This window comes from Paracoccus aerius (genome assembly GCF_014656455.1).
Taxonomy (GTDB): Bacteria; Pseudomonadota; Alphaproteobacteria; order Rhodobacterales; family Rhodobacteraceae; genus Paracoccus; species Paracoccus aerius.
The window spans coordinates 172,538-221,430 of sequence record NZ_BNCL01000006.1; the positions used below are offsets into that span (position 1 = coordinate 172,538).

At 65.9% G+C, this 48,893-nt stretch carries 46 protein-coding genes (1 of these 46 cut by a window edge); 26 read left to right on the forward strand and 20 right to left on the reverse strand.

Features of this window, described 5'->3' with window-relative positions:
* Nucleotides 1-77: the end of an MFS transporter gene (locus tag IE224_RS09585; RefSeq protein WP_202380171.1), read on the forward strand. 1,279 nt of this gene lie to the left of the window's left edge; the window shows 77 of its 1,356 coding nt (coding positions 1,280-1,356); its start codon lies off the left edge, out of view; it ends in the stop codon at nt 75-77.
* Nucleotide 78: 1 nt separating this feature from the next.
* Here IE224_RS09585 and IE224_RS09590 read toward each other — a convergent pair whose 3' ends face one another.
* From IE224_RS09590 to IE224_RS09655, 14 genes are all read right to left on the reverse strand, one after another.
* The gene (locus IE224_RS09590) at nt 79-1,107 is read right to left on the reverse strand and encodes a helix-turn-helix domain-containing protein (protein ID WP_191309827.1); all 1,029 of its coding nucleotides are present in this window, start codon (nt 1,105-1,107) and stop codon (nt 79-81) included.
* A gap of 104 nt (nt 1,108-1,211) precedes the next feature.
* The gene (locus IE224_RS09595; RefSeq protein ID WP_191309829.1) at nt 1,212-1,706 is read right to left on the reverse strand and encodes a DUF6790 family protein; all 495 of its coding nucleotides are present in this window, start codon (nt 1,704-1,706) and stop codon (nt 1,212-1,214) included.
* Between the two features lie 185 nt (nt 1,707-1,891).
* Nucleotides 1,892-2,905 carry an SIS domain-containing protein gene (locus tag IE224_RS09600; RefSeq protein ID WP_191309833.1) on the reverse strand — a complete coding sequence of 338 codons (1,014 nt, stop codon included), beginning with the start codon at nt 2,903-2,905 and terminating at the stop codon, nt 1,892-1,894.
* Between the two features lie 56 nt (nt 2,906-2,961).
* Nucleotides 2,962-4,083, reverse strand: coding sequence for an ABC transporter ATP-binding protein (locus tag IE224_RS09605; protein WP_191309835.1), 1,122 nt, complete (start codon nt 4,081-4,083; stop codon nt 2,962-2,964).
* Nucleotides 4,084-4,131: 48 nt separating this feature from the next.
* Nucleotides 4,132-5,541 (reverse strand): NAD(P)/FAD-dependent oxidoreductase, encoded by a 1,410-nt coding sequence (locus IE224_RS09610; protein ID WP_191309837.1) that lies wholly within the window; start codon nt 5,539-5,541, stop codon nt 4,132-4,134.
* On the reverse strand, nt 5,538-6,392 hold the full coding sequence (locus tag IE224_RS09615) for a PfkB family carbohydrate kinase (protein WP_229849311.1): 855 nt from the start codon (nt 6,390-6,392) through the stop codon (nt 5,538-5,540). Before IE224_RS09615 ends, IE224_RS09610 begins: the two co-directional genes overlap by 4 nt.
* Nucleotides 6,389-7,255, reverse strand: a complete 867-nt coding sequence (locus tag IE224_RS09620; protein WP_191309839.1) for a sugar phosphate isomerase/epimerase family protein — start codon at nt 7,253-7,255, stop codon at nt 6,389-6,391. Before IE224_RS09620 ends, IE224_RS09615 begins: the two co-directional genes overlap by 4 nt.
* Nucleotides 7,252-8,091 carry a carbohydrate ABC transporter permease gene (locus IE224_RS09625; RefSeq protein WP_167624101.1) on the reverse strand — a complete coding sequence of 280 codons (840 nt, stop codon included), beginning with the start codon at nt 8,089-8,091 and terminating at the stop codon, nt 7,252-7,254. The genes IE224_RS09620 and IE224_RS09625 overlap by 4 nt, the downstream gene beginning before the upstream one ends.
* On the reverse strand, nt 8,088-9,065 hold the full coding sequence (locus IE224_RS09630; protein WP_191309842.1) for a carbohydrate ABC transporter permease: 978 nt from the start codon (nt 9,063-9,065) through the stop codon (nt 8,088-8,090). The genes IE224_RS09625 and IE224_RS09630 overlap by 4 nt, the downstream gene beginning before the upstream one ends.
* 6 nt (nt 9,066-9,071) lie before the next feature.
* Nucleotides 9,072-10,361, reverse strand: coding sequence for an ABC transporter substrate-binding protein (locus tag IE224_RS09635; protein WP_229849312.1), 1,290 nt, complete (start codon nt 10,359-10,361; stop codon nt 9,072-9,074).
* A gap of 222 nt (nt 10,362-10,583) precedes the next feature.
* Complete coding sequence (locus IE224_RS09640; RefSeq protein ID WP_167624104.1) at nt 10,584-11,612, reverse strand: LacI family DNA-binding transcriptional regulator; 1,029 nt, start codon at nt 11,610-11,612, stop codon at nt 10,584-10,586.
* Nucleotides 11,613-11,747: 135 nt separating this feature from the next.
* Nucleotides 11,748-12,512, reverse strand: a complete 765-nt coding sequence (locus IE224_RS09645) for an ABC transporter ATP-binding protein (protein ID WP_191309846.1) — start codon at nt 12,510-12,512, stop codon at nt 11,748-11,750.
* On the reverse strand, nt 12,509-13,531 hold the full coding sequence (locus IE224_RS09650) for a FecCD family ABC transporter permease (protein WP_191309955.1): 1,023 nt from the start codon (nt 13,529-13,531) through the stop codon (nt 12,509-12,511). Before IE224_RS09650 ends, IE224_RS09645 begins: the two co-directional genes overlap by 4 nt.
* Before the next feature lie 14 nt (nt 13,532-13,545).
* Entirely contained in the window at nt 13,546-14,556 is a 1,011-nt protein-coding gene (locus IE224_RS09655; RefSeq protein WP_229849313.1) for an ABC transporter substrate-binding protein, read from the reverse strand.
* 189 nt (nt 14,557-14,745) lie between these two features.
* Between IE224_RS09655 and IE224_RS09660 the strand changes: the two genes are divergently transcribed.
* The 15 genes from IE224_RS09660 to IE224_RS09730 all read left to right on the forward strand — a co-directional run bounded on the left by IE224_RS09660 (nt 14,746) and on the right by IE224_RS09730 (nt 30,881).
* Nucleotides 14,746-15,603, forward strand: coding sequence for a DUF1206 domain-containing protein (locus IE224_RS09660; RefSeq protein ID WP_229849314.1), 858 nt, complete (start codon nt 14,746-14,748; stop codon nt 15,601-15,603).
* An 88-nt stretch (nt 15,604-15,691) separates the two neighbouring features.
* Nucleotides 15,692-16,912 (forward strand): GTP-binding protein, encoded by a 1,221-nt coding sequence (locus IE224_RS09665; protein WP_191309849.1) that lies wholly within the window; start codon nt 15,692-15,694, stop codon nt 16,910-16,912.
* Nucleotides 16,913-16,917: 5 nt separating this feature from the next.
* Complete coding sequence (locus IE224_RS09670; protein WP_167624108.1) at nt 16,918-17,178, forward strand: DUF6525 family protein; 261 nt, start codon at nt 16,918-16,920, stop codon at nt 17,176-17,178.
* A 130-nt stretch (nt 17,179-17,308) separates the two neighbouring features.
* A complete protein-coding gene (locus IE224_RS09675) occupies nt 17,309-18,316 on the forward strand; it encodes a LacI family DNA-binding transcriptional regulator (protein WP_191309852.1) in 1,008 nt (335 codons plus the stop codon).
* A 66-nt stretch (nt 18,317-18,382) separates the two neighbouring features.
* Complete coding sequence (locus IE224_RS09680) at nt 18,383-19,051, forward strand: amino acid ABC transporter permease (protein WP_167624110.1); 669 nt, start codon at nt 18,383-18,385, stop codon at nt 19,049-19,051.
* Nucleotide 19,052: 1 nt separating this feature from the next.
* On the forward strand, nt 19,053-19,709 hold the full coding sequence (locus IE224_RS09685; protein ID WP_167624111.1) for an amino acid ABC transporter permease: 657 nt from the start codon (nt 19,053-19,055) through the stop codon (nt 19,707-19,709).
* A 19-nt stretch (nt 19,710-19,728) separates the two neighbouring features.
* Nucleotides 19,729-20,526, forward strand: a complete 798-nt coding sequence (locus IE224_RS09690) for a transporter substrate-binding domain-containing protein (RefSeq protein WP_191309855.1) — start codon at nt 19,729-19,731, stop codon at nt 20,524-20,526.
* A gap of 52 nt (nt 20,527-20,578) precedes the next feature.
* On the forward strand, nt 20,579-21,313 hold the full coding sequence (locus IE224_RS09695) for an amino acid ABC transporter ATP-binding protein (RefSeq protein ID WP_167624113.1): 735 nt from the start codon (nt 20,579-20,581) through the stop codon (nt 21,311-21,313).
* Nucleotides 21,310-22,230: a 2-hydroxyacid dehydrogenase gene (locus tag IE224_RS09700; RefSeq protein WP_191309858.1), complete on the forward strand. Its 921-nt coding sequence runs from the start codon at nt 21,310-21,312 to the stop codon at nt 22,228-22,230. Before IE224_RS09695 ends, IE224_RS09700 begins: the two co-directional genes overlap by 4 nt.
* A gap of 3 nt (nt 22,231-22,233) precedes the next feature.
* On the forward strand, nt 22,234-23,172 hold the full coding sequence (locus IE224_RS09705; protein WP_191309861.1) for a sugar kinase: 939 nt from the start codon (nt 22,234-22,236) through the stop codon (nt 23,170-23,172).
* Nucleotides 23,169-23,915: a fumarylacetoacetate hydrolase family protein gene (locus IE224_RS09710; protein WP_191309872.1), complete on the forward strand. Its 747-nt coding sequence runs from the start codon at nt 23,169-23,171 to the stop codon at nt 23,913-23,915. The genes IE224_RS09705 and IE224_RS09710 overlap by 4 nt, the downstream gene beginning before the upstream one ends.
* 341 nt (nt 23,916-24,256) lie before the next feature.
* Nucleotides 24,257-25,471: an MFS transporter gene (locus IE224_RS09715; RefSeq protein ID WP_191309874.1), complete on the forward strand. Its 1,215-nt coding sequence runs from the start codon at nt 24,257-24,259 to the stop codon at nt 25,469-25,471.
* 10 nt (nt 25,472-25,481) lie between these two features.
* Complete coding sequence (nirB, locus tag IE224_RS09720) at nt 25,482-27,911, forward strand: nitrite reductase large subunit NirB (RefSeq protein WP_191309877.1); 2,430 nt, start codon at nt 25,482-25,484, stop codon at nt 27,909-27,911.
* The gene (gene nirD / locus IE224_RS09725) at nt 27,908-28,243 is read left to right on the forward strand and encodes a nitrite reductase small subunit NirD (protein WP_167624119.1); all 336 of its coding nucleotides are present in this window, start codon (nt 27,908-27,910) and stop codon (nt 28,241-28,243) included. Before nirB ends, nirD begins: the two co-directional genes overlap by 4 nt.
* Nucleotides 28,244-28,253: 10 nt before the next feature.
* Nucleotides 28,254-30,881, forward strand: a complete 2,628-nt coding sequence (locus IE224_RS09730; protein ID WP_191309879.1) for a nitrate reductase — start codon at nt 28,254-28,256, stop codon at nt 30,879-30,881.
* Here the strand turns inward: IE224_RS09730 and IE224_RS09735 are convergent.
* From IE224_RS09735 to IE224_RS09745, 3 genes are all read right to left on the reverse strand, one after another.
* Nucleotides 30,878-32,047 (reverse strand): ABC transporter substrate-binding protein, encoded by a 1,170-nt coding sequence (locus tag IE224_RS09735; RefSeq protein WP_191309882.1) that lies wholly within the window; start codon nt 32,045-32,047, stop codon nt 30,878-30,880. The two genes, IE224_RS09730 and IE224_RS09735, sit on opposite strands and share 4 nt — an antisense overlap.
* Nucleotides 32,044-32,631, reverse strand: a complete 588-nt coding sequence (locus tag IE224_RS09740) for an ANTAR domain-containing response regulator (protein WP_167624122.1) — start codon at nt 32,629-32,631, stop codon at nt 32,044-32,046. Before IE224_RS09740 ends, IE224_RS09735 begins: the two co-directional genes overlap by 4 nt.
* A 296-nt stretch (nt 32,632-32,927) precedes the next feature.
* Nucleotides 32,928-33,740 carry an IclR family transcriptional regulator gene (locus IE224_RS09745; protein WP_308434861.1) on the reverse strand — a complete coding sequence of 271 codons (813 nt, stop codon included), beginning with the start codon at nt 33,738-33,740 and terminating at the stop codon, nt 32,928-32,930.
* 60 nt (nt 33,741-33,800) lie between these two features.
* Here IE224_RS09745 and IE224_RS09750 point away from each other — a divergent pair, with 60 nt between their 5' ends.
* The 10 genes from IE224_RS09750 to IE224_RS09795 all read left to right on the forward strand — a co-directional run bounded on the left by IE224_RS09750 (nt 33,801) and on the right by IE224_RS09795 (nt 45,886).
* Nucleotides 33,801-35,333, forward strand: a complete 1,533-nt coding sequence (locus IE224_RS09750; protein ID WP_191309887.1) for a M81 family metallopeptidase — start codon at nt 33,801-33,803, stop codon at nt 35,331-35,333.
* A 42-nt stretch (nt 35,334-35,375) separates the two neighbouring features.
* Nucleotides 35,376-36,941: an ABC transporter substrate-binding protein gene (locus IE224_RS09755; RefSeq protein WP_191309890.1), complete on the forward strand. Its 1,566-nt coding sequence runs from the start codon at nt 35,376-35,378 to the stop codon at nt 36,939-36,941.
* 63 nt (nt 36,942-37,004) lie between these two features.
* Complete coding sequence (locus tag IE224_RS09760; RefSeq protein WP_191309893.1) at nt 37,005-37,946, forward strand: ABC transporter permease; 942 nt, start codon at nt 37,005-37,007, stop codon at nt 37,944-37,946.
* Nucleotides 37,946-38,821, forward strand: a complete 876-nt coding sequence (locus tag IE224_RS09765; RefSeq protein ID WP_191309896.1) for an ABC transporter permease — start codon at nt 37,946-37,948, stop codon at nt 38,819-38,821. The genes IE224_RS09760 and IE224_RS09765 overlap by 1 nt, the downstream gene beginning before the upstream one ends.
* Before the next feature lie 4 nt (nt 38,822-38,825).
* Nucleotides 38,826-40,499 carry an ABC transporter ATP-binding protein gene (locus IE224_RS09770; protein WP_191309899.1) on the forward strand — a complete coding sequence of 558 codons (1,674 nt, stop codon included), beginning with the start codon at nt 38,826-38,828 and terminating at the stop codon, nt 40,497-40,499.
* On the forward strand, nt 40,483-41,658 hold the full coding sequence (locus IE224_RS09775) for a M20 aminoacylase family protein (protein WP_191309901.1): 1,176 nt from the start codon (nt 40,483-40,485) through the stop codon (nt 41,656-41,658). Before IE224_RS09770 ends, IE224_RS09775 begins: the two co-directional genes overlap by 17 nt.
* Nucleotides 41,655-42,785, forward strand: a complete 1,131-nt coding sequence (locus tag IE224_RS09780) for a M20/M25/M40 family metallo-hydrolase (protein ID WP_191309903.1) — start codon at nt 41,655-41,657, stop codon at nt 42,783-42,785. The genes IE224_RS09775 and IE224_RS09780 overlap by 4 nt, the downstream gene beginning before the upstream one ends.
* Nucleotides 42,786-43,214: 429 nt before the next feature.
* A complete protein-coding gene (locus tag IE224_RS09785; protein WP_191309905.1) occupies nt 43,215-43,382 on the forward strand; it encodes a hypothetical protein in 168 nt (55 codons plus the stop codon).
* An 81-nt stretch (nt 43,383-43,463) separates the two neighbouring features.
* Nucleotides 43,464-43,601, forward strand: coding sequence for a hypothetical protein (locus tag IE224_RS09790; protein WP_191309908.1), 138 nt, complete (start codon nt 43,464-43,466; stop codon nt 43,599-43,601).
* Complete coding sequence (locus tag IE224_RS09795) at nt 43,598-45,886, forward strand: arginine/lysine/ornithine decarboxylase (protein ID WP_191309911.1); 2,289 nt, start codon at nt 43,598-43,600, stop codon at nt 45,884-45,886. Before IE224_RS09790 ends, IE224_RS09795 begins: the two co-directional genes overlap by 4 nt.
* A 143-nt stretch (nt 45,887-46,029) precedes the next feature.
* Here the strand turns inward: IE224_RS09795 and IE224_RS09800 are convergent, their stop codons facing one another.
* From IE224_RS09800 to IE224_RS09810, 3 genes are all read right to left on the reverse strand, one after another.
* On the reverse strand, nt 46,030-46,431 hold the full coding sequence (locus IE224_RS09800; RefSeq protein ID WP_191309913.1) for a GtrA family protein: 402 nt from the start codon (nt 46,429-46,431) through the stop codon (nt 46,030-46,032).
* Nucleotides 46,428-47,435, reverse strand: coding sequence for a glycosyltransferase family 2 protein (locus IE224_RS09805; RefSeq protein WP_191309915.1), 1,008 nt, complete (start codon nt 47,433-47,435; stop codon nt 46,428-46,430). Before IE224_RS09805 ends, IE224_RS09800 begins: the two co-directional genes overlap by 4 nt.
* Nucleotides 47,436-47,499: 64 nt before the next feature.
* Nucleotides 47,500-48,893, reverse strand: a 1,394-nt coding sequence (locus IE224_RS09810) for a glycosyltransferase family 87 protein (RefSeq protein WP_191309917.1), incomplete at its 5' end; no start/stop codon positions are given.

Sequence of the window (48,893 nt, forward strand, 5' to 3'; positions counted from 1 at the left end):
TGTCGGGGGTGGCCCTGGTGACCCTTGCCGCCCTGCTTGTCGGGCAGGAAACCCGGCATGTCGACATCTTGGGCTAGGTCACTGAAGCTGGCGCAGGATCTCGGAAAAGGACAAGTCGTCGGTGCCGGCCCTGCCCCAGGCCGGGGCTGGTTCTCCGGGCTGGGTGTCGCGCGGTGCGTGGCCGAACAGGGCGCGAAAGGCGCGGCTCATCTGGCCCTGGCTTGAGAAGCCGTATTTCCAGGTCAACTGGCCAAGGTGATGGGGACCGGGCCCGGTCAGTTCGGCCCGAAGACGGTGCAGCTTGCGTTCCTGGATATAGGCCGCAACGCCGCCAAGGGGCTGGAACAGCCGGTAAAGCGACGCCCGCGACATGGCAAATGTCGCCAGAAGCGTCTCCTGCCCAAGATCGGGGTCCAGAAGGTGCTTGTGGATATGGCGCAGGATCCGTTGCCTTTTGGCCATGTCCAGAACAGGACGACCCGTTTCCGCTGTCAGCTGCGCCGGGGCGGCCGTCGCGGCGATCAGTTGAAGGGTCGCCCGGGTCACCGGCTCGGCATCGCGGGCCGGCAGGGACGGCAGTTTCCGGACCAGGGCCGCCAAGTGGTCCGCCACGAGTCCCCCCACCGGTCCTTCCGGCACAAAGCCATGAAGGTCGCGCGGCCCCGGCAGAAGGGCATCAAGCGTGTCCCGGGTCACGATGAACTGCATCAGGCGTCCGGTCCCGCAATCCGCCTCTTCCGCGCGGGCCAGGTCCGAAAAGATCATCTGCCCCTGCCGCACCAGCTTGCGCTGATCACGGGCCTGGTGCCGGATGATCGTGCCCTCCAAGGGCAGGAGGATGCGGTATTGGTCGATCTGCAGGCGCCGTGTGATCTTCTCGGTCCGCACCATCCTTCGTTCGGTGAAGAACCCGCCCGCGACCGCCAGATGCCCCAGCGACCAGGCCGAGACATCCGCCTCGAACCTTTCGGGAAGGGCGCCGTCGGGCAATTGCAGGTCATGGATCTGCTGCACGGTTTCGCGCCACATGTCGAACTTCTCGCCTTCGGCGACACCCTGCGTCGAGAAGCGCTTCACGGGAAGGGGCAAGGCTTGGTCACTCGTCATAAGAGCTCCCGCACAACCGCAGGCCGGCGGTGGCCGACCGGATGGTCTTGTGTTGTCGCAATTGCCTGCCTTCTGTCAATCCGCCACAGCATCCGGCTTGCGGATCATCGCGAAGCCAGAAGCAGATAGCCCAATGCCACCGCCGCCACGAGAAGGTCGGTGACCATCGCCAGGTTCTGCGGGCGGGTTCGCGACCTCTCCGATCCGTGCCGCAGGCCGGCGAGGCCCAGGAACACAGCGCCCAGGAAGGCCGCCGGGGCTGTCCATGCCGGAACCACCAGGCTCGCGGTCGCAAGCAAGCCCATGGCGATGTTGGCGATCCCCAATTCACGGACCAGTTTTTCGGCAGCGGGATCCGCGATGCCAAGAATGCCGGCCGCCGTCAGCGACGGACGCACAACCTGCAAGATCCCGGCCACCAGCAGACGGATGCCGATCCCCCAGAACACGAACCATGTCCCGGCAAGCGCGACGACATGGTCCCCGCTTCCTGCCGCCCGGAAGAACAGGACGAAGGCCACCGGAAGAACGACGGTCGTCGACAGAACGACAATGTCATGCCCATGCCCCGTCAGGGCGTTGCTTTGTCCGATGCTCATTTGCAGCTCCACGGTTGCTGCCACTGTCCTAGCACGCCCGGCCACGCCGGTCTTTGGCCGGGCGTCTCAAGTTTTGTGCTGCCGTCTCAAGCTGCGGCACGGACAACGCGCCCTTAAGGCAAACGATCATGGCCCCGCGCCACCGGAAGGGGCGCGGGGCCGCGTGCTGACCTATGACCGCGGGATCAATAGGCGACGCGCTTGTAATACCTGCGCGTCACCAGCGGGTGGTCGCGCATCACCTCGAGATGGGCGCTCAGCCGCTCCATCAGGGTGGCCATGAAGGCGGGCGACAGAAGCGCGCGCAGTTCGGGCGACAGGTCGCGGGGGCAATAGTCGGCGGTGTTGATGACCGTCAGCTTGTCGGTATAGCGCTTGGCGAATTCCTCGACCCGGACAGCCAGGGGATCATAGGCATCCTCGCCGCGGAACAGGACCAGGCTCACGCCCGTGTCGATCAGTTCCAGCGGGCCATGGAAGAAGTCCGAGGCATGGACCGGCCGGGTGCGGATCCACTGCATCTCCTCGAGGATGCAGGTGGCATAGTACAGCGCCTCGGGCCACATGTTCCCTGCGCCGGTGAACATGTGATAGTCCGATCCGGCGATGATCTGGGCAAACTCCTCGGCGCGGGGCTCGAAAGCGGCCTTTGCCTGGACAAGCGCGGCGGGCACGGTTGCCAGTTCGGCCACCAGGGCGTCGTAGTGGGGCAATTCGCCCTTGGCCTTCATCACGGACAAGGCCACCAGAAGCGACTGGAGGTAGAAGGATTCGGACGAGGTGTCGTCTTCGGCGAAATTGACCAATGCCGGATTGCCGCCAAGCCCCAGCGGCGTGTCGGCATGGCCGATCAGGGTGATGATCTTCGCGCCTACTTCCTTGACCTTGTTCAGCATCGCGACGCTTTCGCGGGTCGTTCCCGACAGCGAGGGCATGACCACGATGGACTTGTCCGTCAGGTTCGCGGACCCGGTCAACACCAGTTCGGCCGGGAAGTCCTTGAACACCGGAAAGCTGCTTTTGCGCTGCAGAAGCTGGACCGCCGGCTCCATCAGATAGGCGACGCCGCCTGTTCCCAGGAAGTAAAGGTTGCGGGCGCCGTCCGCGATGGCGGCGCCGATTTCGTGGTCGATGCGGGGCGCCAGATCGACGGCCCCCTTCTGGATGCGGAGAAAGCGGGCTTCGTCAAAGTTGAACATGTCGGTTCCTTCAGTTCAGATTGGGAAAGGTGGAAAGGGATGGCGGGACAGCCCGGTCATTCCGCGGGCACTGCGACCTTGTGCCCGGCTTCCGCTGGGCGGATCGCGTTTTCGTGCCGGTCGAAAAGATGAAGATTCGCGGCCTCGGCAGTCAGGCCGATGTCGCGGCCCGGGTGCAGGTCCAGGTGGCCCGGCAGCTTGGCGATCAGGGGCGCGGCAAGGCCGGGCAGGTCCAGATAGGTCAACTGAACCTCGCCCAGTTGCTCGACCAGGGAGATCGTCGCGCGGAACAGCGGGTCCGTGGAGCATGGCCGCAGATCCTCGGGGCGGATGCCCAGATGCACGCGCTGTCCCTGCATGGCCGCCTCGGTGGGAATGGGAACAGCGACCGTGAAGCCCGCGTCCAGTTCGACGCGGGTGTCAGGCCCCGTCCGGGCAAGCGTGCCCCCCAGGACGTTCATCGAGGGCGAGCCGATGAACTGGCCGACGAACAGGTTCGCGGGCCGACGGTACAACTCGACAGGCGATCCGACCTGCTCGATCCGGCCGTCCCGCAGGACCACGATCCGGTCGGCCAGGGTCATGGCTTCGACCTGGTCGTGCGTGACGTAGATCATCGTGGCGCCGGGCATCGCCTGCTTCAGCTTCGCGATCTCGATCCGGGTGGCCACGCGCAGGGCCGCGTCCAGGTTCGACAGCGGCTCGTCGAAGAGAAACACCTTGGGGTCGCGCACGATGGCCCGCCCAATCGCCACACGCTGGCGCTGCCCCCCTGACAGCGCGCGGGGATAGCGGTCAAGATAGGGGGTCAACTGCAGGATCTCGGCGGCCTGCCGGATGCGGGCGGCGATCTGGTCCTTCCGGAAGCCTGCGATCTTCAGACCGAAGGCCATGTTGTCGAACACGGTCATGTGCGGGTAAAGCGCATAGGACTGGAACACCATCGCGATGCCGCGCTGCGACGGGGCCACGTCGTTCATGAGCGCGCCGTCGATGCGGAACTCGCCCGAGCTGATATCCTCGAGCCCGGCGATGGCCCGCAGCAGCGTGGACTTGCCGCAGCCCGAGGGGCCTACGAAGACCACGAATTCGCCCGACCGGATGTCGAGATCTATGCCATGCAGCACCTCCACGGTGCCGTAGTTCTTGCGAATGTCTCTCAGCCTCAGTTCGGCCATCCCATTATCCTTCCTGTGGTGCCGGTTGCGCCTGTTGCCCCCGTGGGTTCAGCGGCCCGGCGTCATTTCCGACAGCCAGCGGACCAGCGGCCCGGCCCTGCGGTTCTGGATTTCAAGGTCGTTGCGGATGCGGATCGCGTGGCGCACCGCGCGCGCGCCCAGATAGCGGATCGGCTCGGGCGGAAGGGCGGTCCGGCGGGTCAGGCCGACAAGGCCGCTGCGGCTCCAGCGGTCGTCCTTGCCCAGGACCAGGCTGGCCAGGATCCGGCCGCCGACGGGGGTCTGCGCGATCCCGGTTCCGTTGTAGCCCACGCCGAAGAAGATGTTCGGGCAGCCGGAAAGCGTGCCGAAGACCGGCAGATGTTCGGCCATGCAGTCGATCGGCCCTGTCCAGTCATGGTCGATGCGCGCGTTCGCCAGTTCGGGATAAACGCGACCCAGTTCGCGGATGTTGTCGGCTGCGCCTTCGGGGCGGCGGTTGAAGGGGGCGCCGATCCTGCCGCCATAGGCGATCAGCCCGCTGCCCCGGCCGAAGATGACCCGCCCGCCCGGCGTGCGATGGTAATAAAGGACATGGGACTGGGCGTCGCAGATGGATTCGCCGCCGGTCCAGCCGATCCGGTCCAGCGTGGCGCCCACCGGCTCGGTCGCGACGATCTGGCTTTCGACGACATACATGTAGCGCCGCAGTTCCGGGATCGCGGATGCCCAGGCATTGGTGGCCAGGACCACCTTGGCCGCCCGCACCCGACCCCCGGGGCAGCGCAGGGTGCAGGGTTGGCCGGATTCGACCGCCAGCACGGGCGTCCCCTCGTGGACAGTCACGCCACGGGACAGGGCCAGCGTCCTGAGGCCCGTCGCCAGCTTGGCCGGATGCACGGTCCCGGCACGCGGTTCCACGATGCCTGTATAGGATGCGTCCGATCCCGTCCGCCTGCGGATCTCGGCCGCTGCCAAGGGCAGGAACGGGTTTGTCCCCGTCTTGTCGCACAAGGCCAGTGCCGCGCCCCAGGCCCCTTCCTGCGCGGTCGAGCTGGCGGTCCACATCCAGCCGTCCAGCCGCAGGTCCATGTCGATGGTGCCCGAGGCCTGCAGGGCCGCCAGCTCCTCGACCGCATCGGCTGTGGCGCGGCACAGTGCCAGGGCTTCGCCTTCGCCGACCAGACGGGTCAGCAGGTCAAGTTCGGCGTACCAGGTATGGACCTGACCGCCGTTGCGCCCCGAGGCACCCGCGCCGCACTGGTCGGCCTCGAGGATCGTGACCTTCAGGCCGGGGCTTTGCTCTTTCAGGCGCAGCGCGGTCCACAGGCCGGTGAAGCCCCCGCCGACAATGGCCACGTCGCAGTCGTGATCGCCCGCCAGGGGCTGTGTCGCCGGCTTTGCCCCGATGTCCTGAAGCCAGAACGATCGATCCGCATCGGCGGCTATTGTCGGTTTCCAAAGACTGAAGACAGTCATTCCTGCACCTCTACGGACGCGATGACATCGGCATATTTTTCAAGAAGCCAGGACGGGATGCGGCCCAGCGTCTGGGGATAGCCCGCCTCGTGGAGGCAGGTCGCGGCGGCGGCGGCGGTGGCTTCCAGAAGCGCATCGTCGTCCGGCCGGCCCTTCAGCCATGCCGCCAGGAACGAGGCTATGAAGCTGTCGCCCGCCCCGCAGGTGTCGACCGGATCGACGACCCGGGCCGCGACATGGCGGACGCCGACACCGTCGTCCAGATAGGCGCCCCTGCTGCCGCAGGTCATGATCGTGCGCCGCGCGCCGCGCCTGCGGAAGGCGGCCAGGATCGGCTCGACCGGGATGTCGGCCCGTTCCGGACCCGAGGCGAAGGCCAGAGGAACCCCGTCCAGGGGCAGCGCGTCATGCCGGGTGGAAAGGTCGACGCTGAAGGGCCGGCCGGACCGCACCAGATCCTGGACCAGGGAAACCGGGGTGTTGGTGCCCAGATGCACCCAGTCCGCCGCCATCATCAGGGACTTGCGCCCGGGTTCCGGGACATAGCCCAGGCCGACGCCCAGATCCTCGAGCAGGAAGCGCCGGTCGCCCCCCTGCTCTTGCAGCAGGGTCACGGCGGTGCTGCCGTCGCGCCGTTCCACATCTGCGGGATCAAGCCCCGCCTGCCCAAGAGCGGCCAGGATGATGTCGCCTTCGGCATCCTTTCCGACGACTCCGAGATAGCGGGCCGCCAGACCCAGCCGGCGCCACTGGACCGCGACGTTCAGCGCGTTGCCGCCCACTGCCATGTGGCCCTTGGACAGATACACGTCCAGGCAGTTGTCGCCCACGGCGATCAGGTCAAGCGTCACGTCAACGCCTCCACGGGTTCAAGATGGGGCGCGATGGCCAGCATGTTCCTTGTCCAGGCGGCGACCGGATCGAGGGCATAGCTGCCGTCGCCGAAGGGTTCGAAGGTCAGCGTGCCGCGATAACCGGCCTGCGCCAGGTCGTCCAACCAGGACAGGACCGGCAGGCGGCCGTCGCCCAGGACCAGGTGACCCGCCGGCGTGCCGTCCACCACATGGACATGGGCCAGCCTGTCGCCGAACAGCGAAAGGTAATCTGCCACCGTATCCCCCGCGCAGGCCATGGCCACGGTATCCAGCACCACGTCCACCTTGTCCGACCCGACCATCTCCAGCAGGCGGCGCAGATCCTGCGCGCTGTGGGCGATGTTGCTTTCGCGGCGCTGCAACGGCTCCAGCAGGCAGCGCAGGCCTTGGTCGGCGGCATGGTCGGCGATCATCCGCAGGGCTTGGACCGACCGGTCCCACGCCCGCTGGGGCGGCTCGTTCTCGAAGCCGCGGCCGGGGGTCAGGAACAGGTACTGCCCGCCAAGCCGCGCGCAGATGTCGGCTGCCCGGCGGAACAGGTCGATGCTGGCCTGCCGGTAGGCGTCGTCGCCCGAGGCGATGTTGACGGGATAGACCACCTGTTCCGGCGTCAGGCAGTGCAGGCGCAGGCCGCTGTCGTCGAGGATCCGGACGATTCCGTCGATGCGGGCATCGTCGGCCCGGAACAGGTCCAGATGCGGCGCGATGCCCCACAGCTCGATCCGGGTCATCCCGAAGCCGCGCATGGCCTCGGCCGCCTCGGACAGGGGAAGGTGCTGGAAGCCGAAGTTGGCGCCGATCAGCTGATCGGCCGAAAGGCGACGAGAAGGCGGGTTCATTTGCCGATCCCTTCGGTCAGGCCGCGGATGAAATACCGCTGCGTCAGGAAGAAGATGATGACGATGGGCAGGGCCGAGATCGTCATGGCTGCGAAGACCTGTGCGAAGTCCGTGCCCTGCTTGGACATCATCGAGGTGAGGCCGACCGGCAGCGTCTGCACCGACGGGTTGTTGGTGAAGATCATCGCGAAAAGATATTCGTTCCAGGCGAACAGGATGTGCAGGACGATGCAGGACATGATGATCGGGCGGCACAGCGGCAGGATGATCCGGCGGAAGATCTGCCCCGGATTCGCGCCGTCCATCATCGCCGCCTCGTCCAGGTCGCGCGGCAGATCCAGCATGTAGGCGCGGATCAGGAAGGTGGTAAAGGGCACCCTGAACGCCGTGTAGAGGATGATCAGCGCCCAGTGGGTGTCATAGAGGCCAAGCGATTGCAGCATCCGCACCAAGGGCACAAGGGCGACGGTCGGGCTCAGCATCATGCCGCCCAGGACGATGGCGGTGACCAGCGGCTTGGCGGGCATCGGCGTGCGGGTCAGGCCGAAGGCGGCCCAAGCGCTGATGAAGACGGTCGTGACGGTCGAGACCACCGTGATCAGCAGGCTGGAGACCATGTAGCCCTGGACGCCCTGCCATGCGGACAGGTAGTTCGCGAAGGACCACTGCAACGGCAGGGCGAAGGGTTGTTCGAAGATCTGGCTGTTCGACTTGAAGCCGCCAAGGGCCATCCACAGCAGCGGATAGACGACGACCACGCCGACCGACAGCAGAAGCGCCCAAAGGAAAGCCTGGCTCATGCCGGCCCAGAAACTGCGCGAGGACGCCGCCGTCATGCCTGAACCCTCTGCCGCTGGGTCAGCCAGAGCTGCGCCGAGGCTGCCAGCATCGTGACCGCGAACACGACCGAGGCGATGGCCGCCGCATAGCCCATGTCGTTCTGGATGAAGCCCTGCTGGTAAAGCCATGTGCCAAGCACCTGGCTTGAGTTGTTCGGGCCGCCGCCGGTCATCACCATCACCTCGTTGAAGACCTGGAAGGCGCCGGTGATGGTCACGATGATCATCATGCCCGTCATCTCGCGCGTCAGGGGAAAGGTGATGTTCCAAAGCTGCCGCAGCGGACCTGCGCCATCCATGCGCGCGGCGTCATAAAGCTCGCGCGGGATTTTCTGGATGGCGATGGTGAACAGCAGCGTCGAATAGCCGAAGCCTTGCCACTGGCTCATCGCGATGATGGCATAGATCGCAGTGCCTTCGTCGCCCAGCCAGACCCGCGACAGATGCTCGAACCCGAGGCCAGTCAGAAGTCCGTCGAGGATGCCGATGTTCGGCTGGTAGATGAAATAGAACAACAGGCCCGTGACCGTCGTCGAGATGGCCGAGGGCACGAAATAGACCGCGCGCCAGAAATTGCGCCAGCGGGTGGACCGCAGCCCTTCGACGATCGAGGCCAGGCAGAAGGCTCCGAAGACCTGGAACAGGATCGACAGCAGGGCATAGGCCGTGTTGTTCCACAGCGCCGTCAGCACGACCGGATCGTCGGCCAGCCTGCGATAGTTGTCCAGCCCGACATGCGTCACCTCGCCGGTGAAGATGTCCTGGTTGGTGGTGCTGACCAGGAAGTTGTCGACGATCGGATAATAGACGAACCAGCCGACGATGATCAGCGCCAGGGCGATCCAGCGAAGCGCAAGCAGCCTGCCTGCCAGCTTTCGCGGTTCAAGCCGCCTTCTCTGCGGGATCGCGAGGCGGGGGGCGGCAGCGCCCGCGACGCTGCCGTTCCGAATGATCTGAGAGGTGGCGGCCATGATTCTTCAGCCCGCCGCAGCCGCGGCGTCCCGGACCTGGGTCACGACGTCCTCGGCCGACATGGTGCCGCCGATGAAGGCCTGCAGGCCGGACAGCCATGCAGCCGCGACGCGCGGATGGTTCACGGTGTCGAGCCATTGCATGAGGTACGAGGCCTCGGCGATGCTCTGCAGCCCCTCCACCACGGCGGGGCTCATCTGCGCAGGGTCGCTGCCGCCGACCACCGCGCTTGGCTGACCGAAGGGCGGCGCCGAAAGCAGCTTGGCATTGTCCACGGTCGTCACGAACTTCATGAAGTCCAGGGCCAGCGGCACATTGGCCGAGGCGGTGCTGATCATGTATCCCTCGGGCGCGCCTTCCAGGGCCTTAGGATCGCCCGCCGCATCCTTCGGGGCGGGCAAGGGGAAGAACCCGAAATCCTGGGGCTGCAGCTTGGTCTTGGCCGAGGCGGCGTTGTCGAACTCGATGATCTCCTGGTAGTACATGGCCGAGCGGCCGTCGCTGAGATCCTGGATGGCGTTCTGATAGGACACTCCGTTCACGCCCGCGCCAATGGTGCAGCGTTCCAGGATCTGGCCGAACTGGTCCAATGCCGCGACATAGCCCGGATGGTCGTATCGGGCCGTTGCGGGATCGAAGTCGCGTTCAAGCACGTCGCGCGGGACGTTGTAGGCCAGAAGCTGGCCCAGATAGTGGATCCCCGGCCATGCTTCCTTGTTGCCGAACGAGATGGGGGTGATGCCCGCGTCCCTGATCGTGTCGCAGGCAGCCAGCATCGCTTCGAGATCCTGGGGTTCGGCGATTCCAAGATCGGCGAAGATCGTCTTGTTATAGCCCATGAACTTGGCGTCGAGATAAAGCGGGATGCCATAGTTCTTGCCGTCATAGACAAAGGCATCCACGGCGGCGGGCGCGAAGGTCTTTCCCCAGTCGCTATCGGCGCCGACGACCGGCGTCAGATCCACGGCCCGCTTGCCGCGGATGAAGTTTCCGCCCCAGGTGCCGGTCCAGGAAAAGAAGATGTCCGGGACCGAATTCGAGGCAACGAGGGTCTTGGTCTTGCCCTTGATGCTGTCGTCGTCTTCCTGGATCAGCTCGATGGTGACGCCGGGGTTCTTTTCTTCATATTGCCGGGCCAGCGTTTCGAAATAGGGCGCCAGGCGCTGCATCCCGAACTTGGTCAGGACAGTGAGATGCCCCTCGTGCTGGACCGGGGCCGAGGGATCGGCAATCTCGGTCTGGGCCGCCGCCATTCCACATCCCAGGGCCGAGGTAGCGGCGAAGATTGCCGTCATGGACCGTAATGACCGTTGCATCCTGATTCTCCACTGTTGCGTTGTTGCCCGGTTTTCCCGGTGTTCTATCGTCTTGAGCCGTCCGAAACGGGCGCTCCGGAAAAACCTTCCGGAACCTGTTTATCCTGATTCTGATACCGATCTCACAGATCCACGGAAGGCGTTGAGAGAACGGTCTCACAATGAGTAGAGCAAGCGCTTCGAAGCTGGCAAGAGGAAATTTCAGGCTGGGCGGAAAATCCGCGACACGGAACCGCGGCAGATCAGCCGGGTCTGGAACCGGACGTGGCGGGGCGGCTCGGACAGGCCCCGGATGCGTTCCAGAAGCATCTTGACCGCCACCGGCCCGATCTTGCCCACGGGTTGTGCGACCACCGTGATCTGCGGATCGGTGAAGGTGGCAAGGTCGAAGTCGTCGAAGCCGATCAGCGACACGTCCCGGGGGATCGTCAGGCCGATCGACCGCAGCGCCAGCAATGCGCCGGTGGTCATCACGCTGTCCACCGTGAACAGCGCGGTGGGCCGTTCGGGCTGGCTGAACAGGCGGATGGTGGCGTCGATGGCATGCTGGACCGTCGAACTCGACACGGCGATCAGCCGCTGGTCCACCGGCAGCCCGTGGGCCTGCAGCGCCTTGACATAGCCCGCCTGCCGGTCGCGCGCCGTGACGATGCGCGCGTCGTCGTGGATCAGGGCGATCCGGCGATGGCCGTTGGCGATCAGATGTTCGACCGCCTCGCGCGCTCCGCCCTCGTTGTCGACCGCGACGCTGTCGCAGGGCAGGTCGTCCAGCACCCGGTCGATCAGGACAATGGGCGTGCCCTCGCGCACCAGGCGCGCCAGGTGGAGGTTGTCGTTGGCCGAGGCGGGCGCCACGATCATCCCGCGGACGTTCAGCGCGCGCAGGTTGTCCAGAAGCGCGCGTTCCTGCTCCAGATCCTCTTCGCTGCTGGCGATCAGCAGGTTGTGCTTGCTGCCCCGCGCGGCGACGTCGATGTCATGGGCCACGCGTGCGAAGAACGGGTTCTGGATGTCGCCCGGCACGAAGCCGATGATCGGCAGGCCCCCCTGCCGCAGCGCCTGCGCCACCCGGTTGCCCCGATAGCCAAGCCGTGCCGCGGCTTCCAGCACGCGTTCGGCCGCCTCGCTGCCCACATAGCCATAGCCGTTCAATGCCCGTGCCGCCGTGGCCCGGGAAACATTTGCGGCGGCAGCGACATCCTTGACCGTGGTGGACTTCGTTCGGGCCAAGACTGCCTCTTTGAAAATGCGACAGCTGCCCGGCAGCCCTGTCCTGCGAGTATCAGACCCTGCCGAGATGTTTCAAGCACTTCGCGGCGGACCGTGCGGCCAGGGCCGTGGATGGCGGCAGGATTGCGGAAACCCTCAGGTCGCGGTGAAGCGGATGTGGGGCTGTCCCGGCCGGCCCGACGGCGTCACCTCGGTCTCGACCCGGAAGACCGCGCGCAGAAGCGCCGGGGTCAGCACCTCCTCGGGCGTGCCGCAGGCAACGACGGCGCCTGCTTGCAGGACCACGATCCGGTCGCAGAACATCGCGGCCAGGTTCAGGTCGTGCAGCGCCACGATGCTGGTCAGGTCCAGGTCGCGCATCAGGCGCAGGATCTCGATCTGGTGGTGGATGTCCAGGTGGTTGGTCGGCTCGTCCAGAAACAGGACGCGAGGCGTCTGCGCCAGGGCGCGGGCAATATGGACCCGTTGGCGTTCGCCCCCCGACAGGGTTTGCCAGGGCTGTGCCTGATGGCCTGACATGTCCACCCGCGCAAGCGCAGCCGAGACCGCCGCCTCGTCCGCAGCCGACCATCCTGACAGGGCGGACCGATGCGGCGTCCGTCCCAATCGCACCACATCGCGGACGCAGACATTGGTGTCAGTTGCCGCGTTCTGCTGCACAAAGGCCACCTGTTGCGCCAGCATCCGGCGCGGCACGCGGGCGATGTCGCGGCCGCCGATCTCGACCCGGCCCAAGGCCGGACGCCGCAGCCCGGCCAGCAGCCGCAGAAGCGAGGACTTGCCCGACCCGTTGGGGCCGATCAGGCCCAGCACCTCGCCCTCGGCCACCGACAGCGACACGTCCTGCACGATGGTCCGGCGGCGCACGCCCCAGACCAGGTTCCGGGCCACCACGCTCATCCCTTGGGCCGCGAGCGGTAAAGGATCAACGTGAAGAAGGGCACGCCCACAAGGGCCGTGACCACGCCGATGGGCACCGTCTGCTGCGCCGCCACCGTGCGCGACGCAATGTCTGCCAGGACCAGGAAAACCGCGCCCACCGCCGCGCAGGCGGGCAGCAGCCGCATGTGCATGGGGCCCACGACATAGCGCGCGGCATGGGGCACGACCAGACCCACGAAGCCGATCGCGCCCACCATGCTGACGATGGTGGCCGTCATCATCGCGGTCACGGCGAACAGGATCAGGCGGATCCGCCCGACTGGCACGCCAAGCGCCGCCGCGTCCTCGTCGCCGAAGGTGAAGGCGTCCAGCGACCGCGCCATCAGCAGGCAAATTGCCAGCCCAAGCGCCACCACGACCAGCAGAAGCTGGAAATCCGGCCAGCGGACCCCGCCGAAGCTGCCCAGAAGCCAGAACATCACGTCCCGCGCCTGCTGCGCGTTCCCCGAGGTCGTGACGATATACGAGGTCAACGCGTTGAACAGCTGCGAGGCCGCGACACCGGCCAGGATGGTGTGGTTCGGCCCGCTGGTCGCCCCGTTCGAGAGCAGCGCAACAAGCGCAAAGGCCGCAAAGGCCCCGGCAAAGGCGCCCATCGACAGCGACAGCCCGCCCGCCCCAATGCCCAGCACGATCACCGCCACCGCCCCGGTCGAGGCACCGGCCGAGACGCCCAGCACGAAGGGTTCCGCCAGGGCGTTGCGCAGCAGCGCCTGCAGGATCGCGCCGCAGATGGCCAGGCCAGCCCCGGCAAGCGCCGCCACAAGGGCGCGGCTAAGGCGCAGGTCCCAGACCACGCTCTGCTCGATGGGCGGGATATCGACATGGGTCAGGCCCAGCCCGTTGGTGACCGCCGCGAAGACGGTGCCCAAGCCGATGCCGTAATCCCCGATCGCCGCCGCCAGGGCAACGGCAAGGACCAGCACGCCCAGCACGAGCGCCAGGAACAGCGCAAGCCAGCCGGACCCGCCCCGCATTTGGCCGATATCGGTCACGGCAGGTCAAGCGCCTTCAACTGGCGGGCAATTTCCTCGGCGCCGTAAAGGGTGCGGATGCTGGGGTTCATCGCCGCCCCGCTCATCACCACGATGCGTCCGGCCGTCACGGCCTCCATCTGGCTGACGGTGGGGTCCGAGGTCAGGTAGGCGATCTTGGCCTCGGCATTGTCCAGGTCCCAGCGGTTGCGGTCCACCTGCGACGCGACAAGCACCGTCGGGTTGGCGGCCATGATGCCTTCCCAGCCCAGAGTCGGCCATTCCGCCTCGGTCTTGACCGCGTTCGAGCCGCCAAGGATGTCCGCGATATAGCCCGAAGGGCCGTTCCCGCCGCCCAGATAGGCGTCATCGGCGGGCGAGGGGCTGGAGAACCAGAACAGGAAGGTCAGATCCTCGCGGTCCTTGAACTCGGCCCGCAGGGCGGCCTCGCGCGCCTTGAAGTCGGCGATCACCGCCTGTCCACGGTCGGCCACATCAAAGATCCGCGCCATGTCGTCGATCTCGCGGTAAAGCTGGTCCATGGTCCAAAGGGCGTCCCGGCTGCCATAGGCGTCGTTCGCATCCATTGCGGTCGAGCAGGCACTGGGGGACAGATAGGTCGGAATGCCCAGGGCCTCGAAATCCTCGCGCTTGGCGACCTTGCTGTCTGGACCCATCAGCGTCAACAGCATGGCCGGCACAAAGTCGGGCTGCTTGGACAGCACCGCCTCCAGCGTGGGAAACTCGACAGTCAGGACTTCGACCTGGCTGTTGGCTTTTTCCAGGTCGGGCAGCACCTTGTTCGGCCAGAAGGCAGTGGCGGCCATGCGGTCCTGGAGACCGAGAAGCAAAAGGATCTCGGCGCTATTCTGGCCCAGGGCCACCGCGCGCTCGGGCGCCTTTGTAAACGTCACCTGCTGCCCGCAATTCTCGATCACCAGCGGATAGCTGGTCGGCTGGGCCACGGCCGGGGCCGCAAGGACCGCAAGGGCGATGCCGGCCAGATGCCGGGGGCGCATGTTCCGCATGATCGTCGTCCAATCCCGATAAAAATTGTCTGGCTGCATTATCGGGGCTGCGGCGGGCACTCAACCCTTATTTCAGGGTGGCTGCGGCGCCCTGGGGCAGGCACGGCCGGCTGCGGCGAAGGATCCATCCGCCGGGACAGGAGTTGCGATAGGCGCGCCGGTGGCGCATGCGCAAGCAGGGGATGAGACATGGCGAAGATGGCCGGAAACGACATGGGATGGGCGATCCCGCTGATGCGGCTTGGCTATGGCGGGCGGGGGCTGGTCTATCTGGCGGTGGCGGGGATTTCGCTTTGGTCGCTTTATCGCGGTGGACAGGCGCAGGACACGTCCTCGGCCCTTGGCTGGCTTGAGAACAGCTGGGGCGGCGGAGCGGCGCTGTTCCTGATCCTTCTGGGGATGCTGGCCTATGCTGTCTGGCGCGTGGTCGACGCCGTCTGGGACCTTGAGGATTACGGCAGCGAGGCAAAGGGCATCGTTGCCCGGTTGGGCATGGTGGTGACGGGCATCATCCACCTGGGGATCGGGGTGCTGGCCTTCTCGCTGCTGTTCGGTTCGGGGTCCGAAGGCGAAGGCTCAAGCATCCCGCGCTATGTCGGTGCGGTCATGGCCTGGCCGGGGGGCCGCTGGCTGATCGGCCTTGTCGCGTTGCTGATCCTGGGTGCCGGCGCCTATTACCTGCGGCAAGGCTGGCGCAACGACTATCGCAAGCACCTGCGCGCCAACCACTTCACCGCCCGGTGGAACAGCGTGCTGAAGGCAGGCGTGATGGCGCAGGGCGTCGTCATTGGGGTGATCGGGCTTTTGTTCCTGTTCGCCGCCTGGCGGGCCAATCCCCAAGAGGCCGGCGGCGTCGGAGAGGCGTTTTCTTGGCTGTCGGAACAGGCGTATGGGCGGCTTCTGGTGATCGGGGTCTGCCTGGGCCTGGTCGGATTCGCGATCTTCTGCTTCGTCAATGCGGCCTACCGGATCGTCCCGAAAGCCTCGGATCCGAACATCCGCAGCCTGGCGGACAAGCTGATCGGCGGGGCGACCGGGGGCCGCTGACCCGCAGCCCCGGCGCAATCGCCTCTTGCATGGCGACCCGGTGACCGGGTATACGGATTGTTACGTTATTACGTTTCAGGACACGCCGATGCCCCCTTCATCCCTGGACGATCCCCGTCTGCCCGTCACCGTCCTGTCGGGCTTCCTGGGTGCCGGAAAAACCACGCTTCTGAACCATGTGCTGAACAACCGCGACGGCCGCCGCGTCGCGGTGATTGTCAACGACATGTCCGAGGTCAATATCGACGCCGACCTGGTTCGCGCGGGAACCGAACTGTCGCGGTCGCAGGAAACCCTGGTCGAGATGACCAACGGCTGCATCTGCTGCACGCTGCGCGACGACCTGCTGGCCGAGGTGGGTCGTCTGGCGCGCGAAGCCCGGTTCGACTATCTGCTGATCGAGTCGACCGGCATCTCCGAACCCCTTCCCGTTGCCGCGACTTTCGATTTCCGTGACGATGCGGGCCACAGCCTGTCGGACGTAGCGCGGCTGGACACGATGGTCACCGTGGTCGATGCCGCGAACCTGACGCGCGATTTCTCCAGCCACGACGTCCTGTCCGACCTGGGCGAAAGCCTGGGCGGTGGCGACGACCGGACGCTGGCCAACCTGCTGACCGACCAGATCGAGTTTGCAGACGTGATCGTGCTGAACAAGATCACGGCCGCGGGCCGCGACAGGCTGCCCCAGGCACGCAGCATCGTTCGCGCGCTGAACCCAGATGCCCGGCTGATCGAGACCGACTTCGCCCGCGTCGATGCGGCGCTGATCCTCGATACCGGGCTGTTCGACTTTGACCGGGCGCATCAGCATCCGCTTTGGGCGAAAGAGCTTTACGGCTTCGACCACCACATCCCCGAGACCGAGGAATACGGTATTTCCTCATTCGTCTATCGCGCGCGGCGGCCTTTTGATCCCGCTAGGATCCATGCGGTTCTGAACGGCGACCTGGCCGGCGTGATCCGGGCCAAGGGCCATTTCTGGATCGCCTCGCGCCCGGATTGGGTGGCCGAGTTCAGCCTGGCCGGGGCGATCTCCTCGGTCAGTCCCTTGGGGCGGTGGTGGGCGGGCGTGCCGCGCAAGCACTGGCCCACGGTGACCGAAGGCCTGGATGCCGTTGCCCGCCTTTGGCAAGATCCCTGGGGCGACCGGCGGCAGGAGATCGTCTTCATCGGCGCAGGCATGGACCCTGCCGCAATCACCGGTGCCCTTGACGCCGCCCTTGTCGCCGGTGACGATTTCGCCCCCGAAAGCTGGGCCAAGCTGCCCGATCCCTTCCCCGCCTGGGGCGCTCGCGGGGCGGCCTGACGACCATGGGCGGGAACCTTGCGACTTCGCTCCGGAAACGGTTGCGCGCCCGGCCGATGGAGGAGTTCGACCATCTGCCGCCAGAGCTTCGCGGCTGGCTGGCCCGGGCCGCCCTGCCCTGGAGCGCGCGTTCAGCCGCGCGCATCTGGCGGAAGGCCGGCCGGGACGGCAATGCGGAAGACCGCTGCAACCGGCTTGACGCCATTGAACGCGCGATGCTGCGCCGGGACGCGATCAGGACGTGGGGGCCGGATTATCCGGTCTGAGACAGGGCAAGTCGACGTCCGACCGGTGCAGGCATCCACTTGATCGTCGTCATCCCCCGGCCGTTCCGCAGCAGGCTTGACAGCCCGCCCCGCCCCTGGCGCATAACGCAAGGCCACGGGGGGACGGCGAATGCGGCAGAAACGGGTGACGCTGGAGGAAATCGCGCAGGCCGCGGGGGTGTCGCGGGCAACGGTATCGCTGGTGGTGCGGAAATCCCCCCTGGTTGCCGACCACACCCGCGAGCGGGTCGAGCGGATCATGGCCGAGATGGACTATGTCCGCGACATCGGCGCTGCGCGGCTGCGCAACAATTCCAGCCGGACGGTGGGCGTGATCGTGCCCAACCTCGTCAACTCGTTCTTCACCGAGTTCCTGTCGGGGGTCGAGGATGTGATGGCGCAGGACGACCGTGTGGTGCTGCTTGCCAACAGCCGGGATGATCCATGGCGCCAGGACGCGATCCTTCAGCGGTTTCGCGGGCATGGGGTGGACGGGGTCATCCTCTGCCCCGCCGTTGGCACGGAACCCCAGCTTCCGGCCCGCATCGCGGGATGGGGAATGCCGCTGGTCCAGGCCCTTCGCGAAGTGGGGCCGCCGCTGGATTTCGCAGGCGCGGACTATGTCGCGGCCGTCGGGCTTGCCGTACGCCATCTGGTCGCACAAGGCTGCAGCCGCCTTGCCTTCCTGTCCGTCACCGCCCGCACCTCGGCCCGAGAGGAACGGCTGTCGGGCTTTGCCCGCGCCCTGGCCGAAACCGGGATCACCAATGCGGGCGTCGTCGAGGCAGACCTGACCTGGGAAGGCGCGGCGCAATCGGCGGCGCAGGTCCTCGCGCTTGGAACACGGCCCGATGCGGTCCTGTGCTTCAATGACGTGCTTGCGGCCGGCCTGATGGCGGGCCTGCGCCGCGCGGGATGCGAACCGGGCCGCGACATCGCGGTGGTGGGCCTGGATGACCTGCCCCTGGCCGAACTGACCCATCCCGCCTTGACCAGCGTCGCCATGGACGCGCCACGCATCGGGCGGAACGCGGCAGGGCTTCTGGCGCGCCGGCTGGCCGATCCGGCCGCGGTGCCGCAACGCGACATCGTGGCCCCCCGGCTGGTCGTCAGGGACAGCAGCTTCCAAAAGGTTTGACTTCCGGTCGATTCTGTTTTAGATCGTTCTAAATACGGGAAGCGACACATCCGCAGGGGAGGGCAGATGTATCAGTTCAACTTCCAGCCGGTTTTCGATAACCTCGACCTGCTCCTTTACGGGGCATGGCTGACAGTGCGGCTGTCGTTCCTGGCGATGATCCTTGGCCTTATCGTCTCGCTGCTGGGCGCGGTCGCGAAGACCTCGGGCATCCGCCCGCTGCGGTGGCTGGTCGATGTCTATGTCGAGGTGATCCGGAACACGCCCTTCCTGATCCAGATCTTCTTCATCTTCTTCGGGCTGCCCGCCGTAGGCATCTCGATGTCGCCCAACACGGCGGCGCTTGTGGCCCTTGTCATCAACGTCGGCGCCTACGGGACCGAGATCATCCGCGCGGGCATCGAATCTATCCCCAAGGGCCAGATCGAGGCCGGGCGGGCGCTTGGCCTCAGCCCGATCCATATCTTCCGCTATGTCGTCGTGGTGCCCGCGCTGCGCAACATCTATCCGGCGCTGACCAGCCAGTTCATCTACCTGATGCTGACCTCCAGCGTGGTTTCGGTCATCTCGGCCAACGACCTGGCCTCGGCGGGGGCGGACCTCAACGCCCGCACCTTCGCCAGCTTCGAGATCTACCTGGTCCTGACGGTGATGTATTTCCTGCTGGCGCTCGGCTTTTCCACGCTGTTCGGCGTCGTCCGCCGCGCCTTCTTCACCTATCCCGCGAGCCGCTGACATGATCCGCGAGTTTTCATCCGCCGACGTGATGTTCATCGTCATGGCCGTCCGCTGGACGCTGGTCCTGTCGGCCGTGGCCTTCCTTGGCGGCGCGGTGGGCGGCCTGCTGATCGCCCTGGCGCGCACCTCGGGCAGCAAGGCACTGCGCCGGATTTCGGCGGGCTTCATCCAGGTGTTCCAGGGCACGCCGCTGCTGATGCAGCTGTTCCTGGTCTATTTCGGGCTGGCCGTGGTGGGCCTGCCGATCGACCCCCTGCTGGCCGCCGCCGTCGCCCTTACGCTGCACGCAAGCGCCTATCTGGGCGAAATCTGGCGCGGCAGCATCGAGGCCGTCCCCTCGGGCCAGACCGAGGCCGCGACGGCCCTTGCGCTGTCATATCCCCACAGGATGCGCCATGTGGTGCTGCCTCAGGCCATGCGCATCGCCACCGCGCCGACGGTGGGCTTCCTGGTGCAGCTGATCAAGGGCACCTCGCTTGCATCCATCATCGGCTTCACCGAACTGACCCGCGCAGGCCAGATCGTCAACAACGCCACCTTCAAGCCGTTCCTGGTCTTTGGCACCGTGGCCATCCTGTATTTCATCCTGTGCTGGCCCTTGTCGCTGATGGCCCGCAGGCTCGAGGCGCGGATGCGCCTTGCCGTCACCCGCTGAATCTCGAGGAGGAGAAACCATGAAGCTCAACCGTCGCCTGTTCACCGCCCTGGCCGCGTCCTCGCTGGCCCTGGGCCTTGCCATGCCCGCATCCGCCGCAGACCTGGCCGCCATCGAAAGCGCCGGCACGATCAAGGTCGGGATGCTGGTCGATTTCCCGCCCTTCGGCATCCAGGACGCCTCGGGCACGCCCGACGGCTATGACGCCGACGTGGCCAAGGCCCTGGCGGAATCGCTGGGGGTGCAGGCGCAGATCGTGCCGGTGACGGGGCCGAACCGCATCCCCTACCTGCTGTCGGGGCAGGTGGACGTGCTGGTGGCTTCGTTGGGCATCACCGAGGAGCGGGCCCAACGGGTCGATTTCTCGGCCCCCTATGCGGGCATCAGCATCGCCGTCTATGGCGCAACGGGAACCGAGGTGGCGGGACCCGCCGATCTGGCCGGACAGACCATCGCCGTGGCCCGCGCCTCGACGCAGGACACCGGCGTGACCGAGGTCGCCCCCGAGGGCACGGAAATCCGCCGCTTCGACGACGACGCAAGCGCGGTGCAGGCGCTGCTGTCGGGCCAGGTCAACCTGATCGGCCTGTCGAACGTGGTCTTCCTGCAGGTGGACAAGGTCGCGGCGGGCAAGTTCGACAAGAAGTTCGACCTGTCCAGCCAGGTGCAGGGCATCGCGGTGGCGCCAGGATCCGACGCGCTGCTGGAAAAGGTGAATGCCTTTGTCCAGACCGCCCGCAGCGACGGCACGCTGGACGAAATCCACCAGAAATGGCTGGGCGAGCCGCTGCCCGACTTCGTCAAGACCGCCGAGTAACCGCGACAGCCCGGCCCCCGCGGCCGGGCCGCTTCTTGCAGGGAGCAGGACAATGACCGAAGACGCGATCATCATGCGCGCCGTCAACAAGTATTACGGCGGCTTTCATGCCCTGGCGGATATCGACCTGACCGTGCGGCGGGGGGAACGCATCGTCATCTGCGGCCCGTCCGGGTCGGGCAAGTCCACGCTGATCCGCACCATCAACCAGCTGGAACCGATCCAGTCCGGCACCATCGTGGTGGACGGCGTGGAACTGACCGCGGGCGGCGACAACGTGGCCAAGGTGCGCCAGGACGTCGGCATGGTGTTCCAGAACTTCAACCTGTTCCCGCACATGACCGTGCTGGAGAACTGCGTCCTGTCGCCCATGAAGACGCGCAAGACCCCGCGCGCCGAGGCCGAGGCGACCGCCCGCCATTACCTGGAACGCGTCAAGATCCCCGAACAGGCCGACAAGTATCCTGCACAACTGTCCGGCGGCCAGCAGCAGCGCGTGGCCATCGCCCGCGCGCTGTGCATGAAGCCGCGGATCATGCTGTTCGACGAACCGACCTCGGCCCTCGACCCCGAGATGGTCAAGGAGGTGCTGGACACGATGATCGACCTTGCCCGCGAGGGGATGACCATGCTGTGCGTCACGCACGAGATGGAGTTCGCACGCGCCGTCGCCGACCGCGTGATCTTCATGGACAAGGGCGTCATCGTCGAGGAAGGCGCGCCCGATGCGTTCTTCGGAAACCCGCAGAATGACCGCCTGCGCAACTTCCTGGGGCAGATCGCATGACCCGGCCCCGGATCCTTTGCCTCGCCGACCTCAAGCCGCAGGACATGGCCCAGCGGCTGGAAGGCGACTACCACGTCCTGCGCGACATCGCGGATGCCGCCGATGTCGAGGCGGTGGTGACCGCAGGCAATGTCGGCCTGTCGACGGCGCAGATGGCGCAGCTTCCCGCGCTGCGGCTTATCGCGGTGAACGGCGTCGGCGTCGATGCGGTGGACCTGGCCCAGGCCGCGCGCCGCGGCATCGCCGTGACCACGACGCCAGACGTGCTGTCGCAGGCCGTGGCGGAAATGGCCCTGGCCCTGGCGCTTGCCACGGGCCGGCAGGTGGCCGAGGGCGACCGCTTCGTCCGTGCGGGCCAATGGGCCGGGGGCGGCAAGCTGGGGCTGGCTTCCTCGGTCCTGGACCGGCGGGCCGGGATCCTCGGCTATGGCCGCATCGGCCGGCGGCTGGCGGACATGCTGCGCGGTCTGGGGATGGTTGTCAGCTATACCGCCCGAAGCGAAAGGCCCGACAGCCCCGACTGCTTCCGCCCCGATGCGGTCAGCCTGGCGCAGGATTGCGAGCTGCTGTTCGTGACCGCAGCGGGTGGCGAGGGGACGCGCAACCTGGTCGATGCCGCCGTCCTGTCTGCCCTTGGCGCCCAGGGGATCGTCGTCAACGTGGCCCGCGGGCCGGTCGTGGACACAGCGGCGCTGGTTGCTGCCTTGCAATCGGGCACCATTGCCGGGGCGGGACTGGATGTCTTCGACGACGAACCGGACGTGCCGCAATCGCTGCTGGATGCGCCGAATTGCGTGCTGACGCCGCATATCGGATCGGCCACGGTCCAGGCGCGGCGGGCCATGGCGCAACTGGTGCTGGACAACCTCGCCGCCCATTTCGCGGGCCAGCCCTTGCCCACCCCCTATCCCGGCTGACCCATGCGCGTCCTGTCCATCGGCGAGCCGCTGATCGAGTTCACCAGCCGGCGCGACGCCCCCTCGACCTTCGACCGCAGGGCCGGGGGCGACACGCTGAACACCGCCATCTACCTGGCGCGGCTGATGGGGCCGGGAAGGGTCGGCTACCTGTCCTGCCTGGGGGACGACCCGCACAGCCAATGGCTTCGCGCGCAGATAGCAGGGGAAGGCGTTGATACCCGCTTCCTGCTGGAACGTCCGGGCGCACGGCCGGGTCTCAGCTTCGTCGCCACCGACGCGGCAGGCGAACGCAGCTTCGCCTACTGGCGCGACCAGTCGCCCTTCCGGGACATGTTCGGGGACGGCGCGGGTCTTGATGCTTTGGATCATGCCGACACGTTGTTCCTGTCCGCGGTGGCCCTGGCCGTGTTGCGCCCGGCGGGGCGAGCGGCGCTGCTGGACGCGCTGCAACAGCGGCGGGCGCAGGGGGCGGCCGTGGTCTTTGACACGAACTACCGCCCTGCCCTGTGGCCCGATGCCGCGACCGCAAGGGACGCGATCGCCCGTGCGGCAAAGCTGGCTTCGCTGCTGCTGCCTTCTTTTGACGACATGGCGGCCTGCTTCGGCAGCGCCGACCCGGCCGGGGCCATCGCCGCCCTGCGCGGCATGACCGATGCCGAGATCATCCTGACCACCGGCGGCGGACCCGTCCTGCGCTGCGCCACCGGAAGCGACAGGAGTGAACGGCACGAGTTGCCGCCCCCCGTGGCGGCTGTCGATACCACCGGCGCGGGCGACAGCTTCAATGCGGGGCTTCTTGCCGCGCGCATGGCGGGACTGGCGGTGGACAGGGCCATTGCCGCCGGGGCGCGGCTTGCCTCGGTTGTCGTGACCCATCCGGGCGCAGTCATTCCCCGCACCGCGATGCCCGCTCTGCCAACGAACGAAAGCCTGCCATGACCCTTGCCTTTGACGCCGCCGCCGCCGCACGCACGCTGCTGGACATCCGCAAGGGCGCGCCCCGTCCGCCGGGCCTGCCGGTGACGCCGCCCGATACGGCGGCGGCCTATGCCGTGCAGCGCGCGGTGATCGCCGAACTGGGCGGAGGGGCCTGGAAGATGGCGCTGCTGGGCGGTCGCGACCGTCATGCCGGCGCCCTGCCCGGCGGGCTGATCGCATCTTCGGGCGACACATCGCCGCCCCTGCCCCCCGACGCCTCCATCGAGGTCGAGACCGCCCTGATCCTTGGCGCCGATCTTGCCCCCGGCGCGGACGAGGCCGCGGTCCTGGCCGCCATCGCCGAGGTGCGGCTTTGCTTCGAGATCGTCGCCTCGCGCTATGCCGACCGGACGGCGGTCGCTCCGCTGGAGGCCATGGCCGACGCCTTCAGCGCGGGCGGGATCGTGCTGGGCGACCCGTTGGAGGGCTGGCGCGAGGCGACAAGCGGACCGCTGGGCATCCGCCTGTGGCTGGACGACCAGCCTGTCGAGGCCGCCGAAACCGTGCAAGGCCCGGACGACGCCCTTTCCTTCCTGGCGTGGCTTGCCAGTCATGCCGCGCAGCAAGGCCTGCCGCTGCGCCGGGGCGATCTCATCATCACCGGGGCCAGGATGGGCCCGCTGCCGCTGAACGGCGCCACGCGCGCCCGCGCCACCGCTTGCGGGGCCGAGGTTTCGGCCAGCCTGCACTACAAGGCCGAATAGCCGTTGCCTTCGAGCGGCAGGGTGATTCTGCCCGATCGACTTCGAACCAGTTATCTCGTCCCGCACGCGTTTCCAAACTGACCAGGATACAGGCACTGCAGGCACAAAGCAGGCAGGTCGTCCCCTGAAAACATCTTCAGCGGGCGGGTAACGCCGAATGGATGGGCCGGGGCACCCCTCATAAGCTAAGGACTGGTTCATGGCCCGGCGCAACGAAGCGCCACCGGCCCGCTCGCAACGATGCGGCAATTCCCGAAGCGTCACGGTGTGGCCGGTCCTGCCCGGCTTCTCGGCATCGCGCTTCTGACAGCCACTGATCCCCGTCAGCCATCGGAGCATCCATGTCCGTCCCCATTCCCGCCGCCTTCGGCGATGCGCGTCGCGCGCTGAGCTTGTCCACCGCAGCCTTCACCGTCTGCTTTGCGGTCTGGACGATCTTTTCCATCATCGGCATCCAGATCCGCGACCAGCTTTCCCTGACCGAGACGCAATTCGGCCTGCTGGTCGGCGCCCCGATCCTGACGGGATCGCTGGTCCGCGTCGTGCTGGGCGTCGCCACCGACCGCCTGGGCGGACGGCTGGTCTACACGCTGACCATGCTTGCCGCCGCGGCGGCCACCTTTCTTCTGTCCTGGGCCACGACCTATCCGCAGATGCTGGTCGCCGCCCTGGGCGTGGGCATCGCCGGTGGCAGTTTCGCCGTCGGCGTGGCTTACGTGTCGCGTTTCTTCGACGGCGCGCGCCAGGGCACCGCGCTTGGCATCTTCGGGGTCGGCAATGTCGGGGCAGCGGTCACGAAGTTTGCCGCGCCCTTTGTGATGATCGCCCTTGGCTGGCAGGCCACCGCGCAGATCTGGGCGGCTGTGCTGGCGCTGACCGCGCTGCTGTTCTGGGCCTTCTCGACCGATGATCCGGTCACCGCGGCCAATCGCGGCCGCCGAGCGCCGCTTCGCAGCCTGAGAGCCGAGTTCGCACCCCTGCGCGATCTGCGGGTGTGGCGCTTTTCGGCCTATTACTTCTTCAGCTTCGGCGCCTTTGTGGCCCTGGCGCTGTGGCTGCCGCATTTCCTGATCGGGGTCTACGGCTTCGACGTGAAGACCGCTGGGCTGGTCGGGGCCGCCTATTCGGTTCCCGCCTCGATCTTCCGCGCCTACGGGGGTGTTCTGTCGGACCGGATCGGCGCGCGGTCGGTTCTGTACGCGACCTTCATGGTCTCGCTGGCCGCGACCGCCATCCTGGTCCTGCTGCCGGGCCTGCCGGTCGCGGGCTTTCTTCTGGTGATCTTCATGCTGGGCTTCTTCATGAGCCTGGGCAAGGCCGCCGTCTACAAGCACATCCCCAGCTATTACCCGCAGAACGTGGGCGCGGTGGGCGGTCTGGTCGGCATGATCGGCGGCCTCGGCGGCTTTCTTCTGCCGCTGCTGTTCGGCTGGCTGAAGGACCAGACCGGATCGTGGTCCAGCTGCTTTGCCGTCCTGTTCCTGCTGGTCGCGGGCTGCACCCTTTGGATGCACCTGTCGATCCGCCGGTCCCGCACCGTCCTGCAAGCCGCCTGAGGAGCAAGCTATGAAAAGGAAACTTGTCGTCATTGGCGCGGGCATGGCCTCGGGCCGGATGCTGGAACAACTGTTCGACGCCGCCCCCGACGCCTACGAGGTGACGCTGTTCAACGCGGAACCGCGCGGAAACTATAACCGGCTGATGCTGTCGCCGGTCCTGTCGGGCGAAAAGACCTATGAACAGATCGTCACCCATGACGACGCCTGGTATGCCGCCCACGGCGTCGACTGCCGCTTCGGAGAGCCGGTGGTCCGGATCGACCGCAAGAACCGCGTGGTCTATTCGGGCAGCGGCGGCGCGCCATATGACGCGCTTGTCATCGCCACCGGGTCCGCGCCCTTCATCATCCCCGTTCCGGGCAAGGATCTGCCGGGAGTTGTCACCTATCGCGACCTTGAAGACACGCAGGCGATGATCGACACGGCGGGCAAGGATGCCGTGGTGATCGGCGGCGGGCTGCTGGGGCTTGAGGCCGCGGCCGGCATGGCCGCGCGCGGCGCCCGCGTCACCGTGATCCACCTCATGGGCCACCTGATGGAGCGCCAGCTTGACCCGGCAGCGGGATACCTGCTGCAAAAGGATCTGGAACGGCGGGGCATCACCGTCCATTGCAAGGGCGCGACCAAGGCCATCCTGGGCACCGACCGGGCCGAGGCCGTGCTGCTGGAGGACGGCACCGTTTATCCCGCCGACCTGGTCTGCATGGCCGTGGGCATCCGCCCCGAAGTGCGGCTGGCCAATGACGCGCATCTTGAGGTCGAGCGCGGCATCGTCGTGGACGACGCCCTGCGCACCAGCGATCCGCATATCTTCGCGCTTGGCGAATGCGTGGAACATCGCGGCCAGGTCTTCGGCCTTGTCGCGCCCCTTTATGACCAGGCCAAGGTCTTGGCGCAGACGCTTCTGGACCAGCCGGCGATGTTCGCGCCCGTGCAGACCGCGACCAAGCTGAAGGTGACGGGCTGCGACCTGTTCAGCGCGGGCGATTTCGCCGATGCACCGGGGCGCGAGGATATCGTGTTCCGCGATCCGGGGCGCGGCATCTACAAGCGACTGGTGCTGGAAAGCGACCGCATCGTCGGCGTGGTCATGTATGGCGATACCGCCGACGGGGCATGGTTCTATGGGCTGATGAAGGATGGTACCGACATCGGCCCAATGCGCGACACGCTGATCTTCGGTCCGGCCTTCCAGGGGGGTGCCGCCCCGGACCCTATGGCGGCCGTTGCAGCCTTGCCGCCTGAAGCGGAGATCTGCGGCTGCAACGGCGTTTCCAAGGGCGCGATCATGAATGCGGTTGCAGGCGGCGCCTGCACGCTGGACGCCGTGCGGGCCTGCACCAAGGCCTCGGCCTCCTGCGGCACCTGCAGCGGGCTTGTGGGGCAGGTCATGGCCCTGGCTTCGGGGGGCGAGGTTCAGGATACCCCCGCCGGCCTGTGCAAATGCACCGACCACAGCCACGAGGATGTGCGCCGCCTGATCCGGGCGATGGGGCTGAAGTCCATCCCCGCCGTCATGCAGGAGCTTGGCTGGAAGACCGTGGGCGGCTGCCATTCCTGCCGCCCGGCGCTGAACTACTACCTGCTGGCCGAATACCCGCTGGAATACCGCGACGACCGCCAGTCGCGCTTCGTCAACGAACGCAACCACGCCAACATCCAGAAGGACGGCACCTATTCGGTGGTGCCGCGCATGTGGGGCGGCGTCACAACTCCGGCCGAACTGCGCGCCATCGCGGATGCTGCCGAGAAGTACAACGTGCCGATGGTCAAGGTCACGGGCGGGCAGCGGATCGACCTGCTGGGTGTGCGCAAGGAGGACCTGCCGCATATGTGGGCCGACCTGAACGCCGCCGGGATGGTGTCGGGCGCCGCCTATTCCAAGGGCCTTCGCACGGTCAAGACCTGCGTCGGCAAGGAGTTCTGCCGCGTCGGCACCCAGGATTCGACAGGCCTCGGGATCAGGCTGGAAAAGCTGATGTGGGGGTCGTGGACGCCGCACAAGCTGAAGCTGGGTGTGTCCGGCTGCCCCCGCAACTGCGCCGAGGCCACCTGCAAGGACATCGGCGTCGTCTGCGTGGATTCGGGCTATAACATCGTCATCGGCGGCGCGGCCGGGATGGAGGTCAAGGAAACCCGACCCCTCGCATCCACCCCGTCCGAGGACGAGGCGGTCGAGATCATCCTGGCCGTGACCCAGCTTTACCGGGAACACGCCCGCTACCTGGAGCGCATCTGGAAGTGGATGGGCAAGGTGGGCCTCGACTGGATCAAGGCGCAGGTCGTGGACGACCTGGCAAACCGCCGCGCCCTGGTCGAACGGTTCGAGATCAGCCAGTCCGTTTATCGCCGCGACCCCTGGGCCGACCTTTCCACCCCCACCGAGACGCCCAAGTGGGCGCCCCTTGCCGACCTGACGCTGGAGGCCGCGGAATGACCGTCTTCGTCGACATCGGATCCCTGGACGACATCCCCCGGCAAGGCGCGCGCCTGGTCAGGACCGCGCAGGGCTGCGTGGCTGTGTTCCGCACCGCCGATGACAGGGTCTTCGCCCTGGACGACCGCTGCCCCCACAAGGGCGGGCCGCTGTCCGAAGGCATCGTCCACGGCACGGCGGTCACATGTCCGTTGCACAACTGGGTCTTCGACCTGAACACCGGGCAGGCCCAAGGCGCGGACGACGGGGCGGTCGGGACCTATGCCGTCCGGGTCCAGGGGGGGCGCATCCTGATCGACGCCAGCCTGATCCGCCGCAGCGCCGCCGCCTGAAGGATTGCCGATGACCATGCAGAACCCCCGCCCCGCCATCCGGACCACCTGCCCCTATTGCGGGGTAGGATGCGGGATCCTTGCAACGCCCGACGGCGCCGGCGGGCTGGCGGTCGCGGGCGACCCCGACCACCCCGCAAACCTGGGCCGGCTTTGCGTCAAGGGATCGGCCCTGGGCGAAACGGTCGGCCTCAAGGGCCGCCTCTTGGCCCCGCAGATCGACGGCCGAGACGCAGGCTGGGATGAGGCGCTTGACCTTGTGGCGCGGCGGTTTTCCGACTGCATCGCCAGCCATGGCCCGGATTCGGTGGCCTTCTATGTCTCGGGCCAGTTGCTGACCGAGGATTACTATGTCGCCAACAAGCTGATGAAGGGCTTCATCGGCAGCGCCAATATCGACACGAACTCGCGGCTCTGCATGGCATCCTCCGTGGCGGGGCATCGGCGCGCCTTCGGATCGGACACCGTGCCCGGCCTTTACGAGGATCTGGAACAGGCCGATTGCGTGGTCCTGGTGGGATCGAACCTCGCCTGGTGCCATCCCGTCCTTTACCAACGCCTGGCCGCCGCGCGCGAGTCACGGGGCACCAAGGTCGTCGTCGTCGACCCCCGCCGCACCGCCACCTGCGACATCGCCGACCTGCACCTGCCCCTGGCGCCGGGATCTGACGCCGTGCTGTTCAACCTGCTGCTGGCCGAGATAGACCGGCACGGGCTTGTGACGGAAAGACCCGATGGCCTGGCCGAGGCACTGGCCACGGCGCGGGCCACGCTGCCGCAGGCGACCGGCCTGCCGCACAGCGCGCTGCAGCAGTTCCTGGATCTGTGGTGCGGCAGCGGGCGTGTCGTGACCGTCTATTCCCAGGGCATCAACCAGTCGGACAGCGGCACCGACAAGGTCAATGCCATCCTGAACTGCCACCTGGCGACCGGCCGGATCGGGCGCCCCGGCACCGGCCCCTTCAGCGTCACCGGCCAGCCCAACGCCATGGGCGGTCGAGAGGTCGGCGGCCTGTCCAACATGCTGGCCTGCCACCTGGAGATCGAGAACCCCGTGCATCGCGATGCGGTGCGGGACTTCTGGCAGGCGCCCCGCATGGCCGCCAAGCCCGGCCTCAAGGCCGTCGACATGTTCCGCGCGGTCGAGGACGGCCGCATCAAGGCCCTGTGGATCATCTGCACCAATCCTGCCGTGTCCATGCCCGAGGCCGACCGCGTCGCCCGTGCCATCGCCGGTTGCGATTTCGTGGTCGTGTCCGACATGATGGCGCGGACGGACACGACGCGCCTGGCCCATGTGCTGCTGCCGGCCACCGGATGGGGCGAAAAGGACGGCACCGTCACCAATTCCGAACGCCGCATCAGCCGCCAGCGGCGCAGCCTTGCCGCGCCCGGACAGGCGCGCGATGACTGGCGCATCATCGCCGATGTTGCCGCCCGGATGGGCTGGGCCGATGCCTTTGACTGGGACAGCCCGGGGCAGGTCTTTGCCGAACATGCGGCGCTGTCGGGCGTGGCGGGCGCACTTGGCGGCGACTTCGACATATCCGACCATGCCGGCATCACCGGGCCGCAATACGACAGCTTGCAGCCGTTCCTCTGGCCGCAATCCCCCCGCCGCAAGGGCGGACGCTTCTTCGGCGACGGCCGCTTCCACACAGCCTCGGGCCGGGCACGGATGGTATCCGTGACGCCGCGCCTTCCACAGCCCGCCCCCGGGGCCTGGCCGTTCCTGTTGAACACCGGCCGTGTCCGCGACCATTGGCATACGATGACCCGGACCGGCCTGTCGCCGCGCCTGTCCCGCCACCTGGCCGAGCCGTTCCTGGAACTGCACCCGGCGGACGCCGCCCGGCTTGGCCTGCGGCATGCGGACCTGGCTCAGGTGGCAAGCCCCCATGGAAGCGCCATCCTTCGGGTTCTGGTGACGGACCGCGTGGCGCCTGGCCACCCCTTCGCGCCGATCCACTGGACGAACGAGACGGCGTCCCGCGCACGCATCGACGCCCTGGTGCCAGGGGTGGTTGACCCCGTCTCGGGCCAGCCGGCATCGAAATCGGCCAATGTGGCGATCAGGCCGTTCAAGGCAGAATGGTATGGCTTTGCAGTGTCTACCCGTCCCATCCAGCCCGCCTGCGATTACTGGGCACGCGCGGTCCTGCCGATGGGCCACCAGGCGGAACTGGCCGGGACCGACCAGCCCCAGGACTGGACCCAGACAGCCCGCACCATGCTTGGCATGACAGGCGAGCCGCTGGCGGTCCACGACCCCCGGAAGGGCATCCGGCGCCTGGCCTTCATCGCGGATGGCCGGCTTCAGGCCGCGCTGTTTGTCGCGCCCCATCCCGTCATGCTGTCGCGCAGCCACCTGATCGCCTCGCTGAACGCCGGATGTGGCGGCGACATCCTGGCGGGGCGTCCGGGGGCCGACCAGCCTGATGCGGGGGCCTTGGTCTGCGCCTGCTTCAGCATCGGCATGAACACGATCCTGCACGGCATCGAAACGCAAAAGCTGATGACGGTCGAGGCCATCGGGCGCGCGCTTGGCGCCGGAACGAATTGCGGGTCGTGCAAGCCCGACCTGAAAAACCTGCTTCGCACCGCGGCGGCGGGCAGGACGGAGGCCCCGGTCGGCTAGCCAACTGCGGCGGGATCAAAGGTCATGCCGTCGAAAAAGCCGTCGGCGCGCAGGATCATGCTGCCACGTTCCGCAGCGACCGTGCGGTCGGCGGACAACGCCCCCTCAATCCGTTGCGAGGCACCGGGCAGGGGCGCCCCCGCAGGACGCAGGTGCCGGCGGTAAAGATCGGTGCGGAAATGCCCCATGGCCCGGACCCCCGCGTCCTGCGGGTCAAGGCCATGCGCCAGGGCCAAGCGTTGCGCAAAAAGCGCGGCCAGGCTTTTCCACGGAAAACTGGCTGCCCCTTCGTTGAAGGAAACGAAACCGGGCGTTTCCCGGATCTCGCCGCGGGCAGAGACGGTCATCCGCCCTGTCAGCCCGCGTTCCACAAGCTCTGGCGGCAGGTCCAGATAGGCGGGCCGAGAGATGATTTCCGCCGCCGTGCCGTGATGGCCTTCTTCGTCCAGCCAGCGCCCCGCCCGCCAGACGGCCCGCATCAACGCGCCTGCTTCCTGTTCCCGCGCATCGGCGAAATCGCGCAGCAGCACCAGCCCCTTTTCGGGGGGAGAGGCCCAGATCGCGGTGCCGGGCAGCAGCAGGGCCGCCAGCCCCCGGTCAACCGAAACGCTGGCCCAGGGCTCGCCCACGCAGATCGCCTCGACCTCGCCGCGCGCCAGGGCATCTGCCATCATCGGCGGCGGCACGGTGACGAGGTCCAGCATGGACGCGGCAAGGCCGCAGCTTGCCAGCCAATGCCGGACCAGTTCGGATTGGGTCGAGAAATGAAAGGGCACGCCGATCCGCAGCCGCCCCGTCACCGCCTGGCGTAGAGCAGCACCAGCGGCACGCGCGTCGTTGAATGCGAAATCATGGCCCCTGTCGCGCAGGCGCTGTTCAAGATCGCGGTTGACGGCCACGACCTGCCCCCCGTGCGACAGGAACATGACCAGATCCATCGGGGGCAGCGACGGCCCAAGCCCAAGCGCCTGCCCCACCGGCATGGGCACCAGCATGTGGGCTGCCTCGATCATTCCGGCGCCCAGCATGTCACGCGCCTGCGCCCAAGCGCCAAGCCGGACCAGATCCAGCCTCAGCCCTTCTTCGGCGGCAAAGCCCAGTTCCTGCGCGACGATCAAGGGGGCCGCGTCGATCAGGGGAACATAACCGAGGCGCAGCGTCGTCATCGGCCCAGCAACCCTGCCGCCATCACCAGTTGTTGCGCGATATCGGCCATGCGCTTGCCCTGATCCATCGCCGCCTTGCGCAGCAGGCCGTAGGCCGCTTCCTCGTCCAGGCCGCGCGCCTTCATCAGCAGCGCCTTTGCCCGGTCGATGATCTTGCGTTCCTCAAGCGCGGCGCGGGTGGCGGCCAGTTCGGCCCGCATCTGCTGGAAGATGTGAAACCTGGCGATGGCCGCATCCAGGATCGGCTTGATCCGTTCCGCGCGCAACCCGTCGACGACATAGGCGGAAATCCCGGCCTCGATGGCCGCCCGCGTCAGTTGTTCGTCCGACCTGTCCACGAACATCGCCACGGGACGCTCGGACGGCCCAGATGCAAGCGCCAGTTCCTCGAGCACGTCGCGCGACGGGTTGGCGATGTCGATCAGGACCACATCGGGACGCAGTTCGGCCACCTTGCGCGCAAGGCCCGATTGCTCCGCGATGATGCGGACGTCGTGTTGCCCGGTGTCGCGCAACCCTTCGGCAATGGGTTGGGCGCGATCCGGGTCGGGTTCGACAACGACGATGAGAAGAGGCTTCGACATGGCTGCCCCCGTCGTGGCACGCCGGCCCTTCCCTGCGCAATGTCGGGTGGATGCGGCCGGGCAGGAGTGGTCAAGAAACGGGCAGGCATCGCCCTTGTGGCCCAAGATCAAGGCAATGGTTGTCTGACGTGTGGTGGAGTTCAGCGATCTAGGTGCGGTCTCGCCAGGGGAAAGGCCAACTGCCGGGGCAGAGACCCTGCCCGTCGGCCCGATGCAGCGCCGCACCGTCCGCCTGGTCGTGATGCCAATAAGGCGATACGATCCCGGTCAGTGCAGCCCTACCCTGCGGCGCACCGTCAGCCCGGCAGGATGCTGCGCACAGCCTCGGCGGCCAGGGGGGCGACGCGTCGGCGGAAATCCTCGGGGGCCCATTCCGACAGCGATGCCGCGATGTGGATGGCGGCTATCGGCCGACCGTCTGCGTCGGGGATGGCAACGCCCAGGGCCACCTCGCCCATCAGGATCTGCTCGATCGCCAGGGCATGGCCATTCTCGCGCGTCAGGGCGATCTGGCCACGGATGGCGGCGGGATCGGTCAACGTGCGGGGCGTGATCTGGGGGATCGGGTGATCGTCCAGGATCGCGTCCACCTCGGCCTCGGGCAGCATCGCCAGCACGGCCCAGCCCCCGGAGGTGCAGGCCGTCGGCACGCTGTTGCCCACCAGCGTGGCAAAGAACGTCTCGCGCTTGCTTTGCATCCGCGCGGCGTAAACCATCCGCCGCCCGTCGAACAGCGACAGGTCGACGCGTTCGCGGACATTGCGCCGCAGTTCCAGAAGCACCGGGCTGGCGCGGCGGACCAGGGGGTTCAGCCGCAGGTAATCATGCGTCAGGTCCAGGATCGGCAGGTCGAGGCGAAAGCCGCGACCATCCTCGGACAGGGTCAGGTAGCCCAGCTTGCGGAAGGTATGCACAAGGCGTTGCGCCGCGCTGCGGGTCAGCCCCGTCCGCGCAGCGATCTGTGCCAGCGACAGCGGACCTTCCGCCTGGCGAAATGCCTCCAGAACAGTCATTCCGCGCGCAAGTGATTGAATGAAAAGAGGATCATCATCTTCGGAAGAAGCTGGTTCCGACTTTTGCTGCATCATCTGCATCTCCGACGTTGACATAAGGAAATTGGGGTCAATAAACTCACGATGCAATGCACTTGTATCGGACAGCAATACAGCATGTCGGAACCTTCCAATCAAGATCAGGCGCCGCGCGTTGCTCTTGCGGGGTTCGTCCATGAAAGCAATTCCTTTGCCCCCAGCCCGGCGGACATGGCCGCCTTTGAACAAGGGGGCGGTTACCTGCCGCTAAGCCGGGGTGCGCAGATCCTGGAACGCGCGCGGCAGGTCAACCTGCCGGTCGCCGGCGCCATCGACCATGCCGAAAGCCATGGTTGGCAACTGCTGCCGCTGGTCTGGGCGGGGGCCGTCCCGTCGGCGCCGGTGACCGCCGCCTGCTATCACGCCATCGGCGACGAGATCGTCGAGGGCCTGCGCCGGGTCATGCCGGTGGACGGCGTGTTCCTGGACCTGCACGGTGCCATGGTGGCCGAAGGCGCGCCCGATGGCGAAGGGCCGCTGATCGCGCGGGTGCGTGATGTCGTGGGCGCCGATGTTCCCATCGTTGCCGCGCTTGATCTGCACGGCAACATCAGCGCGCAGATGGTCCATGGGGCCGACCGGCTGGTGGGATTCCGCACCTATCCGCATGTAGACATGGCTTTGACCGGACAGCGGGCAGCGGCCGAACTGGATCGCCTGATGCGGGAACGCGCGAACTTCAAGGCGTTCCGGCAGCTTGATTTCCTGATCCCGATCGCCTGGCAATCGACGATGGGCCAGCCCGCGGCCGGGCTTTACGACCTAGTGGCGGACTTCGACGCCAAAGGAATCTGCGCGTCGTTCTTCATGGGCTTTCCGGCGTCGGATTTCGCCGATTGCCGCCCCTCGGTCGTGGCCTATGGGGAAAGCCAGGACCAGGCCGACGCCGCCGCCGACCGTATCGCTGGGGCTGTCCGCGAGGCCGAGCCTGCCTTCCAGGGCCGGTTCTTCCTGCCCGACGACGGCGTGGCCGAGGCGCAGCGCCTTGCCGCCACGGCCACGCGCCCCGTCGTCATCGCCGACACGCAGGACAATCCCGGCGCGGGCGGCGATTCCGATACGACGGGCATGTTGCGGGCACTGGTCGCAGCGGATGCGCAGGACGCGGCCATCGGGCTGATCAGCGACCCTCAGGCAGCCGCCGCCGCCCATGCCGCGGGGAAAGGGGCGCGGATCGAGATCCCGCTCGGCGGCAAGTCCGGCGTCGATGGCGACGCGCCCTATACAGCCACCTTCGAGGTCGAAAGCCTGTCGGACGGCCATTGCCACGCGACAGGCCCTTATTATGGCGGGGCGCATCTGCAACTGGGCCCTTGTGCCTGCCTGCGCATCGGCGGGGTCCGCGTTGCTGTCGCCTCTGAAAAGGCCCAGATGGCCGACCGCGAGATGTTCCGCTTCCTGGGGATCGAGCCCGAGGCGCAGGCCATCCTGGTGGTCAAGAGCTCGAACCACTTTCGCGCCGATTTCGCGCCCATCGCCGACGCCATCCTGATCTGCGCCGCGCCAGGGCCGATGCCCATCAGCCCGGCCAGCCTGCCTTTTCGCCACCTGCACCCCGGCATCCGGCTGGAACCGGACGGCCTGCCATTCACCCCACCCGCGCAAGGCTGACGCCAAGATCGGCCCGCGGCAACCATCGACAGAGAGGACCTCATGTTCAACCGACTGACAGCGACGCTTCTTGCCTCGACCATGCTGGCCGGCACCGCCTGGGCCGAAACGACGGTCAAGGCCGTGATGCATTCGGGACTGCGCGTCCTGGACCCGGTCATCACCACAGCCCACATCACCCGCAACCACGCCTACATGATCTATGACGTGCTGATCGCGCAGGACAGCCAGTTCCAGCCGCAGCCGCAGATGGCCGATTGGGCCGTGTCCGACGACCAGTTGACCTATACCTTTACCCTGCGGGACGGGCTGACCTTCCACGACGGCACGCCGGTGACGGCCGCCGACGCCGTGGCCTCGCTGAAACGCTGGGGCCAGAAGGACGCGGGCGGGCAGGTCATCATGGACCGCACCGCCAGCCTGGAGGCGACGGACGACAAGACCATCACCTGGACCCTGACCGAACCCTTCGTGCCGATGCTGGACATGCTGTCCAAGCAGTCGGCGCTGCCGCCCTTCATCATGCCGGCCCGCGTCGCCGAAACCTCGGCCGACGAGGCGATCACCGACTACACCGGCTCCGGCCCCTTCCGCTTCGTGGAAGAAGAGTTCCAGCCCGGGTTGACCGTCGTCTATGAAAAGTTCGACGAATACGTTCCGCGCGACGAGCCCGCCGACTGGATGGCAGGAGGCAAGGTCGTGAACGTCGACCGCGTCGAATGGGTCAACATGCCCGACATCCAGACCGCCGTGAACGCCCTTTCGGGCGGCGAGATCGACTATATCGAACAGATGCAGGTCGATCTGCTGCCGCTGCTGGAAGGCGATCCGAACATCGTCGTGGAAAAGCGCGAGCCGACCGGGATGCAGACCATGGTGCGGATGAACTTCCTGCACCCGCCCTTCGACAACCAGCAGATCCGCCAGGCCGCGCTGAAGGCGATCCAGCAGGAACCCGTGCTGGCTGCGATGGTCGGCAATCCTGAATACTACCAGGTCTGCGGCGCCATCATGGGCTGCGGCACCCCTCTGGGCAGCGAGGTCGGCACCGAGACGCTGACGCAGGGCGGGGGCGTCGAAGAGGCCAAGGCGCTGCTGGAGGAAGCAGGCTATGACGGCACGCCCGTTGTGCTGATGGCCCCTACCGACATGGTGGCGCTTGCCACGCAGCCCGTGGTGGTGTCCCAGGCCCTACGCGAAGCGGGCTTCACGGTCGATCTGCAGCCGATGGACTGGCAAACCCTGGTGACACGCCGCGCCAGCCAGGCGGCCCCGGCCGAAGGCGGATGGAACATCTTCATCACCAATTGGATGGTGCCCGAAATCTCGAACCCGATCTCGAACCCGATGCTGAACGGCCGGGGCGATGACGCCTGGTTCGGCTGGCCCACCGATGAAAAGGTCGAGGAACTGAAGGAGAACTTCATCGACGCCACCGACGCCGAAGCACAGAAGGCCGTCGCCGAGGAAATCCAGGCCCATGCCATCGACAACGGACTGCTGATCCCGCTGGGCCAATACACCCTGCCCCAGGCACGCCGCGCCGGTATCACGGACATGATCAACTCGCCCGTGCCGGTGTTCTGGAACCTTCAGAAGGCCGAATGATCGCCTGCGGGGGCGGCGCCGCGCCGCTGCCCCTGACCTGCCCGTCCGATCCGAGGAAACCTGATGCTGGGTTACATCCTGCGGCGCATCCTGGCCGTCATTCCCGTGATGCTGCTGGTCGCCGTCTTCGTCTTCCTGCTGCTGCGCCTGACCCCGGGCGATCCCGCCGCGATCATTGCGGGCGACATGGCAACCCCCGCGCAGCTTGAACGCATCCGCGAGGCGATGGGCCTGAACCAGCCGCTGCATATCCAGTTCGTCACCTGGCTGGGGCGGCTGATGCAGGGCGATCTGGGGGTCTCGCTGATCTCGAACACGCCGGTGTCCGCCATGATCGCCGACCGGATGGGCCCGACCTTCGCCATCGCGATCCTGACAATCCTGATGTCGGTCGCCATGGCCGTGCCGATGGGGGTGCTGGCCGCCTGGAAGCACCGCAGCGGGGCGGATTATGCCGTGATGACCTTCTCGGTCCTGGGCTTTTCGGTCCCGGTCTTCGTGATCGGCTATCTCTTCATCCTGATCTTTTCGCTGAAGCTGGGCTGGTTCCCGGTCCAAGGCTATACGCCCGTCGGCAGCGGCCTGGGCGCGTTCCTGTCAAACGCCTTCCTGCCCGCGCTGACGCTGAGCACGATCTATATCGCGCTGATCGCGCGCATGACGCGGGCCAACATGCTCGAGGTGCTGGGCGAGGATTACATTCGTACCGCCCGCGCCAAGGGTGCGCCGGAACGCACCGTCCTGTTCCGCCACGCGCTGAAGAACGCGGCAGTCCCGATCCTGACAGTGATCGGGTCGGGCTTCGCGCTGCTGATCGGCGGCGTGGTGGTGACGGAAACGGTGTTCAACATCCCCGGCATCGGGCGGCTGACCGTGGATGCCATCCTGGCCCGCGACTATCCGGTGATCCAGGCGATGATCCTGCTGACCAGCTTTCTCTACGTGCTGGTGAACCTGCTCATCGACCTCAGCTACAGCTTCTTTGACCCGAGGATCCGCTACTGATGTCCCCCATTCCGCCGCCGACCTCTGCCATGCAGCCGGTCCTTCGCGCGCTGCGGCTGCCGCAGTTCGGCTGGGGCAGCAAGATCGCCGCCCTGGTGCTGGCCGTGATCGTGGTGCTGACGCTGCTGGCGCAGTGGATCGCGCCGCATGACCCGCTGACCATGAACCCGCTGGCCCGCCTGAAAGGCCCGATCGAAGGGCACCCCCTGGGCACCGACAATTTCGGCCGCGACATCTTCAGCCGGGTGCTGATCGGCGGGCAGTTGTCGCTGATCATCGGCATCGCCACCGCCGTCGTCTCGGTCCTGATCGGGCTGGTGATCGGCATGGTCGCGGGCTTCTTCCGCACGGCCGATGCGATCATCATGCGGATGATGGACGCGCTGATGGCGATCCCGTCGATCCTGCTGGCCATCGCGCTTGTCGCGTTGAACGGGCCGTCGGTCGGATCGGTCATCGCGGCCATTACCATCCCCGAAATCCCGCGCGTCGTGCGCCTGGTCCGGGCCGTCGTGCTGGCGGCGCGCGAGGAACCCTATGTCGAGGCCGCCATCGCCCTTGGCACATCCATGCCGAAAATCCTGGTCCGCCACCTGGTCCCGAACACCCTGGCGCCCCTGATCGTGCAGGGCACCTATATCCTGGCCTCCGCCATCCTGACCGAGGCGATCCTGTCCTTCCTGGGCGCGGGCGTCAGCACCGAGACCCCCACCTGGGGCAACATCATGGCCGAGGGGCGCATGTTCTTCCGCATCAAGCCGGAACTGATCCTGTATCCGGGGCTGGCGCTGTCGCTGTGCATCCTGTCGATCAACCTTCTGGGCGATGCCGCACGCGACATGCTGGACCCGCGGCTGAAGAAACGGGCGGGATAGACCGATGCTGTTCAAGACACGCAATTTCGACGCCGCGCCCGTCGCGCTTCAGGCCCGAAATCTGACCGTTAGCCTGCCGGAAACGCCGGGCAACCCTCAGGTTCTGAAGAGCATCGACGTAACCATCCGGCAGGGCGAAACCGTCTGCCTTGTGGGCGAATCCGGGTCCGGCAAGTCGGTGACCTCACTGGCCATCATGGGCCTTCTGCCCGAGGCTCTGAAAGTCGCGTCAGGGACAATTGCCCTGCAGGGCCGTGACCTGCTGCCCCTCAGCCAGGCGCAGATGCGCGAGCTTCGCGCCGCCCGCGTGGCCATGATCTTCCAGGAACCGATGACGGCGCTGAACCCTGTCCTGCGGATCGGCGACCAGATCATGGAGGTGATGGAGCTTCACACCGACCTGCCCCTCGCCGAACGTCGCAGGCGCGCCTTGGCGATCATGGAACAGGTGCATCTGCCCGATGTGGACCGCATCTTCCGGTCCTATCCCCACCAGCTGTCGGGCGGGCAGCGCCAGCGGATCATGATCGCAATGGCCCTGGTGCTGGAACCCGTTCTGCTGATCGCGGACGAACCGACCACGGCCCTGGACGTGACCACGCAGAAGCAGATCCTGTCGCTGATCGACGAACTGCAGCAAAAGCACGGAACGGCCGTGCTGTTCATCACCCATGACATGGGCGTCGTGGCCGAGATCGCGGATACGGTCTATGTGATGAAGCACGGTGAGATCGTCGAACATGGCCCCGTCGAAACCCTGCTGCGCCATCCCCGGGCCGATTACACCCGCAAGCTGCTGTCGGCCGTCCCTAGCCTGTCGCCCCGCGACGCGCGGGTGGTTGCCGATGACACGGTTCTTCGGGTCGAGGCTCTGAACAAGGTCTATGGGGGCGGCGGCATCCTGAAGTCGCTGCCGCAGGCCCATGCCGCCAAGGACGTGGCCTTCACCCTGTCGCGCGGGCGCACCCTGGGGATCGTGGGCGAATCCGGGTCCGGCAAATCCACGGTCGCGCGCTGCATCATGCGGCTGATCGACCCGACATCGGGACGGATCATGCTGGACGGCACCGACATCGCGGATCTTTCGCGCCGTGCCCTGCGCCCGCACCGTCAAAAGCTGCAGGTGGTGTTCCAGGATCCGATGCGGTCGCTGAACCCCCGCTGGACCATTGCCGAAAGCCTGATCGAAGGTCCGCTGAACTATGGCACCCCCCGCCGCGAGGCCTTGGCCGAGGCCGCGCGCCTGATGGGCGTCGTGGGGCTGCCGGAGGATGCCTTGGCGCGCTATCCCCACCAGTTTTCCGGCGGTCAGCGCCAGCGGATTGCCATCGCGCGGGCCGTGATGATGCGCCCCGATGTGCTGGTGGCGGACGAAGCCGTGTCGGCGCTCGACGTGTCGGTACAGGCGCAGGTGCTGGATCTGCTGGACCAGTTGCAGCGCGACCTGGGGATCGCCATCGTCTTCATCACCCATGACCTGCGCGTCGCCGCCCAGATCTGCGACGAGGTGATCGTGATGAGCCGCGGCGCCGTTGTCGAACACGGCCCCGCCGCCGAGGTGTTGGCAGCCCCAGCCCACGCTTATACCCGCGCCCTGATCGACGCCGCGCCCGGCCGGTTCTGGGATTTCCACAATTTCCGCGAACTGCCGAAGGTGACCCATGCCCAACCTGCCTGAGATCGACGCTGCCGCCTCCGAACTGGACGCCATCTTCCGGGACCTGCACGCCAACCCCGAGATCGGGCTGGAGGAGGTGCGCACCGCAGGGGTCGTGGCGGCCAAGCTGCGCGAATATGGTGTGGACGAGGTGCATGAAGGCGTCGGCAAGACGGGCGTCGTCGGCCTGCTGCGGGGACGCGGCCAGGGCAACCGGCGCGTCGGCCTGCGCGCCGACATGGACGCCCTGCCGATCCAGGAAGCCAGCGGCGTGGACTATGCCTCGCGGAACGCGGGCAAGATGCACGCCTGCGGCCATGACGGGCACACGACGATGCTGCTGGGCGCCGCGAAATACCTGGCCGCCAGCCGCAACTTCGACGGCACCGCCGTCTTCATCTTCCAGCCGGCCGAGGAAGGCTTGGGCGGCGCGCGCGGCATGATCGCGGACGGGCTGTTCCAACGCTTCCCGGTGGACGAGGTTTACGGGATGCACAACCAGCCCACTGGCAAGCCGGGGCAGGCCACGATCTGCCGCGGCCCCGCCATGGCAGGCGCGTCCTTCTTTGACATCGCAGTCAGCGGCAAGGGCAGCCACGCTGCCATGCCGCACCAGTCGCGCGACGCACTGGTCGTCGCATCCGGCCTTGTCGGCCAGTTCCAGACCGTGCTGGGCCGCAACGTCGCACCGCTTGACCGCGCGGTGCTGTCCGTGACCCAGATCCACGCAGGCAGCGCCTATAACGTGGTGCCGGAAACGGCGGCCCTGGCCGGGACGATCCGCTTTTTCCGGCCCGAGGTGCGCGACCTGATGCAGTCCCGGATGCGCGACATCTGCGACGGAATCGCACGGGCCTTCGGCGTCGCCATCACCGTCGAGTTCCGCGAAATCTTCGATGTGCTGGTCAATGACGAGGATCTGACGGATGCCTGGGCGCAGGCCGCGGCCGATGTCGTTGGCCAGGCCCAGGTCGATACCGAGAGCGAACCCTTTACCGGGTCCGAGGATTTCGCCGACATGCTGCAACAGGTACCGGGCGCCTATGGCAACCTGAGCCACGCGGGCACGGTGCCGCTGCACAATCCGGGCTTCGTCCTGGATCCCGCCATCCTGCCGGTGGGCGCCTCGATCTATGCCCGGCTGATCGAACGCCGCCTGCCCCTGGGGGACGCGGCATGAGCGCCCTGGACCTGCCCTTCGACGCCGACCGGATGCTGGACGGCCTGCGCCCCTGGATAGAATGCGAAAGCCCCACCTGGGACGCGGCTGCCGTCAGCCGGATGATGGACCTGGCCGCCCGCGACCTGGCTGCCATCGGCGCCACTGTCGAGACGATCCCCGGTACCAAGGGCTTCGGCACCTCGATCCGCGCGAGTTTTCCGCACCCCGACCAGGGCAAGCCCGGCATCCTCGTGTCCGGCCACATGGACACCGTCCATCCCATCGGCACCCTGGAGACCCTGCCCTTCCGGCGCGAAGGGGGGCTGGCCTATGGTCCCGGCATCATGGACATGAAGGGCGGCAACTATGTCTTCCTGGAAGCCATGCGCCAGATCGGCAAGGCCGGCCTGACCACGCCCCTGCCCGTCACCTTCCTGTTCACCCCGGACGAGGAGGTCGGCACCCCCGCCACGCGCGGCCTGATCGAGGACGCGGCGCGGGGCCAACGCGCGGTTCTGGTGCCCGAGCCGGCCTCGCCGGATGGCGGCGCGGTGATCGGCCGCTATGCCATTGCACGCTTCGACCTGTTGACGCAGGGTCGTCCCAGCCACGCTGGCTGGGCGCTCAAGGACGGGCGGTCGGCCATCGCCGCGATGGCCAAGCGCATCCTGCAGATCGAGGCCATGACCACCGAGGACTGCACCTTCTCGGTTGGCGTGATCCATGCCGGGCAGTGGGTCAACTGCGTCTCATCCTCGTGCCGGGCCGAGGTTCTGAGCATGGCGAAGACGCAAGATGATCTGGATCGGGGCGTCGCCGCCATGCTTGCCCTGCAAGGAGAGGAAGACGGCGTCGAGTTCATCGTGACCCGCGGCGTCACCCGCCCGGTCTGGGAACCGCAGCCCGGCACGATGGCGCTTTACGACCTGGCGCGGCAGTTGTCGTCCCGGATCGGCTTCGATCTGGCAGCAGGCAGCGCCGGCGGCGGCTCGGACGGCAACTTCACCGGCGCCATGGGCGTACCAACGCTGGATTCGATCGGCGTTCGCGGCAAGGGACTGCACACCTTGAACGAACATATCGAGATCGCGAGCTTGTCGGAACGCGCAAGGCTTGCCGCCGGCCTGCTGACCGAGATCCAGTGACGTCCGTAATCGTCGTTGGACAGCCGAGAGCCGGCATCGAGGTTCGGTCTTTGCCCTTCGCCAGCCTCGCATTGGTGCCTCCCGCGCCGCGAAATGGGCCACAAGGCCCTGATCTGCCGGTCGGACAAGGACTGCGCCGCGTTGTGCATCAGCACGGCGCGGCTTCCGACCGCGCGTTCTCCGTCCCAGCACAAGAACAACCGTTTCGCAGGATAGGCCGGCCTTTGGCATTCCAAGTTCGAAACAAAAGCTTTGCGTTGCGAGAGCATAGTCTTCGGCACCCATGCCACGCCGACTGCCGCCAGCAAGGCCGGGCAGGGTCAGGATCGCCATCGCCTTGAACAAAGGCACGGCCACGGCCGCCCATCGCCAAGAGGAACGATGCCCTGCCGGAAAATGTTGATCCTGAAGTTGGCGCAGGAGGTGACGATGTCCGACAAAGAACAAGGCGTGCCAGACGATCTGGAGAAGGATCAGACCACCCGTCCTTCGCTGCGAAAGGGTGACGGCCCAATCAAACCGTCGGGCACGGCACGGCAGCCCAGGTTCGACCGCAAGACCGGCGCCGGACCTGCCAGCGACGATCCGACCGAGTAGCGCCGCAGCGGCTTCCATCGCGGACGCGACATCTTTATTGCATGGGACGGATGACAGGCAGAGCAGGAGGCTGCGCCTTCGATGCCGCCGGGATGGAATGCAATCCTGGCGATGATCATCATCACGACCGTGTTCAGCTATCCGCGCGGCCTTGACGGGCCAGTCCACACTGGAAAGAACGTGGCAACCAAGGTGACGCCCGAAAAGGAAGACCAATGAAGTTTCGTTTCCCCATCGTCATCATCGATGAAGACTTCCGCTCGGAGAACACCTCGGGGCTTGGGATCCGCGGCCTGGCCGAGGCCATCGAGGCAGAGGGCTTCGAGGTGCTGGGCGCCACCACCTATGGCGACCTGTCTAAGTTCGCGCAGCAGCAAAGCCGCGCCAGTGCCTTCGTGCTGTCGATCGACGACGAGGAGTTCAGCCCCGGCCCAGACCTTGACCCGGCCGTCGTGAACCTGCGGTCCTTCATCGAGGAGGTGCGGTGGAAGAATGCCGACGTTCCGATCTTCCTGCATGGCGAGACCAAGACCAGCCGGCACCTGCCCAACGACATCCTGCGCGAATTGCACGGCTTCATCCACATGTTCGAGGACACGCCGGAATTCGTGGCCAAGCACATCATCCGCGAGGCGAAAAGCTATCTTGAGGGGATCCAGCCGCCCTTCTTCAAGGCCCTGCTGGATTATGCCGAGGACGGGTCCTATTCCTGGCACTGTCCGGGCCATTCGGGCGGCGTGGCCTTCCTGAAATCACCGATCGGGCAGATGTATCACCAGTTCTATGGCGAGAACATGCTGCGGGCGGATGTCTGCAACGCGGTCGAGGAACTGGGCCAGCTTCTGGACCACAACGGCGCCATCGGCGCGTCCGAACGCAATGCCGCGCGGATCTTCAACGCCGACCATTGCTTCTTCGTGACCAACGGCACCTCGACCTCGAACAAGATGGTCTGGCACCATACGGTCGCGCCCGGCGACGTGGTCGTCGTGGACCGCAACTGCCACAAGTCGATCCTGCACGCGATCATCATGACCGGCGCCATCCCGGTCTTCCTGCGGCCCACCCGCAACCATTGGGGCATCATCGGCCCCATCGCCCATTCCGAGTTCGAGCCGGAATCCATCCGGGCCAAGATCAGGTCGAACCCCCTGCTGCAGGACGTGGACGCGGAACAGGTCAAGCCGCGCATCATGACGCTGACGCAATCGACCTATGACGGCGTCCTCTACAATACCGAGGAAATCAAGCGGATGCTGGATGGCTATGTGGACAATCTCCACTTCGACGAAGCCTGGATCCCGCATGCGGCCTTCCATCCGTTCTATGGCACCTATCACGCGATGGGCCGCAAGCGCGACCGGACGCAGCATTCGGTGACCTATGCGACCCAGTCGATCCACAAGCTGCTGGCCGGCATCTCTCAGGCAAGCCATGTGCTGGTCCAGGACTCGAACGAGGTGAAGCTGGACCGTCACCTGTTCAACGAATCCTACCTGATGCATACCTCGACCAGCCCGCAATATTCGATCATCGCCAGCTGCGACGTGGCCGCCGCGATGATGGAGCCGCCCGGCGGCACGGCGCTTGTCGAGGAGTCGATCCTGGAGGCCCTGGACTTCCGCCGGGCCATGCGCAAGGTCGACGAAGAGTTCGGCGAAAACGACTGGTGGTTCCAGGTCTGGGGGCCAGAGGCGCTCGAGGAAGAGGGGATCGGCCGCACCAAGGACTGGGTGCTGCGCCGCACCGACAGCGAAGGCGTTCAGCGCGACGGAGAGGACAGCTGGCACGGCTTTGGCGACATGGCGCCCGGCTTCAACATGCTGGACCCGATCAAGGCGACCATCATCACCCCCGGCCTGGACATCGAGGGTCGCTTCGACACCACCGGCATTCCGGCTTCGATCGTGTCGAAATACCTGGCAGAACATGGCGTCGTCGTCGAAAAGACCGGCCTTTACAGCTTCTTCATCCTGTTCACGATCGGCATCACCAAGGGCCGCTGGAACACGCTTGTCGCGGCGCTCCAGCAGTTCAAGGACGACTATGACCGCAACCAGCCCCTGTGGCGCGTGATGCCGGAATTCTGCGCCAAGCATCCCCGCTACGAACGGATGGGCCTGCGCGATCTCAGCCAGCACGTCCATGCGCTTTATGCGAAATACGATGTCGCGCGCCTGTCGACGGAAATCTATCTGTCGGACCACCATCCCGCGATGACCCCGTCCGAGGCATTCTCTCACATCGCGCGGCGCAAGACCCAGCGGGTGGCGATCGACGACCTGCAAGGGCGTATCACGACAAGCCTCGTGACGCCCTATCCGCCCGGCATCCCGCTTCTGATCCCCGGCGAGACCTTCAACGCCAAGATCGTCGACTACCTGCGCTTCAACCGCGAATTCGCCCGCGAATGCCCCGGTTTTGAAACCGACATCCACGGCCTGGTCACCGAAACAAACGCAGACGGCGAGATCTGCCACTATGCCGACTGCGTGGCAATTTGAGAGGGCGGCGGCAGGTGCCTGTCTTTCTGGCTACGCCAGTCCTGGCGGAACTGACGGGACGCCACGGCAATGGGCGCGATGATCCCTTTCCAAGTCCAGGAGGAGGGGCACAGGAATGGCTTCTTGAACAAAAGCGGGACGAGTTACCCGCGTTGTGGTTCCCTGAAGACCCAGGATCGATTGATCATAAAGCTCAGCATTGGCACCAAAATCAGAGCCAGCAGAAAGCCGGTCTGATAGTCCAGTTTGAAAGCATGGACGCTTATCGCCATGATCGCCATGTTTGAAAGCAATCCCACCGCAAGCGAAACAATGAACCTTAGAATTTGCGACACGCCATGCTGGCTGCGCTTTCTGAAGACCCACAGCGATTGCCCTAGATAAGTGATACCAAGGGCACAAAGAAAGGCCAAACCATTCGCGGGCGTGGGAGGAATTCGAACCAGTTCGACCAGAACGGTCAAGACAAGATAATGCATGGCAGTGGCGGCAAGGCCAACGATGCCGAAACGTGTCACTTCAATAAACGAGTTTCCCGCCTTCATCTTGCAGCTTTCGAGTATGCAAGAAGTGTCTCGACCGGAGAAGATGATTCTGTTTGCGGTCGCAGCCCAACCTGTTCACGAACAACATAAATTGGGCGCTGTTTAGATTCGATGTAGAGTCGGCCAAGATATTCACCGATTATCCCCAGCGAGATCAGTTGGACTGCGCCAAGCATCAGCACCACCGCCATGAGCGATGCATAACCTGGCACGTCGCGCCCAAAAAACAGGGTCTGCAGGATAATTGTTATCGTATAGCTCACGGAAAACACGGCAACGATCCCCCCGACATAGGTCCAGACGCGGAGCGGAACCGTGGAAAAGCTCGTAAGTCCGTCAAGTGCGAAGTTCCACAATTTCCAATAGTTGAACTTGCTGGTGCCAACTGCGCGTGCGGGCCTTGTGTAAGGCACCCCAATGCTCTGGAATCCCACCCAGGCAAAGATGCCTTTCATGAAACGGTTGCGTTCGCGCAGACGAAGCGTCGCCTGCAAGGCCGGACGGCTCATCAACCGGAAGTCACCGACATTCGGCTCGATCTTCAACGACGAAAGACGATTGAAGAGTGAATAGAAAAGACCTGCCGATCCGCTTTTGGCTGCAGTATCACTGGCGCGGTCGCTACGCTGGCCATAGACGACGTCGTATCCTTCGCGCCATAGCTGGACAAATCTTGCAATAAGTTCGGGTGGATCCTGAAGGTCCACATCCATAGGGATCACTGCATCACCGGTTGCCGCTTCCAGGCCGGCTGTCAGGGCTGCCTCTTTCCCAAAATTCCTGCTGAGGCGCACCATGCAGACCGCTGGATTAGCAGCATGGACCTGATGCAAAACCTGGCTTGTACGATCGGTCGAGCCATCGTCGACGAAGATGATCTCGTACTCGAGGCGGTCGATGTCCTGGATGATCGGGATGACCTTTTCCAGGAAAAGTCCGATCGCATCCTCTTCGTTAAGAACGGGAACGACGACGGAAAGACGCTGCACTGAAAGGGAAGGCATTTACAACTCCGAGCCCTGCAAGGAAGTTACCGAGCAAAAATTTGAGGTCTTGAACAGGGCGAGGTCATACAGCAACCGCGGCCTTTGAAGCCGCCGGCCAGGTGATCCTGCAGATCTTCAGATAGGTCGCCAAGACACCCATCAGGGCAAGTTCGCGCGTTCTAGCCATCATGTCCAAATCAAACCTTTCCCAGATCCTTTGGGGAAAGAAGATCACAAAAGCCAGAAAACAAAGCAACATCAGCACGCGCGGCCTGCCTTGCGCCGCCATCAGAAGCGGAAAAGCGATCACAGCCACAGGTGCAAGATCGTAATCATGCGAATAGACGAACAGAAATGATATGATCAGGATGGCGTTGATCAGCCAGATCTCTTCGTAATGCCGTCGAAAACGATAAAGCGCAATCAAGGCTATAATTCCTGGCACCATAAAGGATGGGGCGGAAATTCCGGCCGTGGCCAGGACGCTTCGAACACCAAAGACGTGCTTGAAGCTGGGAAGGTTGTGGACCGTGTTCTGGTATTGGGACAAGGTCCGCATCCAGGCCAGCCACGAGCCATCTACCCCTTGCGCAACAATCGGCCAGCCCGAAACCACTATGGTCGTGACAGCCGCTGCCGCGACCAGAACCCACCGTCGGTCCATCATGAACCAGAGACCGACAAGAATTGCCAGTTGCGGCTTGAAGGCACTTATCCCCAGCAAGATCCCGGCCAACAGATCCAGCCGGCGGTTGGCCAACATCCAGCAGCCATAGATGAACGCGGCCGATATGAGGGTTGTCTGCCCCATCCACACTACATGGGCCGTCAACGGATTACCGATAACGAGAGCCGAAGCGATGACAGCCGTGGCGCGTGCGTGGGAGGTTCTAATATATTCGCCCGCTGCGGCACCCCAGTGAATGAAGAGCGTCAGAAAACCAATCGCGGCCAGATTCATCGCCCCGCTGATCCATCGGGCCGTATCGGATGAACCGAAAGAAAGCGCAAGCGCTATAGGAAAGGAATTTGGCGGATAGGCGTAGTTTCCCGAATCCAAACCGGTAACGAGCTTCATATTCTCCTTGAAGCTTTCTACGTCATAAGGATTAGCGAGGTTCCGCCACATCTCGCCTGCAACTTGGAGATAAGGCATGTCAAAAGCGAAATGGCCGCTACGCCCCACCCCATAATAGCCAAACATGATGAGAAACATCACGGAAAGAATAGAGAATGTTAATATTATAAAATGATTATTGTAGTATTTGTGTTTCATCATGCACATACTCGAAAACCAATGACTCGTCCCATATAGCAGCAAGCTGAGAATAGAGAACCGTGTTTTCGCGTGGCCTGCTGCTCCAGTTCCTCCTCCCGTCATTTCAAGACTAAGAAGTCCGGCCTGATCAACTCTTACTGCATTGATTTTATGTGCTGAAGATGCGGTTTCATTCGCTTTGAATTGCAGGGTTTCGT

Excerpts from the sequence above, each read along its gene's own strand:
- IE224_RS09590 (WP_191309827.1), bottom strand. The coding sequence starts at position 1,107 with ATGACGAGTGACCAAGCCTTGCCCCTTCCCGTGAAGCGCTTCTCGACG.
- IE224_RS09595 (WP_191309829.1), bottom strand. The coding sequence starts at position 1,706 with ATGAGCATCGGACAAAGCAACGCCCTGACGGGGCATGGGCATGACATT.
- IE224_RS09600 (WP_191309833.1), bottom strand. The coding sequence starts at position 2,905 with ATGTTCAACTTTGACGAAGCCCGCTTTCTCCGCATCCAGAAGGGGGCC.
- IE224_RS09605 (WP_191309835.1), bottom strand. The coding sequence starts at position 4,083 with ATGGCCGAACTGAGGCTGAGAGACATTCGCAAGAACTACGGCACCGTG.
- IE224_RS09610 (WP_191309837.1), bottom strand. The coding sequence starts at position 5,541 with ATGACTGTCTTCAGTCTTTGGAAACCGACAATAGCCGCCGATGCGGAT.
- IE224_RS09620 (WP_191309839.1), bottom strand. The coding sequence starts at position 7,255 with ATGAACCCGCCTTCTCGTCGCCTTTCGGCCGATCAGCTGATCGGCGCC.
- IE224_RS09625 (WP_167624101.1), bottom strand. The coding sequence starts at position 8,091 with ATGACGGCGGCGTCCTCGCGCAGTTTCTGGGCCGGCATGAGCCAGGCT.
- IE224_RS09630 (WP_191309842.1), bottom strand. The coding sequence starts at position 9,065 with ATGGCCGCCACCTCTCAGATCATTCGGAACGGCAGCGTCGCGGGCGCT.
- IE224_RS09635 (WP_229849312.1), bottom strand. The coding sequence starts at position 10,361 with ATGACGGCAATCTTCGCCGCTACCTCGGCCCTGGGATGTGGAATGGCG.
- IE224_RS09645 (WP_191309846.1), bottom strand. The coding sequence starts at position 12,512 with ATGAGCGTGGTGGCCCGGAACCTGGTCTGGGGCGTGCGCCGCCGGACC.
- IE224_RS09650 (WP_191309955.1), bottom strand. The coding sequence starts at position 13,531 with ATGCGGGGCGGGTCCGGCTGGCTTGCGCTGTTCCTGGCGCTCGTGCTG.
- IE224_RS09655 (WP_229849313.1), bottom strand. The coding sequence starts at position 14,556 with ATGCGGAACATGCGCCCCCGGCATCTGGCCGGCATCGCCCTTGCGGTC.
- IE224_RS09660 (WP_229849314.1), top strand. The coding sequence starts at position 14,746 with ATGGCGAAGATGGCCGGAAACGACATGGGATGGGCGATCCCGCTGATG.
- IE224_RS09665 (WP_191309849.1), top strand. The coding sequence starts at position 15,692 with ATGCCCCCTTCATCCCTGGACGATCCCCGTCTGCCCGTCACCGTCCTG.
- IE224_RS09670 (WP_167624108.1), top strand. The coding sequence starts at position 16,918 with ATGGGCGGGAACCTTGCGACTTCGCTCCGGAAACGGTTGCGCGCCCGG.
- IE224_RS09675 (WP_191309852.1), top strand. The coding sequence starts at position 17,309 with ATGCGGCAGAAACGGGTGACGCTGGAGGAAATCGCGCAGGCCGCGGGG.
- IE224_RS09680 (WP_167624110.1), top strand. The coding sequence starts at position 18,383 with ATGTATCAGTTCAACTTCCAGCCGGTTTTCGATAACCTCGACCTGCTC.
- IE224_RS09685 (WP_167624111.1), top strand. The coding sequence starts at position 19,053 with ATGATCCGCGAGTTTTCATCCGCCGACGTGATGTTCATCGTCATGGCC.
- IE224_RS09690 (WP_191309855.1), top strand. The coding sequence starts at position 19,729 with ATGAAGCTCAACCGTCGCCTGTTCACCGCCCTGGCCGCGTCCTCGCTG.
- IE224_RS09695 (WP_167624113.1), top strand. The coding sequence starts at position 20,579 with ATGACCGAAGACGCGATCATCATGCGCGCCGTCAACAAGTATTACGGC.
- IE224_RS09700 (WP_191309858.1), top strand. The coding sequence starts at position 21,310 with ATGACCCGGCCCCGGATCCTTTGCCTCGCCGACCTCAAGCCGCAGGAC.
- IE224_RS09705 (WP_191309861.1), top strand. The coding sequence starts at position 22,234 with ATGCGCGTCCTGTCCATCGGCGAGCCGCTGATCGAGTTCACCAGCCGG.
- IE224_RS09710 (WP_191309872.1), top strand. The coding sequence starts at position 23,169 with ATGACCCTTGCCTTTGACGCCGCCGCCGCCGCACGCACGCTGCTGGAC.
- IE224_RS09715 (WP_191309874.1), top strand. The coding sequence starts at position 24,257 with ATGTCCGTCCCCATTCCCGCCGCCTTCGGCGATGCGCGTCGCGCGCTG.
- nirB (WP_191309877.1), top strand. The coding sequence starts at position 25,482 with ATGAAAAGGAAACTTGTCGTCATTGGCGCGGGCATGGCCTCGGGCCGG.
- nirD (WP_167624119.1), top strand. The coding sequence starts at position 27,908 with ATGACCGTCTTCGTCGACATCGGATCCCTGGACGACATCCCCCGGCAA.
- IE224_RS09730 (WP_191309879.1), top strand. The coding sequence starts at position 28,254 with ATGACCATGCAGAACCCCCGCCCCGCCATCCGGACCACCTGCCCCTAT.
- IE224_RS09735 (WP_191309882.1), bottom strand. The coding sequence starts at position 32,047 with ATGACGACGCTGCGCCTCGGTTATGTTCCCCTGATCGACGCGGCCCCC.
- IE224_RS09740 (WP_167624122.1), bottom strand. The coding sequence starts at position 32,631 with ATGTCGAAGCCTCTTCTCATCGTCGTTGTCGAACCCGACCCGGATCGC.
- IE224_RS09745 (WP_308434861.1), bottom strand. The coding sequence starts at position 33,740 with ATGTCAACGTCGGAGATGCAGATGATGCAGCAAAAGTCGGAACCAGCT.
- IE224_RS09750 (WP_191309887.1), top strand. The coding sequence starts at position 33,801 with ATGTCGGAACCTTCCAATCAAGATCAGGCGCCGCGCGTTGCTCTTGCG.
- IE224_RS09755 (WP_191309890.1), top strand. The coding sequence starts at position 35,376 with ATGTTCAACCGACTGACAGCGACGCTTCTTGCCTCGACCATGCTGGCC.
- IE224_RS09760 (WP_191309893.1), top strand. The coding sequence starts at position 37,005 with ATGCTGGGTTACATCCTGCGGCGCATCCTGGCCGTCATTCCCGTGATG.
- IE224_RS09765 (WP_191309896.1), top strand. The coding sequence starts at position 37,946 with ATGTCCCCCATTCCGCCGCCGACCTCTGCCATGCAGCCGGTCCTTCGC.
- IE224_RS09770 (WP_191309899.1), top strand. The coding sequence starts at position 38,826 with ATGCTGTTCAAGACACGCAATTTCGACGCCGCGCCCGTCGCGCTTCAG.
- IE224_RS09775 (WP_191309901.1), top strand. The coding sequence starts at position 40,483 with ATGCCCAACCTGCCTGAGATCGACGCTGCCGCCTCCGAACTGGACGCC.
- IE224_RS09780 (WP_191309903.1), top strand. The coding sequence starts at position 41,655 with ATGAGCGCCCTGGACCTGCCCTTCGACGCCGACCGGATGCTGGACGGC.
- IE224_RS09785 (WP_191309905.1), top strand. The coding sequence starts at position 43,215 with ATGTCCGACAAAGAACAAGGCGTGCCAGACGATCTGGAGAAGGATCAG.
- IE224_RS09790 (WP_191309908.1), top strand. The coding sequence starts at position 43,464 with ATGCCGCCGGGATGGAATGCAATCCTGGCGATGATCATCATCACGACC.
- IE224_RS09795 (WP_191309911.1), top strand. The coding sequence starts at position 43,598 with ATGAAGTTTCGTTTCCCCATCGTCATCATCGATGAAGACTTCCGCTCG.
- IE224_RS09800 (WP_191309913.1), bottom strand. The coding sequence starts at position 46,431 with ATGAAGGCGGGAAACTCGTTTATTGAAGTGACACGTTTCGGCATCGTT.
- IE224_RS09805 (WP_191309915.1), bottom strand. The coding sequence starts at position 47,435 with ATGCCTTCCCTTTCAGTGCAGCGTCTTTCCGTCGTCGTTCCCGTTCTT.